The organism is Pseudomonas sp. AFG_SD02_1510_Pfu_092 (assembly GCF_003331055.1).
Lineage (GTDB): Bacteria > Pseudomonadota > Gammaproteobacteria > Pseudomonadales > Pseudomonadaceae > Aquipseudomonas.
The window spans coordinates 1-57,671 of sequence record NZ_PUQD01000007.1 but is presented as its reverse complement, the minus strand read 5'-3'; the positions used below and the strand labels follow the sequence as shown (position 1 = coordinate 57,671).

The 57,671-nt window shown below is 62.6% G+C and carries 46 protein-coding genes (1 of these 46 running past the window's edge); 24 read left to right on the top strand and 22 right to left on the bottom strand.

The window, feature by feature from the left end:
• Nucleotides 1-108, top strand: partial view of a peptidylprolyl isomerase gene (locus C6A77_RS05130; protein ID WP_114168313.1) — the 3' portion only. Its footprint begins 450 nt before the window's first position; 108 of the gene's 558 nt are visible here — the last part of the coding sequence; the start codon falls outside the window, past its left edge; its stop codon occupies nt 106-108.
• Between the two features lie 62 nt (nt 109-170).
• Entirely contained in the window at nt 171-2,003 is a 1,833-nt protein-coding gene (locus tag C6A77_RS05125) for an ABC transporter ATP-binding protein (protein WP_114168312.1), read from the top strand.
• Nucleotides 2,004-2,117: 114 nt separating this feature from the next.
• Here C6A77_RS05125 and C6A77_RS05115 read toward each other — a convergent pair whose 3' ends face one another.
• A complete protein-coding gene (locus C6A77_RS05115; protein ID WP_114168311.1) occupies nt 2,118-3,245 on the bottom strand; it encodes a GNAT family N-acetyltransferase in 1,128 nt (375 codons plus the stop codon).
• A 262-nt stretch (nt 3,246-3,507) separates the two neighbouring features.
• On the opposite strand from C6A77_RS05115, the gene C6A77_RS05110 reads away from it, so the two are divergent.
• Nucleotides 3,508-4,752, top strand: a complete 1,245-nt coding sequence (locus tag C6A77_RS05110; RefSeq protein ID WP_114168310.1) for a putative porin — start codon at nt 3,508-3,510, stop codon at nt 4,750-4,752.
• Between the two features lie 200 nt (nt 4,753-4,952).
• On the opposite strand, the gene C6A77_RS05105 is transcribed toward C6A77_RS05110, so the two are convergent.
• Together C6A77_RS05105 and hrpA are read right to left on the bottom strand one after the other, a co-directional pair.
• Nucleotides 4,953-6,074: a beta-ketoacyl-ACP synthase III gene (locus tag C6A77_RS05105; protein WP_114168309.1), complete on the bottom strand. Its 1,122-nt coding sequence runs from the start codon at nt 6,072-6,074 to the stop codon at nt 4,953-4,955.
• Between the two features lie 199 nt (nt 6,075-6,273).
• Nucleotides 6,274-10,179: an ATP-dependent RNA helicase HrpA gene (gene hrpA, locus C6A77_RS05100; RefSeq protein WP_114168308.1), complete on the bottom strand. Its 3,906-nt coding sequence runs from the start codon at nt 10,177-10,179 to the stop codon at nt 6,274-6,276.
• A gap of 268 nt (nt 10,180-10,447) precedes the next feature.
• Here hrpA and C6A77_RS26150 point away from each other — a divergent pair, with 268 nt between their 5' ends.
• From C6A77_RS26150 to C6A77_RS05090, 3 genes are all read left to right on the top strand, one after another.
• Nucleotides 10,448-10,627, top strand: coding sequence for a hypothetical protein (locus tag C6A77_RS26150; protein WP_133295863.1), 180 nt, complete (start codon nt 10,448-10,450; stop codon nt 10,625-10,627).
• A gap of 85 nt (nt 10,628-10,712) precedes the next feature.
• Nucleotides 10,713-12,077 carry a glutamine synthetase family protein gene (locus tag C6A77_RS05095; RefSeq protein ID WP_114168307.1) on the top strand — a complete coding sequence of 455 codons (1,365 nt, stop codon included), beginning with the start codon at nt 10,713-10,715 and terminating at the stop codon, nt 12,075-12,077.
• A 24-nt stretch (nt 12,078-12,101) separates the two neighbouring features.
• The gene (locus tag C6A77_RS05090) at nt 12,102-13,409 is read left to right on the top strand and encodes an FAD-binding oxidoreductase (RefSeq protein WP_114168306.1); all 1,308 of its coding nucleotides are present in this window, start codon (nt 12,102-12,104) and stop codon (nt 13,407-13,409) included.
• A gap of 149 nt (nt 13,410-13,558) precedes the next feature.
• On the opposite strand, the gene fadD1 is transcribed toward C6A77_RS05090, so the two are convergent.
• Together fadD1 and fadD2 are read right to left on the bottom strand one after the other, a co-directional pair.
• The gene (gene fadD1 / locus C6A77_RS05085) at nt 13,559-15,256 is read right to left on the bottom strand and encodes a long-chain-fatty-acid--CoA ligase FadD1 (RefSeq protein ID WP_114168305.1); all 1,698 of its coding nucleotides are present in this window, start codon (nt 15,254-15,256) and stop codon (nt 13,559-13,561) included.
• A 356-nt stretch (nt 15,257-15,612) separates the two neighbouring features.
• A complete protein-coding gene (gene fadD2, locus C6A77_RS05080) occupies nt 15,613-17,301 on the bottom strand; it encodes a long-chain-fatty-acid--CoA ligase FadD2 (RefSeq protein WP_114168304.1) in 1,689 nt (562 codons plus the stop codon).
• A gap of 220 nt (nt 17,302-17,521) precedes the next feature.
• Here fadD2 and C6A77_RS05075 point away from each other — a divergent pair, with 220 nt between their 5' ends.
• Together C6A77_RS05075 and C6A77_RS05070 are read left to right on the top strand one after the other, a co-directional pair.
• On the top strand, nt 17,522-18,466 hold the full coding sequence (locus C6A77_RS05075; RefSeq protein ID WP_114168303.1) for an alpha/beta hydrolase: 945 nt from the start codon (nt 17,522-17,524) through the stop codon (nt 18,464-18,466).
• 34 nt (nt 18,467-18,500) lie between these two features.
• Nucleotides 18,501-18,971: a MaoC family dehydratase gene (locus C6A77_RS05070; RefSeq protein WP_114168302.1), complete on the top strand. Its 471-nt coding sequence runs from the start codon at nt 18,501-18,503 to the stop codon at nt 18,969-18,971.
• 127 nt (nt 18,972-19,098) lie between these two features.
• On the opposite strand, the gene C6A77_RS05065 is transcribed toward C6A77_RS05070, so the two are convergent.
• The 7 genes from C6A77_RS05065 to C6A77_RS05035 all read right to left on the bottom strand — a co-directional run bounded on the left by C6A77_RS05065 (nt 19,099) and on the right by C6A77_RS05035 (nt 22,800).
• Entirely contained in the window at nt 19,099-20,337 is a 1,239-nt protein-coding gene (locus tag C6A77_RS05065; protein ID WP_114168301.1) for an RNA polymerase sigma factor, read from the bottom strand.
• Nucleotides 20,337-20,822 (bottom strand): SRPBCC family protein, encoded by a 486-nt coding sequence (locus C6A77_RS05060; RefSeq protein ID WP_114168300.1) that lies wholly within the window; start codon nt 20,820-20,822, stop codon nt 20,337-20,339. The genes C6A77_RS05065 and C6A77_RS05060 overlap by 1 nt, the downstream gene beginning before the upstream one ends.
• Before the next feature lie 21 nt (nt 20,823-20,843).
• Nucleotides 20,844-21,188 carry a YciI family protein gene (locus tag C6A77_RS05055; RefSeq protein ID WP_114168299.1) on the bottom strand — a complete coding sequence of 115 codons (345 nt, stop codon included), beginning with the start codon at nt 21,186-21,188 and terminating at the stop codon, nt 20,844-20,846.
• A gap of 43 nt (nt 21,189-21,231) precedes the next feature.
• Complete coding sequence (locus tag C6A77_RS05050) at nt 21,232-21,657, bottom strand: nuclear transport factor 2 family protein (protein ID WP_114168298.1); 426 nt, start codon at nt 21,655-21,657, stop codon at nt 21,232-21,234.
• A 162-nt stretch (nt 21,658-21,819) separates the two neighbouring features.
• Entirely contained in the window at nt 21,820-22,152 is a 333-nt protein-coding gene (locus C6A77_RS05045) for a type II toxin-antitoxin system HicB family antitoxin (RefSeq protein ID WP_114168297.1), read from the bottom strand.
• Entirely contained in the window at nt 22,149-22,403 is a 255-nt protein-coding gene (locus C6A77_RS05040) for a type II toxin-antitoxin system HicA family toxin (protein WP_114168296.1), read from the bottom strand. The genes C6A77_RS05045 and C6A77_RS05040 overlap by 4 nt, the downstream gene beginning before the upstream one ends.
• 139 nt (nt 22,404-22,542) lie before the next feature.
• Nucleotides 22,543-22,800, bottom strand: a complete 258-nt coding sequence (locus C6A77_RS05035; RefSeq protein ID WP_114168376.1) for a DUF2790 domain-containing protein — start codon at nt 22,798-22,800, stop codon at nt 22,543-22,545.
• Nucleotides 22,801-23,154: 354 nt separating this feature from the next.
• Here C6A77_RS05035 and C6A77_RS05030 point away from each other — a divergent pair, with 354 nt between their 5' ends.
• Nucleotides 23,155-23,523: a GNAT family N-acetyltransferase gene (locus C6A77_RS05030; protein ID WP_114168295.1), complete on the top strand. Its 369-nt coding sequence runs from the start codon at nt 23,155-23,157 to the stop codon at nt 23,521-23,523.
• Here the strand turns inward: C6A77_RS05030 and def are convergent.
• From def to C6A77_RS05015, 3 genes are all read right to left on the bottom strand, one after another.
• Nucleotides 23,478-24,014: a peptide deformylase gene (gene def, locus C6A77_RS05025; protein ID WP_114168294.1), complete on the bottom strand. Its 537-nt coding sequence runs from the start codon at nt 24,012-24,014 to the stop codon at nt 23,478-23,480. The genes C6A77_RS05030 and def overlap by 46 nt on opposite strands.
• Nucleotides 24,011-24,970: a YihY/virulence factor BrkB family protein gene (locus tag C6A77_RS05020; protein WP_114168293.1), complete on the bottom strand. Its 960-nt coding sequence runs from the start codon at nt 24,968-24,970 to the stop codon at nt 24,011-24,013. Before C6A77_RS05020 ends, def begins: the two co-directional genes overlap by 4 nt.
• 203 nt (nt 24,971-25,173) lie before the next feature.
• Nucleotides 25,174-25,353: a CsbD family protein gene (locus tag C6A77_RS05015; protein WP_114168292.1), complete on the bottom strand. Its 180-nt coding sequence runs from the start codon at nt 25,351-25,353 to the stop codon at nt 25,174-25,176.
• A 186-nt stretch (nt 25,354-25,539) separates the two neighbouring features.
• On the opposite strand from C6A77_RS05015, the gene C6A77_RS05010 reads away from it, so the two are divergent.
• Nucleotides 25,540-25,920 carry a hypothetical protein gene (locus C6A77_RS05010; RefSeq protein ID WP_114168291.1) on the top strand — a complete coding sequence of 127 codons (381 nt, stop codon included), beginning with the start codon at nt 25,540-25,542 and terminating at the stop codon, nt 25,918-25,920.
• Here the strand turns inward: C6A77_RS05010 and C6A77_RS05005 are convergent, their stop codons facing one another.
• From C6A77_RS05005 to C6A77_RS04995, 3 genes are all read right to left on the bottom strand, one after another.
• Nucleotides 25,921-26,757, bottom strand: coding sequence for a S1-like domain-containing RNA-binding protein (locus C6A77_RS05005; RefSeq protein ID WP_114168290.1), 837 nt, complete (start codon nt 26,755-26,757; stop codon nt 25,921-25,923). It lies immediately after the preceding gene.
• Between the two features lie 212 nt (nt 26,758-26,969).
• Entirely contained in the window at nt 26,970-28,205 is a 1,236-nt protein-coding gene (locus C6A77_RS05000) for an aromatic ring-hydroxylating dioxygenase subunit alpha (RefSeq protein ID WP_114168289.1), read from the bottom strand.
• Nucleotides 28,206-28,423: 218 nt separating this feature from the next.
• On the bottom strand, nt 28,424-29,407 hold the full coding sequence (locus C6A77_RS04995; RefSeq protein ID WP_114168288.1) for a LysR family transcriptional regulator: 984 nt from the start codon (nt 29,405-29,407) through the stop codon (nt 28,424-28,426).
• A 326-nt stretch (nt 29,408-29,733) separates the two neighbouring features.
• Here C6A77_RS04995 and C6A77_RS04990 point away from each other — a divergent pair, with 326 nt between their 5' ends.
• The 9 genes from C6A77_RS04990 to dddP all read left to right on the top strand — a co-directional run bounded on the left by C6A77_RS04990 (nt 29,734) and on the right by dddP (nt 40,956).
• Nucleotides 29,734-30,747: a GlxA family transcriptional regulator gene (locus C6A77_RS04990; RefSeq protein WP_114168287.1), complete on the top strand. Its 1,014-nt coding sequence runs from the start codon at nt 29,734-29,736 to the stop codon at nt 30,745-30,747.
• Between the two features lie 66 nt (nt 30,748-30,813).
• Nucleotides 30,814-32,133 (top strand): FAD-binding oxidoreductase, encoded by a 1,320-nt coding sequence (locus C6A77_RS04985; RefSeq protein ID WP_114168286.1) that lies wholly within the window; start codon nt 30,814-30,816, stop codon nt 32,131-32,133.
• 21 nt (nt 32,134-32,154) lie between these two features.
• A complete protein-coding gene (locus C6A77_RS04980; protein WP_114168285.1) occupies nt 32,155-33,483 on the top strand; it encodes an MFS transporter in 1,329 nt (442 codons plus the stop codon).
• Between the two features lie 69 nt (nt 33,484-33,552).
• Complete coding sequence (locus C6A77_RS04975) at nt 33,553-34,455, top strand: dihydrodipicolinate synthase family protein (protein WP_114168284.1); 903 nt, start codon at nt 33,553-33,555, stop codon at nt 34,453-34,455.
• A gap of 2 nt (nt 34,456-34,457) precedes the next feature.
• On the top strand, nt 34,458-35,948 hold the full coding sequence (locus tag C6A77_RS04970) for an aldehyde dehydrogenase (RefSeq protein ID WP_114168283.1): 1,491 nt from the start codon (nt 34,458-34,460) through the stop codon (nt 35,946-35,948).
• A gap of 322 nt (nt 35,949-36,270) precedes the next feature.
• Complete coding sequence (locus tag C6A77_RS04965; protein ID WP_114168282.1) at nt 36,271-37,416, top strand: glycine betaine/L-proline ABC transporter ATP-binding protein; 1,146 nt, start codon at nt 36,271-36,273, stop codon at nt 37,414-37,416.
• A 66-nt stretch (nt 37,417-37,482) separates the two neighbouring features.
• Entirely contained in the window at nt 37,483-38,436 is a 954-nt protein-coding gene (gene proW, locus C6A77_RS04960) for a glycine betaine/L-proline ABC transporter permease ProW (protein WP_114168281.1), read from the top strand.
• 48 nt (nt 38,437-38,484) lie between these two features.
• On the top strand, nt 38,485-39,510 hold the full coding sequence (gene proX, locus C6A77_RS04955; RefSeq protein ID WP_114168280.1) for a glycine betaine/L-proline ABC transporter substrate-binding protein ProX: 1,026 nt from the start codon (nt 38,485-38,487) through the stop codon (nt 39,508-39,510).
• A gap of 102 nt (nt 39,511-39,612) precedes the next feature.
• Nucleotides 39,613-40,956 (top strand): dimethylsulfonioproprionate lyase DddP, encoded by a 1,344-nt coding sequence (gene dddP / locus C6A77_RS04950; RefSeq protein WP_114168279.1) that lies wholly within the window; start codon nt 39,613-39,615, stop codon nt 40,954-40,956.
• 50 nt (nt 40,957-41,006) lie between these two features.
• Here the strand turns inward: dddP and C6A77_RS04945 are convergent, their stop codons facing one another.
• Nucleotides 41,007-41,936, bottom strand: coding sequence for a LysR substrate-binding domain-containing protein (locus C6A77_RS04945; protein ID WP_114168278.1), 930 nt, complete (start codon nt 41,934-41,936; stop codon nt 41,007-41,009).
• 194 nt (nt 41,937-42,130) lie between these two features.
• On the opposite strand from C6A77_RS04945, the gene C6A77_RS04940 reads away from it, so the two are divergent.
• On the top strand, nt 42,131-42,991 hold the full coding sequence (locus tag C6A77_RS04940; RefSeq protein ID WP_114168277.1) for a DUF6279 family lipoprotein: 861 nt from the start codon (nt 42,131-42,133) through the stop codon (nt 42,989-42,991).
• 128 nt (nt 42,992-43,119) lie between these two features.
• Here the strand turns inward: C6A77_RS04940 and aceK are convergent, their stop codons facing one another.
• Nucleotides 43,120-44,835, bottom strand: coding sequence for a bifunctional isocitrate dehydrogenase kinase/phosphatase (gene aceK, locus C6A77_RS04935; protein ID WP_114168276.1), 1,716 nt, complete (start codon nt 44,833-44,835; stop codon nt 43,120-43,122).
• Nucleotides 44,836-45,085: 250 nt separating this feature from the next.
• On the opposite strand from aceK, the gene C6A77_RS04930 reads away from it, so the two are divergent.
• Both C6A77_RS04930 and C6A77_RS04925 read left to right on the top strand, forming a co-directional pair.
• Nucleotides 45,086-45,961 (top strand): DMT family transporter, encoded by an 876-nt coding sequence (locus C6A77_RS04930; protein WP_114168275.1) that lies wholly within the window; start codon nt 45,086-45,088, stop codon nt 45,959-45,961.
• A gap of 1 nt (nt 45,962) precedes the next feature.
• The gene (locus tag C6A77_RS04925; RefSeq protein ID WP_114168274.1) at nt 45,963-46,421 is read left to right on the top strand and encodes a DUF4265 domain-containing protein; all 459 of its coding nucleotides are present in this window, start codon (nt 45,963-45,965) and stop codon (nt 46,419-46,421) included.
• Nucleotides 46,422-46,424: 3 nt separating this feature from the next.
• On the opposite strand, the gene C6A77_RS04920 is transcribed toward C6A77_RS04925, so the two are convergent.
• Nucleotides 46,425-47,306 (bottom strand): DMT family transporter, encoded by an 882-nt coding sequence (locus C6A77_RS04920; RefSeq protein ID WP_114168273.1) that lies wholly within the window; start codon nt 47,304-47,306, stop codon nt 46,425-46,427.
• Between the two features lie 447 nt (nt 47,307-47,753).
• Between C6A77_RS04920 and C6A77_RS04915 the strand changes: the two genes are divergently transcribed.
• Both C6A77_RS04915 and C6A77_RS04910 read left to right on the top strand, forming a co-directional pair.
• Entirely contained in the window at nt 47,754-48,614 is an 861-nt protein-coding gene (locus C6A77_RS04915) for a formylglycine-generating enzyme family protein (RefSeq protein WP_178082373.1), read from the top strand.
• Between the two features lie 126 nt (nt 48,615-48,740).
• The gene (locus C6A77_RS04910; protein WP_114168272.1) at nt 48,741-51,200 is read left to right on the top strand and encodes a TonB-dependent siderophore receptor; all 2,460 of its coding nucleotides are present in this window, start codon (nt 48,741-48,743) and stop codon (nt 51,198-51,200) included.
• Between the two features lie 453 nt (nt 51,201-51,653).
• On the opposite strand, the gene C6A77_RS04895 is transcribed toward C6A77_RS04910, so the two are convergent.
• On the bottom strand, nt 51,654-57,671 hold a 6,018-nt coding region (locus C6A77_RS04895), incomplete at its 5' end, for a non-ribosomal peptide synthetase (RefSeq protein ID WP_114168269.1).

The window sequence follows — 57,671 nt, the reverse complement described above, 5'->3', positions numbered from 1 at the left end:
ATCGAAGTGGTCGACCAGATCGTCAATTCGCCGACCACGGTCAAAAAAGGCATGCGCGATGTACCGGCCGACCCGGTGTACATCAAGTCGGCCAAACGCATCGACTGACCGCAAGTTTCACACGGATGTGAAACCTTCCAGGGTCGGGTAGCACAGGAGTCTTGTCACCCATGCTGTACCGCCGCTTCGAGCAACTGATCGATATATTCCGCGATGCGCCCAGCGAGTCGCCACCCAGCCAGGTCTGGCCGTTCTACCTGTATTACCTGCGCCAGGTGTGGCCAAGCTTCCTGGCCTTGCTGGTGGTCGGCCTGTTCGCCTCGCTGATCGAGGTGGCGATGTTCAGCTACCTCAGCCGCATCATCGACCTGGCCCAGGGCACGCCCAACGCCAACTTCTTCAGCGAGCACAGTGGCGAACTGCTGTGGATGCTGGTGGTGATCCTGCTGTTGCGACCGGTGTTCTTCGGCCTGCACGACCTGCTGGTGCACCAGACCATCACCCCCGGCATGACCAGCCTGATCCGCTGGCAGAACCACACCTACGTCCTCAAGCAGAGCCTTAATTTCTTTCAGAGCGACTTCGCCGGGCGCATTGCCCAGCGCATCATGCAGACCGGCAACTCGCTGCGCGACTCGGCCGTGCAGGCGGTGGACGCGCTGTGGCACGTGCTGATCTACGCCATCACCTCGCTGGTGCTGTTCGCCGAGGCCGACTGGCGCCTGATGCTGCCGTTGCTGGTGTGGATCGCCAGCTATATCGCCGCGCTGTGCTACTTCGTACCACGGGTCAAGGACCGCTCGGTGATTTCCTCCGACGCCCGCTCCAAGCTGATGGGGCGCATCGTCGACGGCTATACCAATATCGCTACCTTGAAGCTGTTCGCCCACACCGACTACGAGCAGCAGTACGCCCGCGAAGCGATCAGCGAACAGACCGAGAAAACCCAGCTGGCCGCGCGCGTGGTCACCAGCATGGACGTGGTCATCACCACCCTCAACGGCCTGCTGGTGGTCACCACCACCGGCCTCGCCCTGTGGCTGTGGAGCCAGTCGCTGATCACGGTCGGCGCCATCGCCCTGGCCACCGGTCTGGTGATCCGCATCGTCAACATGTCGGGCTGGATCATGTGGGTGGTCAACGGCATCTTCGAGAACATCGGCATGGTCCAGGACGGCCTGCAGACCATCGCCCAGCCGGTCACCGTCACCGACCGGCCGAATGCCCCGGCGTTGCAAGTCAGCCGCGGCGCAGTGCGTTTCGATGACGTCGATTTCCATTATGGCAAGGCCGCCAACGTCATCGAAGGGCTGAACCTGGACATCCGCCCGGGCGAGAAGATTGGCCTGATCGGCCCGTCCGGGGCTGGCAAATCGACCCTGGTCAACCTGTTGCTGCGCCTGTACGACGTCCAGGGCGGGCGCATCCTGATCGACGGCCAGGACATTGCCGAGGTCAGCCAGGCCAGCCTGCGCGCGCAGATCGGCATGATTACCCAAGACACCTCGTTGTTGCATCGCTCGATCCGCGACAACCTGCTGTACGGGCGCCCCGACGCCAGCGAGGCGGAGCTGATCGAAGCGGTGCGCCGTGCGCGGGCTGACGAGTTCATCCCGCAACTGTCGGACGCCCAGGGCCGCAGCGGTTTCGATGCGCATGTCGGCGAGCGTGGGGTCAAGTTGTCGGGCGGCCAGCGCCAGCGCATCGCCATTGCCCGGGTGCTGTTGAAGAATGCGCCGATCCTGATCATGGACGAGGCCACCTCGGCGCTGGACTCGGAGGTGGAGGCAGCGATCCAGGAAAGCCTGGAGACGCTGATGCAGGGCAAGACGGTCATCGCCATTGCCCACCGGCTTTCCACCATTGCGCGGATGGACCGGCTGGTGGTGCTGGACAAGGGGCGGATTGTCGAGATTGGTAGCCATGCCGAGCTGCTGGAGCAGCAAGGGCTGTATGCCCGCTTGTGGCATCACCAGACCGGGGGGTTTGTCGGGGTTGATTGAAGCCTGTGCCGGCCTCTTCGCGGGCTTGCCCGCTCCCACAGGGACTGAAGTTTGCGCGATCCCTGTGGGAGCGGGTTTACCCGCGAAGAGGCCGGCACAGGCAATACAAGACCCTCAGTCCCGACGATAAGGCAGCATCCCCCGCGCCTCCTCGGCATACCCCCTTACCCCTTCCCGCTCCTGCTGCAAAAAATCCTCTACCGCCCGCCGCAACCCCGGGTGCAACAGGTAGTGCCACGACCGCGTCAGCACCGGCTCGAACCCGCGAATCAGCTTGTGCTCGCCCTGCGCGCCGGCGTCGAAACGCTGCAAGCCCTCGGCAATGGCAAAGTCCATGCCCTGGTAGAAACAGGTCTCGAAATGCAGCCGGTCGAATTCATCCAGGCACCCCCAGTAACGGCCGAACAGGCTGTCGCCACCCACCAGGCTCAAGGCCATGGCCACATCACGTCCGCCCTGGCGCGCCATCACCACGCGCAGCGCCGCGGGCATGCGTTCGGCCAGCAGGCTGAAGAATTCGCGGGTCAGGTAGGGCGCACGGCGGCGCACCGCATAGGTGTTGGCGTAGCAGCGGTAAACGAAGTCCCATTGCGCCTGGTCCAGTTCATCGCCGCGGTACCAGCGAAAATCGATGCCCTGCCCTGCCACCTGCTCGCGCTCCTTGCGCATCTGCTTGCGCTTGCGCGAGCTGAGGCTGTCGAGAAAATCCTGAAAGTCGCGGTAGCCGTGATTGCGCCAATGGAACTGGCAGCCCAGGCGCTCCATCCAGCCTGGCTGGCCAGCGAGCTGTTCGTCCAGCGCCGGGTCGGTGAAATTGATGTGCGCGCCAGACAGCCCGCCCTTGCCCAGGTACTCCGGCAGCGCCTGCAACAGCAGCAGGCCATCGGCCGGGTCGCTGGCCAGCAGACGCGGGCCGCTGACCGGGCTGAACGGCACCGCGCCGAGCAGCTTGGGGTAGTAAGCGATGCCGGCCCGCTCGCAAGCATCGGCCCAGCCATGGTCGAACACGTACTCGCCAAACGAGTGCCACTTGCGATACGCCGGCAGCAGCGCCCGCACCTGCCCGTCACGCTCCAGCACCAGGTGCTCGGCGGCCCAGCCGGTGTTGCGCGCGACGCTGCCGCTGTCCTCCAGGGCAGTGAGAAACGCATGGCGCAGGAACGGTTGGCCGGCCGGCACCAAGGCGTCCCAAGTGGCTGCCGGAAGATCACGCAGATGAGCAAGGCTGTACAGGCTGGTCACGGTTTCGGCTCGCAGTCTCAAGGTGCCCAGTATCGCCAAGGAAGGCCCGCCACTCAAATCAGCGACGCGGGCCAGACCCTTTCATTCTCAATTAGTTAACCGCAGTGCCACTAATTCGACATTAATCTGTCATTCGCCCCCGCAATACTTGCGCCTGTTTTCCGGAACCCCAGAACCTGTCTATTCAGGCCCTTTCCGAAGACATGCCAATACAGGGGCGGGCGCTTGAGCCTTCCCCATCTTATTCAACAGGGAGAACCTTATGCGTCTTGTTTCTACACTTACCGGAGTGAGCCTCACCGGCATGATGCTGGCTCTGAGTACTCCGGCCAGTGCAGCTGTCGACGCCAAGCTGCTCGAAATGCTCCGCGCCAACGGCTCGATCAACCAGGCGCAGTACAACGAACTGCAGGCAGACCTGGCTCAAGAAACCAAGGAGAAGGCCGCTCAGAAAGCTCAGTCCGACCGGATGAGCTCCTTTGAACAGAAAGTGGCATGGGCCGCCAAGACCCAGGTCAAGGGTGACGTGCGCCTGCGTTACGAAGACGTCAACGTCGACAACCCGAACAGCAGCAGCGGCAACCAGGACCGCCAGCGCGTGCGTGCCCGCGTCGGCTTCTACAGCGAAATCAACCCGCAGGTCGATGCCGGCATCCGTATCGCCACCGGCAGCAGCGCCGACCGCCGCTCGACCAACCAGAGCTTCGACAACTACTTCGACAAGAAGTCGCTGTGGGTCGACCAGGCCTACCTCGACTGGCACCCGACCGCCGTTCCCAACTTGCACCTGATTGGCGGCAAGATGGCGCAGCCATGGGTGAGCATGGGCGACATCATCTGGGACAGCGACATCAACCCGGAAGGCGTGGCAGCCACCTACAAGACCGACCTGGGCGGCGCCGAAGTGTTCGCCAGTGCCGGTCAGTACACGCTCAAGGACAACGTCGATGGCGACGGCGTGCAATACAAGCATGACGCACAGGTCTACCACGGCCAGCTGGGTGCCAAGTTCGCCCCGGCAGACGTGCTCAAGCTGACCGTCGGCGCCAGTATCTATGGCTACGACAACGACAAGGAAGCCACCATTCTGCAGTCGTTCGGCAACACCACCAACGAGTTCAACCTGGTGGAAGGCTTCGGCCAGCTGGACTTCACCGGCTTTGCCATCCCGCTGTCGGCCTACGGGCAGTACGTGAAGAACACCGAAAGCACCGATGGCGAAGACCAGGCCTGGCTGGCTGGCCTGAAAACCAAGGTCGGCGCCTGGAGCCTGGACTACAACTATCGCGATGTGCAGCGTAACGCGGTGGTCAGCCTGTTCACCGACTCCGACTTCGGCAACGGCTTTACCGGTTCGCGCGGGCACAAGTTCAAGGTCGGCTATGAAATCGACAAGAACTTCTCGCTGGGTGCGGCCTACCTGATGGCCAAGACCGACCTGTCGCAATTGCCCAACAGCGATGCCGATGTAGATACCCTGCAGGTGGACCTGGAAGCCAAGTTCTAAGCGACACCCTGCGCTGCTTCAGCTGAAGCGGGAAATGCCGACCCCATCCGGCGTTTCCCGCTTTTTTTTGCCTGGTAGAAATGTGCCGGCCTCTTCGCGGGTAAACCCGCTCCCACAGGTTCGGCACATGCCTGGAAAGCTGTGCAGTACCTGTGGGAGCGGGCAAGCCCGCGAAGAGGCCGGTACAGGCGCCAGATAAATCAGCGCTTGCGCAGAATCACGCTACCAATCGAATACCCCGCGCCAAACGAGCTCAACACCCCCAGCGAGCCCTTGGCCAGGTCGTCCTGATACAGGTGGAAGGCAATCACCGACCCCGCCGAACTGGTGTTGGCATAACGGTCGAGAATCACCGGTGCATCTTCCTCGGCCACTTCCCGGCCCAGCAGTTTCTTGACGATCAGCTGGTTCATGCTGAGGTTGGCCTGGTGCAGCCAGAAGCGCTTCACATCGCTCGGTTGCAGCCCGTTCTCCTGCAGGTGCTCACCGATCAGCTCGGCCACCTTCGGGCAGACTTCGCGGAACACCTTGCGGCCTTCCTGGATGAACAGCTTGTCCGCCGCGCCCTCGCCCTCTTCCGCCGCGCGGTTGAGGAAGCCGAAGTTGTTGCGGATGTTGTTGGAAAATTCGGTCCACAGCTTGCTGCTGACCACTTCGAACTGGTGCGCCGAAGTAGCCTGGTCGGCACGCTCGAGCAACACTGCAGTGGCCGCATCGCCAAAGATGAAGTGGCTGTCACGGTCGCGGAAGTTCAGGTGCCCGGTGCACACCTCCGGGTTGACCATCAGTACCGCGCGCGCCTGGCCGAGGGCCACGCTGTTGGCGGCGGTCTGGATGCCGAAGGTGGCCGACGAGCAGGCCACGTTCATGTCGAAGGCAAAGCCCTGAATGCCCAGCGCCTGCTGCACTTCGATGGAGATGGCCGGGTACGGGCGCTGCAGGTTGGAGCAGGCGACGATCACCCCGTCGACATCGGCGGCGCTGCGGCCGGCACGCTGCAGCGCCTGGCGGGCGGCGGCCACGGCCATTTCGCTGAGCACCGACGGCTCGTCGTTGGAGCGCTCCGGCAGGCGCGGCTTCATGCGCTGCGGGTCGAGGATGCCGGCCTTGTCCATGACGAAACGGCTCTTGATGCCCGAGGCCTTTTCGATGAACGCCGCATCCGACAGCGGCGCCGCTTGCATTTCACCGCGCTCGATGGCGGCAGCGTTGTCCTGGTTGAATTGCTCCGCCCAGGCGTTGAAGGAGACCACCAGTTCTTCGTTGGAAATGCTCTGGGCCGGGGTGTAAAGGCCGGTGCCGCTGATCACGACGTTATGCACGGTCGTTCCTCTGGTCAAAGGCCATCGCCACGGGGCGCTGGCTGGGAATATGACAGGTTAATGGCACTTTAGTACCAATTTTCAGGCGAGGGCGGAGCCCTCATTCGCGGGCGCGCCCGCTCCCACAGGGATCGCGTCGCGCCGCGAAGGGCCGCCAAGCGGCCCCGAATTGCCTCAATATTGCCACAACTGGGGAAGTTTAGCCCTCCACCAGGCTCCACTGCTTGCTCAATCGTTTGTCAGAAATCGGCACCTTGGTCCCCAGTTGCTGGGCGAACAGCGAGACCCGGTATTCCTCCAGCCACCAGCGGTACAAGGTCAGCTGCTCGTCACGCTTGCCTTCCTGGGCATGCTTGTCGGCGCGGGCCTTGTACTGCGCCCACAGGTTAGCCAGTTCGGCGCTCCACACCCGGTCCTTCTGCACTTGCGAACCAAGCTTCTCCAGGCGCAGTTCCACCGCCTTGAGGTAACGCGGCAGCTCCTTGAACCAGGCCCCGGGGGTTTCCCGCACGAAGCCCGGATACACCAGGTTGCCGAGCTGTTGCTTGATGTCGTTCAGCGCCACCGCCTGGCTCAGGTCGATCTTGCCCTTGAAGCGCTTCTGCAGCCCATGCCACAGCTTCAGCACTTCCAGGGTCTGGCGTGCCAGGCGCTCGGCATGCTCGGCCCAGCTGCCGCGCTTGCGCTCGGCCAGGCCAGCCAGGGCCGCACCATCGCGCGGCAGCGGCTGTTCGCCTTCGAGAATGCAGCTGTCCAGGCTGGCCAGCAGAATGTCCTCGACCAACGCCTCGACCCGGCCCATTTCACGGTACAGCAAGCCCAACTCGGTCAGCCCCGGCAGCTTGCTGCGCAGGTACTTGGCAGGCTCGGCCAACTGCTGCAGCAACAGGCGCTGCAAGGCACGGCGGTGCTGGAACTCGGCTTCGGCCTGGGTCGAGAAGCGCCCTTCGCGCACGCTGCCGCTGTCTTCCACCAGCGCCGGGTACACGGTCATCGACAGGCCGGCGATCTTCTGCTGGGCGGTCTGCTTCACTTCGCTGAAGGCCTTGGCCTGCACCGGCTGTTCGCTTTTGGCGTCTCGCGGCACGGCCAGCGCTGCCTGGCTGGCAGCAGCGAAGCGTGCGGTCAGCTCGGCCAGGTCGCGGCCTTCGCCAAGGAACTTGCCCTGGCCATCGACCACTTCGATGTTCATCCGCAGGTGGCTTTCGACCAGGTTGACCGACTCGTCCCAGGCCTCGTCGGCCACGCGGGCGCCGGTCATGCGCAGCAGCTCCTGGCCCAGGGCCTGCGGCAATGCACCCTGGCCGAAGGTCATGCGGGCCAGCGAGGCCTTGACGAAGTCCGGCACCGGCACGAAGTTCTTGCGCAAGGCCTTGGGCAGGTTGCGTACCAGCGCCACGCACTTGGCTTCCAGCAGGCCCGGCACCAGCCATTCCAGGCGCTCGCCCGGCAGGCTCGGCAGCAACGGCGCCGGCACCCGCACGGTCACGCCATCACGCGGGTGGCCCGGCTCGAAGTGATAGCTCAGCGGCAGGCGCAGTTCGCCCACCTGCAGGCTGTCGGGGTACTGCGCCGCGGTGACTTCGCTGGCCTCACGCGCCAGCACGTCTTCCTCGCGCATGATCAGCAGGTTGGCGTCCTTCTGGCTGCCCATGCGGTACCAGGCGTCGAAGGTCGCGGTCTGGTGGATTTCCGCCGGCAGGCGCGCTTCGTAGAAGGCGTACAGCGTTTCTTCGTCGGCCAGGATGTCGCGCCGCCGGGCCTTGGCCTCGAGTTCGTCGAGGGTTTCCAGCAGGCGCTTGTTGGCCGCCAGGCACTTGGCCCGCGACTGGATTTCGCCACCTACCAGGCCCTCACGGATGAACAGCTCACGCGAGGTGACCGGGTCGATCGGGCCGAAATGCACCGGGCGGCGGCCAACTAGGATCAGCCCGTACAGGGTGATCTGTTCGTAGGCCACCACCTGCCCGCGTTTCTTCTCCCAGTGCGGCTCGAAGTGGTTCTTCTTGACCAGGTGGCCTGCCAGCGGCTCGATCCAGTCCGGTTCGATCTTGGCCACCATGCGTGCGTACAGCTTGGTGGTCTCGACCAGTTCGGCGGCCATCACCCACTGCGGGCGCTTGCGCCCCAGGCCCGACGACGGGTGCACCCAGAAGCGCCGCTGCCGGGCCCCCTGGTAGTCGCCCTCTTCGGTCTTCTGGCCGATCTGGCTGAGCAGGCCGCTGAGGATGGCCTTGTGCATCTTCTGGTAGTCGCACGGCTCTTTGTTCACCGTCAGTTGCAGGTCACGGCAGATCAGCGCCAGCTGGCGATGGGCATCGCGCCACTCGCGCAGGCGCAGGTAGTTGAGGAATTGCTTGCGGCACCAGTTGCGCAACGGGTTGGCGGTCAGCGCCTGGCGCTGCTCTTCGAAACCCCGCCACAGGTTGACCAGCGCGGCGAAGTCGGAATCCACATCCTTCCATTGCGCATGCGCCTGATCGGCGGCCTGCTGGCGCTCCGGCGGGCGTTCGCGCGGGTCTTGCACCGACAGCGCACTGGTCACGATCAGCACTTCCTGCAGGCTGCCCAGGCGCGCGCCTTCGAGCAGCATGCGGCCCAGCCGCGGGTCGATCGGCAGGCGCGCCAGCTGGCGGCCGATCGGGGTCAGCTGGTTCTCGCGGTTGACCGCCGAGAGTTCCTGCAAAAGGTTGAAACCGTCGCTGATGGCCTTGCCATCCGGCGGCTCGATGAACGGGAAGGCATCGATCGCACCCAGGCGCAGGTGCAGCATCTGCAGGATCACCGCCGCCAGGTTGGTGCGCAGGATCTCCGGGTCGGTGAACGCCGGCCGGCTGTTGAAATCCTCTTCGCTGTACAGGCGCACGCAGATGCCCGGCTCGACCCGGCCGCAACGGCCTTTGCGCTGGTTGGCGCTGGCCTGCGACACCGCCTCGATGGGCAGGCGCTGGACCTTGGCGCGGTAGCTGTAGCGGCTGATACGCGCGGTACCGGTGTCGATCACATAGCGGATGCCGGGCACGGTCAGCGAGGTTTCCGCGACGTTGGTGGCCAGCACCACGCGGCGCCCGGTGTGCGGCTGGAAGATGCGCTGCTGCTCGGCCGGCGACAGCCGCGCGTACAGCGGCAGGATCTCGGTGTGGCGCAGTTGCGCCTTGCGCAGGATCTCGGCGGCATCGCGGATCTCGCGCTCGCCCGGGAGGAAGATCAGCACATCGCCGGGGCCCTTGCCCTCGCTGCGCTCGTGCTGCGCCAGTTCGTCCAGGGTCGCGAGAATGGCCTGGTCGACTGTGAGGTCGTCCTCGATCTGGTTGCCCTCCTCGTCCTGCTCGCTAGTCAGCGGGCGGTACCAGGTTTCTACCGGGAAGGTACGCCCGGACACCTCGATGATCGGCGCACCGTCGAAGTGTTGGGAGAACCGTTCGAGGTCGATGGTCGCCGAGGTGATGATCAGCTTCAGGTCCGGGCGCCGGTGCAACAGGGTCTTCAGGTAGCCAAGCAGGAAGTCGATGTTCAGGCTGCGTTCGTGGGCTTCGTCGACGATGATGGTGTCGTAGCGCTCGAGGAAGCGGTCGTGCTGGGTTTCGGCCAGCAGGATGCCGTCGGTCATCAGCTTGACCAGGGTGTTGGCGTCGCTCTGGTCTTCGAAGCGCACCTGGTAGCCGACCAGCCCGCCCAGGGGCGTGCCCAGCTCTTCGGCAACCCGCGCGGCAACACTGCGCGCAGCGATCCGGCGGGGCTGGGTGTGGGCGATCAGGCCATGGCTGCCACGGCCCAGTTCCAGGCAGATCTTCGGCAGCTGGGTGGTCTTGCCCGAACCGGTCTCGCCGGCGATCACCAGCACCTGGTGTTCGGCCAGGGCCTTCTTGATTTCGTCACGCTTGGCGGCGATCGGCAAATTGTCGTCGTAGCGCACGGTCGGCACGCTCTGCTGGCGCGCGGTGACCTGGGCGCAGGAGGCCTGGACCTTTTCCACCCACTGCGCCAGCTTGGCCTCGTCCGGGCGCTTGCGCAGTTCATGCAATTGCCGGCGCAGGCGATGGCGGTCGGCGATCATGGCGTGGTCGAGGTTTTGCAGCAGTTTGTCGATGGCGTGGTCAGTCATGGGGCTTTTTGATGATGCAGGTGAGCCTGCTTTTCATGATCGGCATTCGAAGGATGCGCGATTGTCGCAGATTTGCCGGGTTTCTGCTGCCTGTGCCGGCCTCTTCGCGGGCCCGCCCGCGCCCACAGGATTGCATGAAGGCTGAATGTTGTGCGGTTCCTGTGGGAGCGGGCAAGCGCGCGAAGAGGCCAGCCGCAACAGCGCAAATGTTTAGCCAGGCACAATGTAAAGGTTGCCATTCACTGCTTTAATCAACCTTGACCCGCATGTGAGTATCAAAGGCATGACTCCCGTCCAGCCCATCGCCCCACCGTCGTCCCGCCCTTCGCCAGCGAAGGCCAGGCGCCGTGCCGGTGAGAATCCGCTGGTGCACATCATCCTCGCCTTCTGGGCCCTGTGGCATTGCCGTCACGCCCGCCCACCGGATTTCTCGCTCACGTCTTTGTGACCAAACCCGGCCAGCGTCTGGCCGTTTGATCCAACCGGGCCGCCCGTATGTGCGGTGGCCCTGTGCGCCCGTGAGCGAATCCATCATGCACTTTGCACCTGTAGAGCAGGCCAGCCGTTTCCTGGCCGACAACCCCGATATCGAGCTGTTCGAACTGTTCATCCTCGACGCCAACGGCGTGCCGCGCGGCAAGCTGCTACACCGCGAAGAACTGCTGGCCGTGTATCAGTCAGGCCGCCCGCTGCCCAGCACCATCCTCGGCCTCACCCTCAATGGCGACGATGTGGAAAACTCCGGGCTGGTGTGGGACGTCGGCGATATCGACTGCCGCGCCTACCCGCTTGCCGGCAGCCTGGTGCGCCTGCCCTGGCGCCGGGTACCGACCGCCGCGGTGCAGGTGAGCATGCACCCCAGCGAAGGCCTGCCGGCCAGCATCGCTGACCCGCGCCATGTGCTGCTGCGCACCATCGATGCCCTCAAGGCTGACGGCTACCACCCGGTGATGGCCTGCGAACTGGAGTTCTACCTGCTCGACCAGCAACGGGATGCCCAAGGCCGCCCGCAACCTGCGCTGGACAACGACGGCGGCCGCCCGCGCGCTACCCAGGTGTATGGCCTGCGCGAACTGGAGCAGATCGAGCCGTTCCTCGCCGACCTCTACGCCGCCTGCAAGGCCCAGGGCATCCCGGCGCGTACGGCGATTTCCGAGTACGCCCCCGGCCAGGTGGAAATTACCCTCGAGCATGGCGACGCCCTGCAGGCGATGGACCAGGCGGTGCGCTACAAACGCCTGGTCAAAGGTGTGGCCCATGCCCACGGCATGCAGGCCTGCTTCATGGCCAAGCCGTTCGCGCAACTGGCCGGCACCGGCATGCACATGCACCTGAGCCTGGCCGACAGCGCCGGCAACAACCTGTTCGCCAGTGACGACAAGGCCGGCACCCCGCTGCTGCGCCAGGCCGTGGCCGGCATGCTGCGCCACCTGCGCGACTCGCTGTTGCTGTTCTGCCCCAACGCCAACTCGTTCCGCCGCTTCCAGGCCAACAGCTATGCGCCACTGGCGCCAACCTGGGGCGTCGACAACCGCACCGTGAGCCTGCGCGTGCCGGGCGGGCCGGCCAACAGCCGGCACGTGGAGCACCGCATCTGCGGCGCCGACGCCAACCCCTACCTGGCCGCTGCGGCGATTCTTGCCGCCAGCCATCGCGGCATCCGCGAACAGCTGGACCCAGGCGCACCGGTGGAGGGCAATGGCTATGCCCAGGCCACCGAACACCTGCCTACCGACTGGCTGACCGCCCTCGACGCCCTGCAGCATTCGCATTGGGCCCGCGAGGCATTCGGCGAGGACTTCCTCGGCGTCTACCTGAAGGTCAAACGCGCCGAATACCGCCAGTTCATGGCCGAAGTCAGCGAACAGGACTGGCGCTGGTACCTGCACCAGGCCTGAGCCCCTACAGAACAAGGAACACCCATGAACGCAGCATCGAACAACGGCCCGGCGCAGCGCGCGCCGTCCTACTACAGCGCCACCCTCAACGACCAAACCGAGTACCCGCAGCTCAAGGGCACGGTGCAGGTGGATGTGGCCATCATCGGCGGCGGCTTCACCGGTGTCGCCACGGCGGTAGAGCTGGCCGAACGTGGCCTGAAGGTGGCCATCGTCGAAACCAACCGTATCGGCTGGGGCGCCAGCGGCCGCAATGGCGGCCAGGTCACCGGCAGCCTGTCGGGCGACGAAGCCATGCGTACGCAGATGCGCAACCGGCTTGGCAGCGAGGTGGACGACTTCATCTGGCACCTGCGCTGGCGCGGCCACCAGGTGATCGAGCAGCGCGTGGCGCGCTATGCCATCGATTGCGACCTCAAGCGCGGCCACCTGCATGCGGCAATGAAACCCTCGCACATGGCCGAGCTGCGCGCCTTCGAGGCCGAAGCCCGGCGCCGGGGCATGGGCGAGCAGGTGCAACTGCTGGACCGCGCCGGCATGGCCGAACACCTGCAAAGCCCGTTGTACCTGGGCGCGCTGAAGAACCTGCGCAACCTGCACCTGCACCCGCTCAACCTGTGCCTGGGCGAGGCCCGTGCTGCCCATGGTCTGGGGGCGCTGATCTTCGAGAACTCCGAAGTGCTGGACATCGTCCACGGCCCGCGCCCGGCGGTGGTCACCGCTCACGGCCGGGTCGAGGCGCGTCAGGTGATGCTGGCCGGCGATGTCTACCACAAACTGGAAAAGCGCCAGCTCAAGGGCAAGATCTTCCCGGCCATGGGCGGCATCGTCACCACCGCACCGCTGGGTGAGCTGGCCGAGCAGATCAACCCGCAGGACCTGGCGGTGTACGACTGCCGCTTCGTCCTCGACTACTACCGCCTGACTGCCGACAAGCGCCTGTTGTTCGGCGGTGGCGCCAATTACTCCGGGCGTGACTCGCGGGACATCGCCGGCGAACTGCGCCCGTGCATCGAGCGTACCTTCCCGGCGCTGAAAGGCGTGCCGATCGAGTTCCAGTGGAGTTGCGCCATGGGCATCGTGGTCAACCGCATTCCGCAGCTGGGCAAGCTGTCGGACAACGTGTGGTATTGCCAGGGCTATTCCGGCCACGGCATTGCCACCAGCCACATCATGGGCGAGATCATGGCCGAGGCATTGACCGGAACGCTGGAGAAGTTCGACACCTTCGCCCAGTGCAAACATGTGCGGGTGCCGATGGGCGACTTGCTGGGCAACCCGCTGCTGGCGGCGGGGATGTGGTATTACCAGATGCTCGAGAAACTGCGCTGATCACGCGTTCTCTGTGGGAGCGGCCTTGTGTCGCGAAAGGGGCGCGAAGCGGCCCCAGCAATTTCAGCATCACGGCTGAGACCCTGGGGCCGCTTCGCGCCCCTTTCGCGACACAAGGCCGCTCCCACACTGAGTGTGCAGGGCTCTGATCAGGCGATCTTCTTCAGCCCCTGCTTCTTCAGTTCTTCATCGCGCAGTTCGCGGCGCAGGATCTTGCCCACGTTGGTGGTCGGCAGTGCGTCGCGGAACTCGATCTGGCGCGGTACCTTGTAGCCGGTAACGTTGGCACGCATGTGCTCCATCACCTGCTCCTTGGTCACGGTCATGCCCGGCTTGACCACGATGAACACCTTGATCACTTCACCCGACTTCTCGTCCGGCACGCCGATGGCGGCGCACTGCAATACACCGGGCAAGGCCGCCAGCACATCTTCCAGCTCGTTGGGGTACACGTTGAAGCCCGAGACCAGGATCATGTCCTTCTTGCGGTCGACAATACGCATGTAGCCGTCCGGCTGGATCAAGGCGATGTCACCCGTCTTCAGCCAGCCTTCGCTGTCGAGGATTTCCGCCGTGGCGTCCTCGCGCTGCCAGTAACCCTTCATCACCTGCGGGCCCTTGACGCACAGCTCGCCGACCTCGCCCAGCGGCAACTCGTTGCCGGCGTCGTCGATGATCTTGCACAGGGTCGACGGCACCGGGATACCGATGGTGCCGACCTGGTTGGCCTCTGCCGGGTTCACCGCCGCCACCGGGCTGGTCTCGGTCATGCCGTAGCCTTCGCAGATGGCACAACCGGTAACGGCCTTCCAGCGCTCGGCCACGCTCAGTTGTAGGGCCATGCCGCCGGACAGGGTGATCTTCAGCGCCGAGAAGTCCAGGGCACGGAACGCCTCGTTGTTGCACAGGGCGACGAACAGGGTATTGAGGCCGACGAAACCGCTGAACTTCCACTTGCCCAGCTCCTTGACCATGGCCGACAGGTCACGCGGGTTGCTGATCAGCACGTTGTGGTTGCCGATCAGCATCATGGCCATGCAGTGGAAGGTAAAGGCGTAGATGTGATACAGCGGCAGCGGCGTGATGAGGATCTCGCAGCCTTCGTGCAGGTTGGAGCCCATCAGCGCCCGGCACTGCAGCATGTTGGCCACCAGGTTGCGGTGGGTCAGCATCGCGCCCTTGGCCACGCCGGTCGTGCCACCGGTGTACTGCAGCACAGCAACGTCGTTGGCTTGCGGGTTGGCCTCGGTCACCGGCTGGCCCTTGCCCAGCGCCAGCGCATCGTTGAAGCGCACGGCCTGCGGCAGGTTGTAGGCCGGTACCATCTTCTTCACGTACTTGATCACGCTGTTGATCAGCAGGCGCTTGAGCGGCGGCAGCAGGTCGGCCACTTCGGTGACGATAACGTGTTTGACCTGGGTCTTGGGCACCACCTTTTCGGCCAGGTGGGCCATGTTGGCCAGGCATACCAGCGCCTTGGCCCCGGAGTCGTTGAACTGGTGTTCCATTTCCCGAGCGGTGTACAGCGGGTTGGTGTTGACCACGATCAGCCCGGCACGCATGGCACCGAATACCGCCACCGGGTATTGCAGAACGTTGGGCAGCTGCACGGCAATGCGGTCACCCGGCTTGAGGTCGGTATGCTGCTGCAGCCAGGCGGCAAATGCCCCCGACAGCGCATACAGCTCGCCATAAGTGATAGTCTTGCCCAGGTTGCTAAAGGCCGGTTTGTCGGCAAAGCGTTGGCAGGATTGCTTGAGTACCGCCTGGATATTGGGGAATTCGTCAGGATTGATTTCCGCCGTAATCCCGGCTGGGTACTTATCCTTCCAAAAATGTTCGATCATGGAAGCCCACTCCTTCAGCAACAGCGAAGTTCGATTCACGCGTCGATGCGCTTATTATTGATATGTGATGACGGCTCGTTGCAAACCGGATCATCTGAAAGCGGGCCGAGAGTAACAGCTTTGCCTGGGGTCGCCTAGAGGCCAAAACAGGCCTCTCGGTCATAAAAATGACTCAATGAACAATGCAGGTCATTTTTAGAGTATTTATCCAAAATGTCGCGAATCGGGCTGTAAATAGCCTGGTAGAGCGGTTTTGCAGCATTCGCGGGCTTGCCCGCTCCCACAGGGCTGCACAGCACTTGAAAACTGTGAATGCCCTGTGGAGCGGGCAAGCCCGCGAAGTAGCCAACTCTGGCTCAAGCGATATCGCGCAGCTCCCGCCGCAGAATCTTGCCCACCGGCGTCATCGGCAACGACTCGCGCAGCACGATGTGCTTGGGCACTTTGTAGCCGGTGAAGTTGGCCTTGCAGAAGGCTTTCAGCTCTTCCACGCTCAGCCCGCCCTCGCGTGGCACCACGAACAGCTTCACCGCCTCGCCGGAACGTTCGTCCGGCACGCCGATGGCTGCGCAGTTGGCGACCTTGGGATGGGCCATCACCACATCCTCGATCTCGTTGGGGTACACGTTGAAACCCGAGACGATGATCATGTCCTTCTTGCGGTCGACGATGCGGGTGAAGCCGTCCGGGTCGATGATCGCGATGTCGCCGGTCTTGAACCAGCCTTGCCCATCCAGCGCCTGGGCCGTGGCCTCAGGCTGCTGCCAGTAGCCTTTCATCACTTGCGGGCCCTGGATGCACAGCTCGCCGCGCTCGCCCAGCGGCAGCTCGTTGCCGTCATCGTCGATGACCTTGAACGCCGTGCCCGCCACCGGAATACCCACCGTGCCCAGGCGCGCCAGCTGGCCATAGGGGTTGGTGCTGGCTACCGGGGAGGTTTCGGTCAGGCCGTAGCCTTCGACGATGCGGCAACCGGTAAGCGCCTCCCAGCGCTCGGCGGTGGCCTTGACCAACGCAGTGCCGCCGGAATTGGTGACTTTCAGCGCGGAAAAGTCGAGCTGGCGGAACCCCGGGTGGTCCATCAGCGCGACGAACAGCGTGTTCAGGCCGAGCAAGCCGGAGAACCGCCATTTGCCCAGTTCCTTGATGAAGCCTGCGATATCGCGCGGGTTGGTGATCAGCACGTTATGGTTGCCGGTGACCATCATGCACATGCAGTTCGCGGTAAAGGCATAGATGTGGTACAGCGGCAGCGGGGCGATCATCACCTCCTGGCCTTCCTTGATCAGCTTCTGGCCATCCGGCCCGTGCTGCGAGAAGCACGCCAGCACTTGCAGCATGTTGGCCACCAGGTTGCCGTGAGTGAGCATGGCGCCCTTGGCCAGGCCGGTGGTGCCGCCGGTGTATTGCAGCACGGCAATGTCGTCGAGGCCGAGCGGCACCGGCTTGTGCGACAGCTCGCGGCCTTGGCGCAGCACCTGCTTGAACGGCACCGCCTGGGGCAGCTGGTAGGCCGGCACCATCTTTTTCAGCTTGTCGACCACTGTGTTGACCAGCCAGCCTTTGGCGGTGGGCAACAGGTCGCCCATCTTCGCCTCGATCAGGTACTCGATGCCGGTGTCGGGCAGTACCTCCTGCACGCGCTTGCCGAACATGTTCAGGTACACCAGCGCGCGGGCGCCGCTGTCCTTGAACTGGTGGCGCATCTCGCGCTCGGTGTACAGCGGGTTGGTGTTGACCACGATCAGGCCGGCGCGCAGCGCACCGAACACGGCGATGGGATATTGCAGCACGTTGGGCATCTGCACCGCGATGCGATCACCCGGTTTGAGGTCGGTGTGTTGCTGCAACCAGGCGGCGAAGGCCGCCGAGTGGCGCTCCAGCTCGGCGTAGCTCAGCGTCACGCCCAGGTTGCTGAACGCCGGGCGGTCGGCAAAGCGCTTGCAGGAGCGCTCGAACACCTCGACCACCGAGGCGTAGGCGTTGATGTCGATGGTGGAGGGCACGCCCGCCGGGCGCTTGTCATTCCAGAAGTCGGCTTGCATCTTATTATTGTTCCTCTGCCTGGACCTGCTGTGTGTCCTGTAGTCCCTTGTACCTGCTCGCCCGAAGCGAGAAGGCGTTGACCCGACGTTAGCAGGTAAGCCCAAGGCGGCATATACGCCAAGTGCCGCCATTAACATTGTGAATCTTATTTGTGCCCTTCCTGCAATCCGAGCGGTTGTGCATACACTGTTCGGGTATCCGTGCGCACAAGGACCCGCCATGCCCCACGACGCCTTCTGGCTGCCCGCCAGCGAGCACTGCAGCCTCTACGTGCACCAATGGCTGCCGGCCACCCCGGTCAAAGCCGTGGTGTTGCTGGCGCACGGCATGGCCGAGCACGCCGGGCGCTACCAGCGCCTGGGCCATGCCCTGAGCGAGGCCGGCTTTGCCTTGATCGCCGCCGACCAGCGCGGCCACGGGCGCACCGCCGAGCTGGGCAGCCTTGGCCTGTTCGCCCGTCATCATGGCTGGAATGCCGTGGTCAACGACCTCGGGCTGCTGGCCCAGCACATCGGCCAGCTGTACCCGTGCACGCCGCTGTTCCTGTTCGGCCACAGCATGGGCAGCTACATCGCCCAGGCCTACCTGCTGCATCACAGTGGCAGCCTGCACGGGGCGATCCTCAGCGGCTCCAACTACCAGCCGGCGGCGCTGTACCGCGCGGCGCGGCTGATCGCCCGGCTGGAGGCCTGGCGCCAGGGCCCGCTGGGTCGAAGTGCACTGATCGAGTGGTTGTCGTTCGGCTCGTTCAACAAGGCGTTCAAGCCCAACCGCACGCCATTCGACTGGCTCAGCCGCGACGCGGCCGAGGTCGACCAGTACGTCGACGACCCGTTGTGCGGCTTTCGCTGCAGCAACCAGTTGTGGCTCGACCTGCTGCAAGGCTTGGCGCAGATCAGCCAGCCGAGTAACCTCGGGCAGATCGATCCGAACCTGCCACTACTGGTGATCGGAGGCGAATGTGATCCGGTCAGTGCCGGCAAGCGTCTCACCCACCTGGCCGACGCCCTGCGCGCGACCGGCAATCGACAGGTACAGCTGCGCGTCTATCCAGGGGCGCGGCATGAAGTGCTAAACGAACTCAATCGAGACGAGGTCACCGGCGATGTACTCGCCTGGCTGGAACAGGCGCTGGCCCTTGGCCGCCCTGCCCGCAGTGAATGATTGGCGCCCTCGCCCGCCCCTTAAGGAAGCCCCGATGTCCCAGGTCACCAACACGCCTTACGAAGCCCTCGAAGTCGGCCAGAAGGCCGAATACAAGAAGTCCGTCGAAGAACGCGACATCCAGCTGTTCGCCGCGATGTCCGGTGACCACAACCCGGTGCACCTGGATGCCGAGTTCGCGGCCAAGAGCATGTTCCGCGAGCGCATTGCCCATGGCATGTTCAGTGGCGCGCTGATCAGTGCTGCCGTGGCCTGCACCCTGCCCGGCCCGGGCACCATCTACCTGGGCCAGCAGATGAGTTTCCAGAAGCCGGTGAAAATTGGCGACACCCTGACCGTGCGCCTGGAAATCCTCGAGAAGCTGCCCAAGTTCAAGGTGCGCATCGCCACCAACGTGTACAACCAGAACGAAGAGCTGGTGGTTGCCGGTGAGGCCGAGATCCTCGCGCCGCGCAAGCAGCAGACCGTCGAGCTGGTGTCGCCGCCGAATTTTGTCGCTAGCTGAAGTCTGATGTAGCCAGTACCGGCCTCTTCGCAGGTAAACCCGCTCCCACAGGGTCGCATCAAATGCTGAATGCTGTGATGTCCCTGTGGGAGCGGGTTCACCCGCGAAAGGGACGGTAAAGCCAACATCATTCAATAGCCCGCAACCGCCGCTCGATATGCCGGCGCTCCGGCTCCTGCCGGGTCAGCGCCAGCGCCTGCCGCCAGGCCGCACGCGCCTCGTCCCTCTGCCCCAGTTGGCAATGCAGTTCACCCCGCGCCGCATGCGCCAGGTGATAGTCCAGCAACTCGCCCCGCGCCAGAATCCCTTCGACCGCGCGCAAGCCAACCGCCGGCCCATCCCGCTTGGCCAACGCCACCGCCCGGTTCAACTCCACCACCGCCGACGGCCAATGCCGCTGCAACACGTCATACAGCCCGACTATTTCCACCCAGTCGGTCTCTTCCGCCGTCGCCGCTTCGGCATGCACCGCCGCGATCGCCGCCTGTACCGTATAGGCACCGAAGGCCCGGCTCTGCAGGGCCTGGCGCACCAGTTCGCAGCCTTCGGCAATGCGTTGCCGGTCCCACAGGCTACGGTCCTGGCGCTCCAGCAGTACCAGGTTGCCGTCAGCATCGGTACGCGCCCGCTGGCGGGACGCCTGCAACAGCATCAAGGCCAGCAGGCCGACCGCCTCCGGGTCAGGCAGCAGCTGCACCAGCAACCGCGCCAGGCGAATGGCTTCGTCACTCAGCGCCTGCTGCAACAGCGCCTCGCCCGACGACGCCGAATAACCCTCGTTGAACACCAGGTAGATCACCCTCAGCACGCTTTCCAGGCGCTCGGGCAATTCGTTCAGTTCCGGCACCTGATACGGGATACCGGCATCGCGGATCTTGGCCTTGGCACGCACGATGCGTTGGGCGATGGTCGCCGGGCTTTGCAGGAACGCGCGGGCGATCTGCTCGGTGGTCAAATCGCATACTTCGCGCAGGGTCAGCGGCACCTGGGCATCGGCGGACAAGGCCGGGTGGCAGCAGGTGAAGATCAGCCGCAGGCGGTCGTCCGCCAGCAGTTCCTCTTCACTGGGGTCCTGCGCCTGGCCGTCGAGCAGCAGGCTCAGGTCCGCCTGGGAGCGATCGAAGCGGCTACGCCGGCGTAGCCCATCGATGGCCTTGAAGCGCCCGGTGGACACCAGCCACGCCCGCGGGTTTTGCGGGATACCATCGCGCTGCCAGCGCTCGACGGCGATGAAGAAGGCATCGTGCATGGCCTCCTCGGCCAGGTCGAAATCCCCCAGCAGGCGGATCAGCGTCGCCAGGATGCGCCGCGACTCGCGGCGGTATACGGCTTCGACCTCGGCGCGCACCTGCGCCAGGGTCGTCATCAGTCGGGCATCCGCTGGGTGACCACCTCCACCAGGCGGTCCAGGCTTTCCCCCCAGCCCTGGTGAAAGCCCATTTCCTCATGGGCGCGGCAGTCGGCGGCATTCCAGTGCCAGGCCCGGGCGGTGTAGCGGGTTTTGCCGTGCTCGTCGTCAAAACTGATCACGGCGGTCATGAAGGCCTTGTCCGAAGGCACCCAGCCCGGGCCGAAGGCATCGGTGAACACCAGCCGCCGGGGCGCGGCAATTTCCAGGAACACGCCCTGGTTCGGGTACTCGCTGCCATCCGCTGCGCGCATCAGCGTACGAAACAGGCCACCGGCCCATAACTGCATTTCGCACTCCGGGGTGCTCATGCCGTGCGGCCCCCACCACTGCATCAGCCACTGGGGGTCGGTCCAGGCCCGGAAGACCTTGGCCGGGGGCGCGTCGATCAGGCGGCTGATGGACAACTCGTGCTGCGCTTGCGCTGGGTGTGCAAGGGTCATGCTGGGGGTTCTCCGTTGTTGTCAGGGTTGCAGTTGGCGCACCGGCCGCACCTCGACACTGCCGACCCGCGCGGCGGGAATGCCCTTGGCGATGTTCAACGCCTCGTTGAGGTCGCGTGCCTCTACCAGGTAAAAGCCCGCCAGCTGTTCCTTGGTCTCGGCGAACGGGCCGTCGGTCAGGCTCATGTGGCCGTTGCGCATGCGCACCGTGGTGGCGGTCTGCACCGGCTTCAGCGCCTCGGCCGCCAGCATGCGCCCGGAGCCGTGGATGGCTTCGGCGTACGCCAGGCATTCGGCATCTTCCGGGCTGTCGGGCAGGCTATGCAGCAGCCCCTCGTCACAATAGACCAGGCACAGGTATTTCATGGTCGCCTCCAGGCGTTGGCAAAGTGCGTTTGGCGATAACGGCTCAGGGCTTGAGATCGAACAGGGCTTTCTGGCTCTGCATGTCGAACGGTGCCGACCAGTGTTCATGGATGACCTGCCACTGCCCGCCCTGACGACGATAGCCCACAGTGGCGCGCATGTAGCCGCACTGGCTGTCGTCGTCCGCCGGGCCGCAGCGGTTCAGCCAATGGGCCAGGGCCAGATCGCCAGCGGCATGCACGGTCAGCTCGGCACACTCGAAAAGCATGGCGCCGGGGCACATGCTCATGCACATTTCCCAGTGCGCCTGGTAGGTGGCCTTGCCCTTGAATTGCAGGGCCTGGATGGCATCGAAGGCGACGATGTCGTCGGCATAGGGGGCGATGATGTTGGGGATGTCGCGGTCGCGCACGGCCTGCATCCAGCGCTCGATCAACTGGCGAATCTCGGTTTCGGCTGCGGTGCTCATCGGGGGTTCCTCCGACAGGTCATGGGTGATCGGGCACGCGGTGCTGCGTGCCCTCACCCTATGGTCGAACGGACGGAGGAGGAATCGACAGGGGTCGAAATTTTCTTTGACGGCCTGGGGCCGCTATCGGCCAAACCTGCCTGAATGAAGAAGACGGCGATTTCAGGCCATTGCGGCCAGCTCGAAGACTTCGTCAGCCCACTGGTTCAGGCTTTTGCCCGCAGCACGGGCCGCGACACTTGCAGCGGCATGAACTTCAGGTCGAATACGCAGCATGACTTTTCCAGACGCAGGTTTTTCCGGCGTTATGCCCTGCTCTGCACAATCCGCCAGATAATCTTCCAGCGCATCGCGAAAAGCATCATGCAGCTCTGGCACGGAGCTCGCGTGAAAGCTGATGATGTCACGCATGCCAAGCACCCGACCGACGAAAATATCGTCACGCTCGTCGTACTCGACACGGGCAGCGTAGCCTTTGTAGCGCATGCAACTCATATCCTGACTCCTACCCGCAAGAGAAATTCGCGAGCTTCTTCAATCTGATACCGCTTGGCCTCTTTACCGGGATGAGGTCGGTGACACCTCCAGATCTGGTTACCCAGCATCAGCTTGACCCTGGAACCTTGCCGCTCCAGCACCTGTCCGCCCAGATGGCGTACCAATGCCTCGATCTCGGAGAACGCCAACGAAGCCGGAGTCGGCGTTCGGAAAATTGCGTCGAGGGTTTTGCGGTATCGAGTGTTCATGGAAAAATGCTATCAAATTAAGATAGCACTCTTTCCTCGATATTCATTCAGGATTTTTCTGTCGTCTGCACCGCACTCCGGTTGACGGACTCGTCACGGCAGACGAATACGAGGCCGCCAGAACCAGACACCCGGCGGCTCAACCCTGCTGACACCCCTCACCCATGGCACGGTACTGAATGGTGTGCACCTGGCCCTGGTGGTCTTCGTAGGTCATGGTCGCGGGTACCACTTCGCAGACGTTGGGGATGGTCGACAGGTTGATCACCCGCTTGATATCCAGGTTCATCGAATAGTCGTACTGCTGGGCCACAGGTTCGCTGGAAACAGGCTGGGCCTCGTCGGCGAGGGCGAGCGAGGACATCCCGACCAATGCAAGAATCAGTAATGGTTTCATGTAGGTAGGCCTTTCGAACATGCAAGCTGATCGATTGACTTCTGATGCCGTAACCGGCGCGGAGAAGTTGCCATCCACGTTGAAGATGGCACGAAGTACCGATCCCGCTTCGTACTGCCAGGGGGGATGGGTAAAAGTCTACGCCCGCCTCGAAATAGTTGAACCCTGGAGTCGGATATTCTCCCTTGCCGGATTTGCAACAATCTGCGACAAAATGCCCGCAACGCATCTGGCCAGCGCCTCTGGCCACGTTTCAGGGCAGGGCTGGTCATTTCTGAAAATCTTCATTGTTCGAAACTTGCGGCCGCGGAACGCCGGCTGCTGGACCACTTCTACCGCCAGCACGGCTCGCGCATGCGCGCCGCAGGCGACGCGCAGCTATGGGTGGCGCGGGCCGCAGGCATCGTCGCCGGGCTGAGCCTGAGCGCAGTGGACGATGGCCTGTGGCTGACCGGGTTGTTCGTGGCCCCGCCGCAGCGCGGCCAAGGGGTGGCCGGGCGCTTGCTGGAGGCGGCGCTGGCGCAGGCTGGCGGCCCGGTCTGGCTGTTCTGCCACCCGGACCTCGTTCCGTTCTACCAACGCCAGGGCTTCAGCGCGGCGCAGCACCTGCCGCAGGCCCTGGCCGGGCGCCTGCAGCGCTACCAGCGCAGCAAGCGCCTGGTGGCCCTGCAGCGTGGTCAGTCGTCGCTGGCGTCCAGCCCTGGGAACAGCACCTCGGTGTAGCCGAACCGGGCAAAGTCCTGGATGCGCGACGGGTACAGCCGGCCAATCAGGTGATCGCACTCGTGTTGCACCACCCGCGCATGAAAACCGTCGGCAAAGCGATCGATCGGCTTGCCCTGCGGGTCGATGCCCTGGTAGCAGATGTGCTTGAAACGCGGCACCACGCCGCGCAGGCCGGGCACCGACAGGCATCCTTCCCAGCCGTCCTCGAGTTCGCTGGAAGTCGGCGTGATGACCGGGTTGAGCAGAATGGTCTGCGGCACCGGTTCGGCATCCGGGTAGCGCTCGCTACGCTCGAACCCAAAGATCACCAGCTGCAGGTCGATGCCGATCTGCGGCGCGGCCAGGCCCACACCGCCAACATGACGCATGGTTTCGAACATGTCGTCGATCAATTGCTGCAGTTCGGCGCTGCCGAGCATGTGCTCAGGTACTGGCGGGGCGATGCGCAGCAGGCGCTCATCGCCCATCTTAAGGATGTCACGGATCATCGGGGGCTCGGCTCGGAAGGTTGCTGCTCGCTCGGTATCGGGTGCTCATGGCCCAGCACAGTACGGGTTTCCTGGGGCTGCTGCCCGTCGGCAACCTTTTCGCCCGGGTTCTTGCCCTCGCTCGACATGTGCTCGATCACGGCGTTCATCTCCGCGCCCAGCAGCAACACGGCGGCGGAAATATAGAAATACAACAACAGCACGATGATTGCACCGATACTGCCGTACATGGCGTTGTAGTCGGCAAAGGTCTTGACGTAGTAGGCAAACCCCAACGACGCCAGGATCCACACCACCACCGCCAATACCGAACCCGGGGTGATGAAGCGGAATTCCTGCTTCACGTCCGGCATCACGTAATAGATCAGCGCCACCGCCACCATCATCAAAATGATGATTGCCGGCCAGCGCAGGATGGTCCACACCGTGACGATCACCTCCTGCATGCCGACCTGGGCAGCGATCCATTCCATCACCTGCGGCCCCAGCACCATCAGCGCCGCCGCCACCAGCAGCATGCCGGCAATGCCCACGGTATAGATCACCGACAACGGGATGCGCTTCCACACCGGGCGGCCTTCGGGCACGTCGTAGGCCGCGTTCATCGCGCTCATCATCAGGCGCACCCCGGCCGATGCGGTCCACAAGGCAATCACGATACCCACCGACAACAGCCCGCCCTTGGACTGCTGCAACTGGTCGATCACCGGGTTCACCTGCTCCAGGGCCTGTGGCGGCAGCACCAGTTCCGACTGCAGGCGCAGCCACGAGAAGAAGTCCGGCAGGTGCAGAAAACCGATCAGGGCGATCAGGAACAGCAGGAACGGGAACAGCGAAAACAGCATCTGGTAGGCCATCGCCGAGGCGTAGGTAGACATCTCGTCGTCGAGGAATTCCTTGACGGTGCGTACCAGCACGCGGTGCAGGGGCAGGCCGCGCAGGTCGGGGAAAATCATAGCGTCTCCTTTCGCCGCTTGGTTCGTAAGTACATGGGGTAAGTCTAATAGACCCTGCCGTTACTGTGCTGATCCCGGCCATGCTGCAAGAATTTGCTTACGCCAGTAGCGGCCTCTTCGCGGGTAAACCCGCTCCCACAGATACGGCACAGCGCGTGAAGTCTGTGCAATACCCGCGAAAAGGCCGGGAGAGGTCGCTCAGATCAAGGCTTTTTCACCGCGTCCTTCACGTTGCCCTTGATCTGTTGCCCCTCGCCCTTCAGCTCCTGGGCCTCGCCCTCGGCGCGCAGGCGGTCGTTGTCGGTGGCTTTGCCGACACCCTGCTTGACGTTGCCGATCGCTTCGTTGGCCAAACCTTTCGCTTTGTCTTTGGTACCGCTCATGGCAAAACTCCTGCAATGGGGAGACACGAGAACCGTGTCGACAGTCGGTGGACCCAACGCCTGCGCCAGACGTTCCAACGGTTTTTTCATCCCCGAGCCAAGCGGTAACGCAACCGGCAACCTTGCCCCGCTACCCGCCACCCCTCACAATGCAGGCCTTCATAGCGTCAACCCGCAGGAACCTGCATGAAACTCGACAAACCCGCCGCCATCGCCCGGCGCAACGCAGCACTGGCCCGCCCGGTGCTGACCAGCAGCAATACCCTGTTCGCCATCCTCGACCACAAGCGCAACCTGTGGTGGTTCGAAGTGCCGGTGGCGCTGCTGCGCAAGGGCCAGCCCGACTGGGTCAACCTGCTGCTGCACACCCCGCAAAGCGACGAGCTGCAGCACCTGAAGGTGCCGATCAACTTCCTGCGTGCGCACCAGGAACAGATGGAAGTGCGCAACCCCGGCAAGCGCCGCTCGACCATCAGCCTTGCCCTCAGCGCCGACCGCGATTCGCTGCTGCGCGACACCCGCCCCGGTGGCGAGCAGCTGGACTTCCGTACCTTCGTGCAGGCCTGATCAGGCCTTTTCGATGCGATCGTCATGGATGACGATGCGGCCCTGCTTGAACAACCCGCCAATGGCCTTCTTGAAGTTACCCTTGCTGACGCTGAACAGCTTGCTGATCAGCGCCGGGTCGCTCTTGTCGCTCACATTCAGCACCCCGCCTTCGGCTTCCAGGCGCGCCATGATCTGCTCTTGCAGGCTGTCGGCCAGGGCCGCGCCCACCGGTTGCAGGCTAAGGGCGATCTTGCCGTCCTGGCGCAGTTCCTTGATGAAGCCCTTCTCGTGCATGCCCGAGCGCAGGAACTTGAACACCTCGTTCTTGTGGATCAGGCCCCAGTGGCGGTTGTTGATGATGGCCTTGAAGCCCATCGGCGTCTCGCCGGCCACCAGCAATTCGACCGGCTGACCCACCTGGTAGTCCGCCGGGGTGCGGTCCAGGTAGCGGTCCAGGCGCGAGGTGGCGGTGATGCGGCGGGTGCGCTTGTCGAGGTACACGTGCACCACGCAGTAGTCGCCGATCTTCAGCGGCCGCGCTTCTTCCGAGTACGGCATCAGCAGGTCCTTGGACAGGCCCCAGTCGAGGAAGATGCCAGCGCCGTTGATGTCCTTGACCTTGAGGCTGGCGAATTCGCCGACCTGCACCTTGGGCTTCTCGGTGGTGGCGATCAGCTGGTCTTCGCTGTCCAGGTAGATGAACACGTTCAGCCAGTCATCGACCTCGGTTTCGGCGTTTTTCGGGATATAGCGCCCGGGCAGCAGGATCTCGCCGTCGGCGCCGCCGTCCAGGTACAGGCCGAAGTCCACGTGTTTCACGATTTGCAAACTGTTGTAACGCCCAAGCAGAGCCATTTCCGATGTTCCTCAAGACAAGGTGGCTATTTTCCAGACATACACCTGCCGGTGTCAAAGCTCGAAAGCTTAGCTCTGCCCAAAGGTCCACGCCCGCCCCCTTCCTGAACAGCAACACTTCAATGTTCACAGCGCATTCGCTGGCAAGTGCATCGCCGTTGCGCCAGGACCAACGAAAACGGCGCCCGAAGGCGCCGTTGCGAATCGCTGCATCAGCCGACCGATTTCAATTGGGGACGCCCTTCCAGGCGCTCCAGCATGGTCGCGCAGTACCAATCGTCGAACTGGCAAACACCGTTTTCAGCGTTTTCGGAGAATGGGCCCGGCTCATAGGCAGGTGAGGAGACACCCGCAAAGGTGCCTTCAACCAGGCGACGATCCTGGTCGTTGGTGGCCAACCATACTTTGGTCAGGCGTTCCAGGTCGTAGTCGACGCCCTCGACGGCAGCCTCCGGCACCAGCCACTTGGTGGTCACCAGGGTTTCGCCCGGGCCGATCGGCAGAACGCGGAAACTCAACGCGTGATCGCCGAGAAAATGGTTCCAGGTCGATGGGTAGTTGAAGTAAAGCAGCGCACCGATGTCCGGTTCACCGCTCTTGTCCAGCCGCCCTGCCACTGCAGGCTTGCCATCCATGGTGTAGCTCACCGCACCGGCGGAGAGCGGAATGCGGGTCATACGGAAACGCCCCTTGGGGTCCATGTTCAACCGGCTTGGCATGCCTGCCGCTTCACACCGGTCCCAATGGGCCACAAGCTCCGGGTCTTCATCGCCGCCGACACCCGCGACCGACAAGTTCTCGACGAAGGAGTTGAGCAGCTCCGGGTGGGTACCGTCGCAGTGGTAACACTCACGGTTGTTTTCGAAGACCAGCTTCCAGTTGCCCTTTTCGATCAGGTTCGATTCGAAGGCGACCTTGCAGTTTTCCAGGAAGTGCGGCGCGATGAACGGGGTCACGGCGGCACGGAAGCCAGAGAAGTCAGGTGCCTCTTCGGCGACGCAGACATAGATGTAGGTGTGTACCACTTCGATATGAACGGTCTTCAGGCCGTAGTTCGAGCGATCGAAGTCGTTGCCCATATTGCCTGCATAGATCAGGTTGCCGTCGAGCTCGAAGGTCCATTTATGGTAGGGGCAGACCAACTTCGCCACCTTGCCGCTCGCATGTTCGCAGACCTTGGCGCCACGGTGGCGGCAGGCGTTGTGGAAGGCTCGAACCTCACCATCCTTGCCCCGCACGACGGCTACCGGGTAGTCGCCAATCTGCAGAGTGAAATACTGGCCGGTCTTGGGAATTTCGAAGGTGTGCCCAGCAAAGACCCAGTCTTTATGCCAGATGTGTTCGAGGTCCTGGCGATAAACCACAGGGTCGAAATAAAGCTCACGGGGCAACACATGGCGAGCCTTGCGTTGCTTGATCAGGCTAATGACGGATTCGTTGCTGTTCATTATTATCCTCCAGGCACCATGCCATTCCAGGCAGGCACAAACGACTGAAACATTATTTTTGTAAATATGTTCTTGTAAAAAGCCGCGCACGAAACCCTGGCAAAGAAAGACTGCTCCGTCGATAAACGGATTATTATTGGTCACGCGTGCAGACAGGGTATAGCTGTACTCAGCAACCACTCAAACTACATTTTTGCAGCCGAATCGATAATGTCAGGTTATCCATTTCGCGCTTGAACTTTCCACGCTGAGAACTTGGTCATGATCCAGTCCCTGACCCGGGCACAAGCGTCTTTTGCCACCGTATCTTCACGGCACGCCAAGTAATGAAGGCTGTTGCGCAGCGTGACCTGCTCTTTGACCGGTTTCACCAACCGCCCCGTCTCGACCATGTGCGCCACCAAATGATTCCAGCCGAGTGCTACCCCCTGATGGGAAAGCACCATATTGGTAATCAGGTTATAATCATTCGCATGGAAGATGGGCGGACTCTGCGGGTCTCTTTCATCAATATCAATATTCTGGAACGCGAGCCATACACTCCAGTCGACGTGCTCGGCCACACCTGACCTGCCATAGGGGCTCAAGTCCAGAAGTTCAGCGCTGCGCAGCCCTTCCAATGTGGTAATGTCAGGATGGCGGTCAACATACTCAGGCGAACACACGGGGTAAATGATGTCATGGCAGAGTGGATATACTTTATACCCCTCCCCTACATTGACGAATTTTGAAACGACGATATCGGGCTCCACGCCCGGCTCTCGAGCGTGGAAATTCTGAGTGGTAATCAGATTAAGCTCGATATCAGGATTTTTCGACCGAAAATCCTGAATATGATTTGAAAGCCAAAGTGCTGAAAACGCCGGAGAACACGATATGGTCAGCACGTGTTTGTCGACCGGCGCATTCCTGATGCGCTCTGCCGCCTGAGCGATATTCACGAAAGAAATTTGCGACGCATCGAAAAACACAGCCCCGGCAGGCGTGAGCTCAACGGCACGCCCCACGCGAATGAACAGTGGCGCGTTGAGGTACTCTTCAAGCTCGCGGATCTGACGGCTAATGGCGGCTTGTGAAACGCACAAAGCTTCCGCTGCGCGGGTGAAGCTTTCGTACTTGGCGGCTGCCACGAAGGCTTTCACCGCCCTGAGCGAGGGCATTTTGAGGAGCAGCGTATCTGGATCCACATGCTTGTGCGACATTCTTCGTACCGCTCCTGAACCACACCCATTCGATTACTTGCCCATCCTACGCGCGGAATAAGCAGCGTTCACCGGTAAAAAATTTACCAGCAGCATAACTTAAAGTTATGCGAAGGGCATTATCAATCTTGCGAAGGGGTAGCTTTCGTTCCACGGGTGGATTGATAACCAGACGTTATCCAAAAAAGCCCGGAAAAGTCGTTGGACCCGTTCATGACGCGGTCATTAAGCTAGTGCCCAACCTGATGATGGCTCTTAATCATCTAGAGAGCATGTCAATACAACAAATAAATTCAAGCATTGGGCTTGGGCTGCTAGGTACCCCAATGAAAACAATTACAAGAGCATTTAGCCGCACATTCGCCGACCGCAACTTGGGCTTCATGCCACATGCGCGCGGCGATCGTAAGCCCTCCCGAGTGGGTTTCCTTTTGCTCGAAAATTTTTCTTTGCCTTGCTTCACGCAAGCGCTGGATGTTCTGGTTACAGCGAATCTCATATCCCAAGGTGCGGTACGCATACACACTTTCAGCCACAACCATACTGAAGTCATGAGCGACCTGGGCATTCCCATCCGTCCTGATACGCCCCTCACAGACCTTCGTTTGTCCGACCTCGATCTTATAGTGATATGCGGCGGTCTGCGTGTCGCCCGCACTTTACCTAATTGGCTATCGTCACTGCTTAAAAAGATATCGAAGCTGCCTATCGCGCTCGGCGGCCTGTGGAATGGCGCCTGGTACCTTGGCGCTGCCGGGCTGCTGGACGGCTACCGCTGCGCCATACATGCCGAGCAACGCACCGCCTTGGCTGAGCGTGCGCCCCACGCCGTGGTATCCCAGGAACCCTTGGAACTCGACCGCGACCGAATGACGTCGGCAACCCCCAATGGCGCGTTCGACATGATGATCCGCTGGCTAGGTTACGGCGCGTGTGCCGAGTTGGCCAATGCCGTTCTGGACACCCTTGATTCCGATCAAAGCAAACATCGGAGTTTTCAGAAACCCCAACAGCCCAAGGTGAGCAAACCGTTGCGTGAAGTGATCACGCTGATGGAGTCCAATCTTGAGGAGCCGCTCAGCCAAGTACAACTGGCCCAGCTCGTGGGCCTTTCTGTTCGGCAAATTCAGCGACTGTTCAAATATCAGCTGAGTACCACGGCTCAGAAATATTACTTCCAGCTCAGAATAACCGAAGCTCGCCGGCTCATACAGAATTCCAACACATCGATCTTCGACGTATCGATCGCATGCGGCTTTGTCTCATGCACGCATTTCAGCAGGTCATACCGAGCTTTTTTTGGCCACCCGCCTTCCAAAGAGATCCGCTATGAAATGTAGCGACCCGAAACGCGTCAGCTACCTCATGCCATGTTGGACGCAAGCCTACCTCTCAGGATCACCCCAATGACAAAAATCACTTCTTTACCAGCCGATGACACGACATGCGGATGGTATCACTTGAGCAAAGGGCGTCGCGTCCAACCAGCGCACCAAGGCACTTCCAACGTGCGCTGGGCTATCGTCGGCGCGGGCTTTACCGGCCTGGCCGTGGCACGACAGCTCGCCCTGAACTTCCCGGATGACCAAATCGCACTGATCGAAGCTCAAGAAGTCGGGCTGGGCTCTTCGGGTCGGAACGCAGGCTTTGCCATCGACCTGCCGCACGACATCGGCGCTGATGATTACATCGGCGATATCGAAGTCGCAAAGACGACCCTGAAGATCAACCACTTCGGTCAGCATTCCCTGAAGGAACTGGTCGAGCAGTTCAACATTGATTGCCAGATGAAGCACTGCGGCAAATATCAAGCCGCCGTGGAGTCCCGCGGGATTGCAGTGTTGGACGCCTACCGCAGTGGCCTGGACAAGCTTGGGCAACCCTACGAAATGATCGAAGCGCACGCGCTGCCCGAGCACATCGGCACCCGCTTCTACCGCAAAGCACTGTTCACGCCGGGAACCTCGCTTATTCAGCCATCGGCACTAGTGAAAGGCCTGGCAGACTCACTTCCGGCTAATGTCGTGCTGTATGAAAACACCCCGATCATCGATGTCGAATACGGCGAAAAGGTTGTCCTTCGGCATCATAACGGTGCCATCACAGCCAGCAAACTGATCCTGAGCAACAACGCGTTTGGCATGCATTTCGGCTTCTTGAAAGGCCGTATGCTACCGGTCTTCACTTACGCCAGCCTCACCCGAACATTGTCCGAGCAAGAGCAGGCTGCCCTGGGCGGCAAGCCATTCTGGGGCGTGATCCCCGCCGATCCCTTCGGCACTACCGTCAGGCGCACACCAGACAATCGCATCCTGGTTCGCAACAGTTTCAGCTTCAACGCGGATGGCAGGAGCAACAGCAAGTACATCGAGCGGTTCGTCAAGAGGCATCGCGAATCGTTCGCGCGCCGGTTCCCAATGCTGCCCAAGGTAAACCTTGAATACACCTGGGGCGGCGCACTCGCGTTGTCGCGAAACCATGAGGGTTACTTCGGTCAGTTGGCCCCGAACGTTTATGGGGTCTTGTGCTGCAACGGCCTGGGGGTAACGCGGGGAACTGCGACTGGAAAGCTGATGGCTGACTGGCTTGCCGGTGAACATAACGAACTCATCGAGTTCTTGCTGAAATCGCCAGGCCCTTGTGCAAACCCACCGGAGCCGCTGGTATCCCTGGGCGTCAATCTGAACCTGATGTGGGGACAATACAAAGCAGGCGTTGAAGCTTAAGTCTTTTATCAGGAGAGAAAAATGATAAGTCCAAATATCTCAGTAGAAGATGTACCGCTGAACAGGTTCCACAAACTACTCACCTTACGCTCGGGCGGAGGCTCTTTCGTCGACGGCTACGTCTTGAGCATCATAGGTGTGGTGCTTGCGCACATCAGCACATCGCTTTCGCTCAGCAGCTTCTGGGAAGGCCTCATCGCGGCTTCCGCGTTGATCGGCATCTTTTTCGGTGGGTTTCTGGGCGGCTGGCTGACGGATCGGCTGGGCCGCAAGCGCTTGTTCTTCGTTGGCCCCACTCTTTTTATTCTCGCGTCCGTCGCTCAGTTCTGGGCTCAAACAGCTGAGGCGATTTTTATTCTGCGGCTGATCATTGGCATCGCGGTAGGCATCGAGTACCCCGTCGCGACTTCGCTTCTCGTGGAGTTCATGCCGAAAAAGTACCGTGGCCCTCGCCTGGCGATGCTCACGATCCTCTGGTTCACAGGTGCTGCCGCAGCCTACATCGTCGGCGAGCTGGTACTGCGCTTGGGCGGTGAAGAGGCCTGGCGCTGGGTGCTGGCCAGCTCGGCGATCATCGGCATGGCCTTGTTCATCGTACGCATAGGCACGCCGGAATCGCCTCGCTGGCTGCTGAGCAAAGGCCGTCAGGACGAGGCGCTGAAGGTCATCAGGCGTGTGTACGGCAACGACTATTCCCTGGCCAACCTTCCAGAAGAAAGCCCCAACTACAAGATCAATGTCTGGAGCCTCATCTACTCGGGCTACGCCAAGCGCATGGTGTTCGTCATCGTGTTCTGGACGTGCTGCATCATCCCGCTGTTCGCGGTGTATGCCTTTGCCCCCAAAGTGCTGACAGCGATGAACGTGAAAGGCGACAGCGCCTCGATCGGGTCAGTGCTGATCACCTTGTTCTTCGTGGCGGGATGCATCATCGCCACCCGGCTCATCAACACCATCGGACGTCGCAACCTGCTGCTGTACAGCTTTGCCGTTTCAGGCCTGGCACTGTTGTGCCTCGGCGCATCCAACAACGGCGCAGGCCCCTGGATCCTGGTCTTCTTCGCTATCTATGCGCTGTTCATCGGCGGGGCCCAGGTGCTCACCCTGGTCTACCCGAACGAGATTTTTCCAACGGAGATTCGTGCATTCGCGGTGGGTGCCGGCACATCGATTTCGCGCATTGGCGCAGCGGTCGGTACCTACCTTGTCCCTGTCTCGCTGGAATCCCTGGGCATCGCTCAGACGATGTACGTGGCCGCCGGCATCACCTTCTTCGGCTTGTTCCTGTCATGGGTTCTGGCCCCGGAAACACGCTCGCTGAACCTTCAGCAGGCGGCATCGCTTGGCTAAATGAAATCAGTGCCTGGCGACCTGGCCAGGCACTGATTGTGTTGTGGTGATCATAATCGGAGCGGCATCATGAAATTCGAAGGCATCTACACCCCCGCAATTACCCCACTGGCTGAAGACGGCTCGATCGACAAAGCCGCATTCAGCGAGGTGCTCGAGTACCTGGTCGAGTCGAAGATCCATGGCGTCATCATTGGCGGCTCCACCGGCGAATACTACGCGCACACTGCCCAGGAGCGCCTGGAACTGGCGGCCCAGGCCAAAGACGTACTCAATGGCCGCCTGCCGCTGATCATCGGCACTGGCGCCATCCGCACCGAAGACTCGGTGGCCTTCGCCAGGCACGCCAAGGAAATCAAGGCCGACGCGCTGCTGGTCGGCACACCGCCATACGCGCTGCCGACGCAGCAGGAAATCGCCCTGCATGTAAAAGCTGTCGATGCCGCCGCCGGCCTGCCGATCATGCTCTACAACTACCCAGGCCGCATGAGCATGAGCATGGGTGAAGCGTTCTTCGACGCGGTGGCCAACGTGAAGAACATCGTCGCCATCAAGGAAAGCTCCGGCGACATGGCCCAACTGCACCGCCTGGCCATCCAGCGCCCGAACATCCAGCTGTCCTGCGGCTGGGACGACCAGGCCTTGGAGTTTTTCGCGTGGGGCGCGAAGAGCTGGGTCTGCGCCGGCTCCAACTTCATCCCGCGCGAGCACGTGGCGCTGTACGAGGCCTGCGTAATAGAGAAGGACTTCGACAAGGCGCGCAAGATCATGGGCGCCATGATGCCGCTGATGGATTTCCTCGAAGGTGGCAAATTCGTTCAGTCGATCAAGTACGGCTGCGCCCTCAACGGCCTGCGCACCGGCGGCGTGCGCAAGCCGCTGTACGACCTGGAGGCTACCGAAAAGCAGGAACTCGAGCGCGTAGTCAGCGAGCTCAAGTGCACCATCGCACAGATCACTGGGGGTGCCTGAACATGGCTGAATTGCTGAGCAAGGAACAATACGCGGCCATCGCCGCCGACCTGCAACTGCGCACCAAGGCATTCATCGACGGTGAATTCCGCGAGGCCATTTCCGGTCGTACCTTCGTCACCACCAACCCGGCCACCGGCGAGCAGCTGGCACAAGTCGCCGCCTGCGACGTCAACGACGTCAACCTCGCCGTGGCTGCCGCCAAACGCGTGTTCGAAGCAGGCACCTGGTCGAAGATGCAACCGAACGACCGCAAGCACGTGCTGCAGAAGTTCGCCCAACTGCTGGAAGACAACGCTCACGAGTTGGCCGTACTGGAAGCGCTGGACAGCGGCAAGCCGGTCAGCGAGTGCCAGACCGTCGATGTGCCGGAAACCATCCACACCATCCGCTGGCACGCCGAGCTGATCGACAAGATCTACGACGCGACCGCTCCAACCGGCAACGCGGCAGTGACCATGGTGGTGCGCGAAGCCATCGGCGTGGTTGGCCTGGTGCTGCCGTGGAACTTCCCGCTGCTGATGCTGGCCTGGAAGATTGCCCCGTCGCTGGCCGCTGGCTGCTCGATCGTGGTCAAGCCGGCCAAGGAAACCACCCTCAGCGCCCTGCGCGTGGCCGAACTGGCCCATGAGGCGGGCATTCCTGCCGGCGTGTTCAACCTGGTGCCTGGCGGTGGCCGCGAAGTGGGCGAAGCCATCGGTCGTCACATGGACATCCCGATGGTCAGCTTCACCGGCTCCACCGAAACCGGTCGCCTGTTCCTCAAATACGCTGCCGAGTCCAACCTCAAGCGCATCGTCCTGGAACTCGGGGGCAAGAACCCGGCCGTGGTCATGAACGACTGCGAAGACCTTGATGAAGTGGCCCAGTTCGTCACCGCCGGTGCGTTCTGGAACATGGGTGAGAACTGCTCGGCGTCCTCGCGCCTGATCGTCCACAAAGACGTCAAAGACGAGCTGCTTAGCCTGATCGCCAAGCACCTGAAGGACTGGAAGCTGGGCGACCCGCTCGACCCGGACAACCGCCTGGGTGCCATGGTCAGCAAAGCGCACTTCGAGAAGGTCAAGTCCTACCTGGACTACGCCGCCGAGCAGAAGCTCAGCATCGTGCAGGGTGGCGAGACCGAGGATGGCGTATTCGTACAGCCGACCATCGTCGACAACGTTGGCCGCGACAACAAGCTGTTCGTCGAGGAAATCTTCGGCCCGGTGCTGAGCGTGACCAGCTTCGAGACCCTCGACGAGGCGATCGAGCTGGCCAACGACACCGTCTACGGTCTCGCGGCCTCGGCGTACACCGGCAGCCTGCGCAACGCGCTGCGCCTGTCGCGGGAAATCCGCGCCGGTGTGGTCACGGTCAACTGCTTCGGCGAGGGTGATGTGACCACGCCGTTCGGTGGCTACAAGGAATCCGGCTTCGGTGGGCGCGACAAGTCCATCTGGGCCCATGACCAATACACGGAGCTGAAGACCATCTGGATCAACGCTTCGTGATCTGAGCAGGACCGGTGCTGTTCTGACGGAGTTCAGCGCCGCTGGGGCCACTGTGCAGTGTGGGCAGTGGCCCCTCTCTTTTCGGCGTAATAGCGACCCGCTCTTCGATAACGCTACGTTATGAATAGTGGCTGATAAATGTTGATGGTCGCCAACGCCCGATAGGCTTAAATTCTATAAACGCCCATCTGGGGCCAGAAAAATAAAAAACCCAGGACGCCGCCATGCCTATTCCACCTTCTTGGTACTGTCTCCCCAAGTCGATACTGTCTTTGCCCAACAAAGATACTGTATCCCCTAAATCAAAGTTAGGAGGGAAGCCATGAGCCACTCAGATGAAATTCTTTCAATCCAGCATATCTACAAAGTTTTCGGGCCCCACCCTGATGTCGCCATGAAGATGGTGAAAGAGGGGTTCAGCAAAAAAGAAGTCTTCGAAAAAACCGGTCAAGTTATCGGTGTGTTCGACGCGACCCTGTCAGTAAAGCGCGGCGAAATTTTCGTCATCATGGGTTTGTCAGGGTCGGGCAAATCCACCCTGGTACGCTTGTTCAATCGGCTGATAGAGCCGACCTCCGGCAACATTTATCTGAATGGTCGAGAAATCACCGGGCTTTCAGACAAGGCACTGCTGGATGTGCGTCGCAAAGAAATGGGGATGGTATTTCAGTCATTCGCCCTGATGCCGCACATGAGTGTCCTCGAAAACACAGCCTTCGGCCTCGAAATAGCGGGTGTCAGCGAAACGGAACGCCAGAAGCGCGCGCGCGAGGCGCTTCTGCAGGTCGGGCTTTCTGGCCAGGAACATAGTTATCCGCACCAGCTCTCAGGTGGCATGCAGCAGCGTGTAGGCTTGGCACGCGCACTGGCCAATGACCCCACCATCCTTCTGATGGACGAAGCTTTCTCTGCCCTTGACCCGCTAATCCGTAGCGAGATGCAGGGCGAATTGATCAAATTACAAGCCGAGCAGAAGCGCACGATCATCTTTATCTCCCATGATATCGAAGAGGCCATCCGCATTGGCCACCGTATCGCAATCATGGAAGGCGGTAGAGTCGTGCAAATCGGCACGCCGCAAGAATTGATAAGTCAACCCGCCAATGATTATGTCCGCACATTCTTCAAAGGTTTTGACAGTTCCAAAATCTTGAAAGCGGGTGACCTGGCCCGTCTTGACCCTGAAGCCACTCGGCATATCGAAGCCCCTCGGGAGTTCAAACCAGGCATTGACTTTGGCTACCTGCTGAATGACCAAGGCCAGTTGGTGAGTGTTGTCGATGCAGACAGTAGCAACACCCACTACGCCCAGCATGAACTAGAGCCGGTCTATCTTGATACGCCTTTGCATGAGGTGTTGAACATTGCGGCAAAACTGCCCTACCCCGTGCCAGTTCTGGATCGAAACGGTTTTTTGAAAGGCACCTTGTCCAAAAATCAATTACTGCAAACGCTGGGCAGTCATTGAGTCATCGATCAGACCTGTAAGTTCGCACGTGCTTCACTTGCGAACCGCGTAATGAGGGTAGTTCAAATGTCCGACTTTAGTTTTCTCGATCCGTTTCAGACGACCGTCATCCCTCTTGGCGACTGGGTGACGAGCACGTTGAATTTTCTGGTGCATAATTTCCGTGATTTCTTTCGCGCTATTCGGTGGCCAATCGACCAGGTCCTGAATGGCATTGAATGGTTCCTGCAGAGCATTCCACCGTCTATCGGTATTCTACTATCCAGCCTGCTTGGCTGGCAGCTCGCCGGAAAGCGCATGGCACTGCTGTGCTTCATTACCCTCACATTGCTAGGCCTTATCGGCGTATGGTCGGCGTCGATGACAACCCTCGCCCTTGTCCTGACATCGGTGTTCTTCTGTGCTGTCATAGGCATTCCGCTGGGCATATTGTGCGCTCGCAGCGACCGTCTCGAACGTGTGGTCAGGCCGGTGCTCGATGCCATGCAAACCTTGCCCGCCTTTGTCTATCTCGTCCCGGTGGTGATGCTGTTCGGTATCGGCAACGTACCTGGGGTTCTCGTTACGATCGTGTTTGCCCTTCCGCCACTCGTACGCCTGACCAATCTGGGCATACGGCAGGTGCCCGAAGACAAGATCGAAGCCGCTCGCGCATTTGGCTGCACGCCGCGGCAGATGCTGGTGCGCGTGCAGTTACCACTGGCCACTTCGACCATGATGGCCGGCCTTAATCAGACGCTGATGCTGTCCCTTTCCATGGTCGTCATCGCATCCATGATTTCGGTCGGCGGCCTGGGCCAAATGGTGCTGAGGGGTATTGGCCGACTTGATATGGGACTGGCAACGGTGGGTGGCATCGGCCTGGTTTTACTGGCCATCTTCCTTGACCGCCTCACTCAGGCAATGGGTGACCGCACTAAAACCGACCCAAGTAGAAAATGGTACCAGACAGGCCCCGTCGGTTTCCTGCTGCGGATGTTCGGCACTGGCAAATCCTCCAGGCCAGAAAAAATTGCATGAAGGCATTTCTTGATCATGTTTTGCACTTCCACGCTTAAGGAACCCACCATGTCCATGATAAAAATTCCGCGCCGAGCCCTTAAAACCGCGACTGCACTTTACCTCGCCATTACAGCGCTGAGTTCATTTGCGTCCACCAACCCCGGGGAAGGCGTTAAAATCACCCCGATATTTCCACCGATCGCCGAAGAGCGTTTCCGCGGCGAAATCGCAATGCAAGGCCTTCGCGAACTTGGTTACAACGTTCAAGAGCCCAAGGAGACTGATTATGGTGTCATGATGATGGCACTCGCTAACGGCGATGCGGACTTCACCGTGCACCTTTGGGACAAGCTGCATGAAAAGTTTTATCAGCAGGCTGGCGGTGACGATGTCATGGTGAAAACAGGCGAGATCATGCCTGGTGTGCTTCAAGGCTACCTTATAGACAAGAAAACCGCTGAAGCCCATAACATCAAGTACATCACTGACCTGAAACAGCCTGAACTTGCCAAACTATTTGATGCTGACGGCGATGGCAAAGCGGATCTGACTGGCTGCAACCCCGGGTGGGGCTGTGAACTTATCATTGATCACCAGATGAAAGCCTACGGCCTCGAAAAAACCGTTCACGTCAACCAGGGCTCTTACTTCGCCCTGATGGCCGACACCATTACGCGCTACAAGGAAGGAAAGTCGATCCTCTACTTCACCTGGGTGCCCCAGTGGATCGCCAATGTGCTTGTGGAAGACAAGGATGTGGTCTGGCTGGAGGTTCCTGAAACAGACCTGCCCGGCGGAAAAAATGATATCGACACGACTTACAAAGGCAAGAACCTGGGGTTTGCCGTCGATAAAGTCGAAGCGGTCCTGAACAAGGAGTTCGCGCAAAAGAACCCGGCGGCCTTGAAGTTCCTGTCGCTGATGAAGATCAGCACCGCTGATGAAAGCGCGCAGAACCTGAAGATGCAACAGGGTGAAAAAAGCCCGGACGATATTCATCGCCACACGAGCGAGTGGATAGCCGCCCATCGGCAACAATTTGATGAATGGCTTCAATCGGCAAGGGCCGCTGGCACCCAGGCGAGCAACTGACCGTCAATGTTGAAGGCAGGCGCGCCTGCCTTCGATTTTTCCTTTCGCCAATACTGCCTCAGTCGTTAGCCAGCACACCCTGAGTATTGCCTGGAGACCGCAATGTCGGCACCCTTTTCTATCAACCCTGAGCATCGACGCATTGACCCTGCACGCCAGCGTAACTCGGCATTCAAGGCTGACGGCTCGATCGACGACAACGACCGGACGGAAATCGGCCCTACGCCACTCGCTTTTGCGGAATGGCATGCGCTGGGCTTGCAAGCGCCCCATCTGCCAACGATGCGAGCGTATCGGCTGGAGCGTATTCGCGCGCAACTGATCGCACGCGACCTGGGCGGCATCCTGCTGTTCGATCCGCTGAATATTCGATACGCCACCGATACGACAAACATGCAACTGTGGACCACCCACAACCCCGCGCGCGCATGTTTCATCGCAGCGAGCGGGCACGTTGTGCTCTGGGATTTCCATGGCTGCGATCACCTGAGTGCACATCTGCCGCTCATCAGCGAGCTGCGCAGCGGCGCTTCATTTTTCTACTTCGAGACAGGCGATCGCACCGATGAGCATGCTCGACGCTTTGCCTTGCAAGTCGAGGACATCCTCAGACAGCATGCAGGCGCCAATCGACGCCTTGCTGTCGACCGCATCGAATTGGCGGGTGTGCGGGCACTGGATGCGCTTGGCATCGAACTCTTCAGTGGTCAGGAAGTTACCGAGTTCGCTCGGGCGATCAAAGGGCCCGATGAAATCAAGGCCATGCGTTGCGCGGTCGCGTCTTGTGAAGCAGCCGTCTCGGAGATGCACCAGGCATTGCGCGAAGGCATGACAGAAAACGACGTATGGGCCGTATTGCATGCCGGCAATATCCGCCGGGGCGGCGAATGGATCGAGACGCGGATTCTAAGCTCGGGGCCACGCACCAACCCTTGGTTCCAGGAGTCCGGGCCGCGCGTTCTGAGCAATGGTGATCTGTTGTCATTCGACACCGACTTGATCGGTGTGTATGGCATGTGCGTCGATATGTCCCGTAGCTGGATCTGTGGCGGCCTGGAGCCCACTGCCGAACAGAAACGGCTGTACCGCATAGCTCACGAACATATCACCCACAATATCGAAATGATCAGGCCTGGCGTGCGCTTCACTGAACTCACCGGCAAGGGCCACCGGCTCCCTGAATCATGCCGGGCGCAGCGCTACGGTGTCATGTTCCATGGCGTGGGCCTGTGTGACGAATATCCCTGCATCCGCTACCCCGAAGATCTGCAGGCCTATGGTTACGAAGGCGTGCTGGAGCCCGGGATGGCGCTGTGCGTCGAGGCCTATGTCGGAGAAGTCGGCGGACGTGACGGCATCAAGCTGGAAAACCAGTTTCTGGTCACTGAGACCGGCTACGAGCTGCTGACCCACTATCCCTTCGATGCCAGTTTTCTCGAGGGCTGATGAAAGCGTTTTTCGGCTCTGCGACGCGTGCGCAGAGCCCTTCGCATGATTCACCCTGGCGATGATCGTAACCACTCGGCAAGGCTGAGCCCCATGGCCGTGATGTCGCGCCCATGGGGCACCACCAGGTAGTAGGCCTCCTGGGGTTTTATGCTCAGGTCTGACAAACGGACCAGGTCGCCCGATTCGAGCAGATGATCCAGCATCCGCCCCCAGCCCAGTGCTACGCCATGCCCGTGCAGCGCTGCCTGAATGGTATCGGTATACAGATGACAGCGCAGACGGTAATCAAGCTTGGGGGGGTGCCCGCCCAACGCTCGGAACCAGGTTGGCCATGTCATCCAGCCTTCGGTGGTGGCATCGGCATCCAGCAGGTCCGCGCCGTATAGCGCCTCCAGCGAGTCGGGCGCCTGGTTGCGCGCCAGCCAAGCCGGCGAACACACTGGAAACACTTCTTCGTCGAACAGATGCAGGGCAGTGCCATCCGCCCATTTACCAGTGCCATAACGCACCAGCAGATCGATGTCATGGTCGCGCAGGTCACCGGTGAACATCTGTGTGGCCAGGCGCAAGCGAATGTGCGGCAAGGCGGCTTGGAGCGAGCTCAGTCGCGGCATCACTCGCAGCTGAGAAAAAGTCGCGGTCGTGCTCAGTACCAGTTGCTGATCAGCACGCCCCTCTGCCAGGCGATCGAATACTGCTGCGACCTTCTGAAGCGACTCAGACATTACGGCAAACAACGTCTGCCCTTCATGGGTCAGGCTAACGCCACGGTGAAAGCGCTGGAACAACTGAACGCCAATGTTCTCTTCAAGCTGCCGAACCTGCTTGCTCACTGCCGCCTGGGTTACGCCCAGCTCCCGCGCGGCGAGGGTAAAACTGCTGTGACGGGCAACCGCCTCGAACTCCAGAAGCGCGGTCATCGAAGGAATGATGCGGCGATAACCGTTCTGAAGGTTGCCTTTCTCTGATGTTCTCATCCACCGTCCTGAAATGATGCGCCGCTCTGGCCAGAGCCTCAGCGAACATTGGCAGAAAATCTACGTGGTGAACAGCGCCGACAACGGCTAGGCCGCTAGACTCAAAGCCAGCGCGTCGCCCGACCGCTGATGCAGTGGAACCGTCAGCCCCTCGTCGCGTCTACCGTCTGGCCAGCCCCTGCAAGGAACAGCACATGCCGCTACGCCTGTTCAAAGCCCTGCTCATCGCCATCGGCTTCGCCCTGGCCCTGGCTGCCTGCAGCCGCATCGACCTGGCCTACCGCAACCTCGACCGCCTGGTGCCGTGGTCGCTGGACGATTACCTGGCCATGAACCGCGAGCAGAAGGCCCTGCTGGACGAGCGCCTGCGCGAGCACCTGGCCTGGCACTGCAAGACCCAGTTGCCCGGCTACCTCGACTGGCTCGACCGGATACGCGGCATGGTCGCCGACGGCCAGGTGACCGACCAGACCCTGCAGCAGCGCACCCGCGAAGCCCGTGCGGCGATTGGCCGGGTGGCCGAGGCCATTACCCCGTCGGCCACCGAGTTGCTGCGTGGCATGAGCGACGCCCAGGTGGCAGAAATGCGCGAAGCCTTCCGCGACGACATCGCCGAGCGGCAGAAGCAGTACGTGGACACGCCACTGGCGAAACAGATCGCCCGCCGGGCCGAGCGCATGGAAAAGCGCCTGACGCCCTGGTTTGGCGAGCTGAGCGCCACGCAGAAACAGCGCGTGCAGGCCTGGTCACAGGCGCTGGGCGACCAGAACCGCCAGTGGATCGCCAATCGCGCGCACTGGCAGCAGCAGCTGTTGCTGGCGATGAACCAGCGCAACGACGCCAGCTTCGCGCCACGCCTGGCGACGTTGCTGCAGCGCAAGGAAAGCTTGTGGACGCCGGAGTACCGGGCGGCGTTTCAGAATACCGAGCAGCAGGCGCGCAGTTTGCTGGTGGACCTGGTGCAGCAGAGTACCCCGCAGCAGCGGCAGTTTTTGCAGGAAAAATTGAGCAAGGTTCGTACTGATTTCAGTGAGTTGAAGTGTTTGAAGGGGTGACGGTGAAAAGCAGGCCTGGCCTCTTCGCGGGTAAACCCGCTCCCACAGGGACCCCACTAGTTTGAATCCTGTGCCGTGCCTGTGGGAGCGGGTTTACCCGCGAAGAGGCCGGGCCTGCTGAAATACTGTCAGCGCCCCTTGCGCCGATACGGAAACACATCGATCACCTTCCCCTCGCGTATCGCCGTCTGCAGCCCCTTCCAGTAATCCGCGTCATACAACTCGCCATGCAGGCGGCTGAACAACCGGCGCTGGCCGATATCGGCAAACAGGAACGGCGGGAACTCTTCGGGGAACACGTCATGCGGCCCGATTGAGTACCACGGCTCGCCCGACATCTCGTCCTCCGGGTAACGCGGCGGCGGGATATGGCGGAAGTTCACCTCGGTCAGAAAGCAGATTTCGTCGTAGTCGTAAAACACCACCCGACCATGACGGGTGACGCCAAAGTTTTTCAGCAGCATGTCGCCGGGGAAGATGTTCGCCGCCGCCAGCTGCTTGATGGCCAGGCCGTAATCTTCCAGCGCTTCCAGCACCTGGCCCTCGCTGGCCTGCTCCAGGTACAGGTTCAGCGGGGTCATGCGCCGTTCGGTCCAGCAGTGGCGGATCAGCACCGTGTCGCCCTCCAGCGCCACGGTCGATGGCGCCACCTCCAGCAGTTCGGCCAGGCACTCCGGCTCGAACTTGCTGCGCGGGAAGCGAAAGTCGGCGAATTCCTGGGTATCGGCCATGCGCCCGACGCGGTCGACGCTTTTCACCAGCCGGTACTTGTCGATCACCGTGGCACGATCGACCGTCTTCGACGGCGAAAAACGGTCCTTGATGATCTTGAACACAGTGTTGAAGCCCGGCAGGGTAAACACGCTCATGACCATGCCGCGCACCCCCGGCGCCATGACGAAGCGGTCGTCGCTGCTGGCCAAGTGGTTGATCAGCGCCCGATAGAACTCCGACTTGCCGTGCTTGTAGAAGCCGATCGAGGTGTACAGCTCGGCGATGTGCTTGCCCGGCAGGATGCGCTTGAGGAAATTGACGAACTCCGCCGGCACCGGCACATCGACCATGAAGTACGAGCGGGTGAAGGAAAAGATGATCGACACCTCGGCCTCGTCGGTGATCAGCGCGTCGGCCTCGATGCCGTGCCCTTCGCGATGCAGCAGCGGGATGACCAGCGGCCACTGTTCATCGCTGTTGAACAGCCGGCCGACCAGGTAGGCCCCCTTGTTGCGGTACAGCACCGGCACGAACAGCTCCAGCGCCAGCGCCGGGTCCTTGCACACCCAGTCCGGCAGGCACTCGCGCAGTTGCGCTTGCAGGCGCGTCAGGTCGCCCTCCAGGTCGGCGTACGGCACATCGAACGGGTAATCGGTGAAGACCGCGCGCAGCAGGCCCTTGAGCCCGTCGTCCGGGTGATAGGTACGGGTTTGCGCGGCACGCTCGCGGCCGCGCATGGAGGGCCGGGTGGTATGGATGAACATGCAGCCGTCGCTGATCAGGTCGTGGCTGAACAGGCTGCAGAACAGCGAGTTGTACCAGGTCTCGGACAGCTCATCGTCCAGCCGCGGGTCGATCAGGTGAATGTAGGCATTTTTCACCAGTGGCCATTGCTCGACGTCGAGCAGCACCTCCTCGGCAAAGCCCTGACGCAGCCAGCCGTTGACCTCGGCGACCTTCTCTTCGTAGAGGTTGATGCGCGCGGCGGCGGCGTGCTGGATCTCCTGCCAGCGCGCCTGCTCGAAGCGCTGGCGGGCACCGAGGGTGATGCGCTGGAAGTGGTCGCGGTAGTCGTCGAAGCCGGCGAGGATCATCCGGGCGATTTCGACGGCGGGCCTAGGCTGGGGCATGCGGGGGGCCTCGGGGCAAGGGTGAGATACAGAGCTTAGTCTGCTTGTCCGAAACAGGGGTGTCGGCACCGGCCTCTTCGCGGGTAAACCCGCTCCCACAGAGAGGGCATCACATTTGAAAGCTGTGCAGTACCTGTGGGAGCGGGTTTACCCGCGAAGAGGCCAGCACAGGTTTACACCGCAAGAAAGCACAAGAATCCCCCCGCCCCCTGGCGTACACTCGCGCCCTGCCCCGCCTCCGGAGACCGTTGTGAGCCCCATCGCCCTAGCCCGCCTGCTGACCCTTGCCGCCGTCTGGGGGGCGAGTTTCCTGTTCATGCGCATCATCGCCCCCGAGCTGGGCACGCTGCCGACGGCGTTCCTGCGCGTGTCCATCGCCTGCCTGGGGCTGGTCGCACTGCTTGCCGCAGCCCGCGTGCGCTGGGACTTCCAGGGCAAGCTCGGCGCCTGCCTGGTACTGGGCATGATCAACTCCGGGATCCCCGCCACCTTCTATTCGGTGGCCGCTCAGGTGCTGCCCGCCGGCTACTCGGCGATCTTCAACGCCACCACGCCGCTGATGGGCGTGCTGATCGGCGTGCTGTGCTTCCGCGAACCGATGACCCTGGCCAAGCTCTGCGGCATCTTCCTCGGCCTGCTCGGCGTCGGCATTCTCAGCGGTGCCGGCCCGGTAGCCCTCGACCTGGCCCTGCTGCAAGGTGCCCTCGCCTGCCTGGCGGCGACCACCTGCTACGGCTTTGCCGGCTTCCTCGCGCGCCGCTGGGTCAGCGGCCTGGACAGCCGCCTGTCGGCCCTGGGCAGCATGCTCGGCGCCACCCTGCTGCTGAGCCCGCTGTTCGCCTGGAGCGCACTGAGCCAGCCACCGGCCAGTTGGGGCGGCTGGCAGGTATGGCTGTCGCTGCTGGGCCTGGGCCTGCTGTGCACGGCCTTCGCCTACATCCTGTACTTCCGCCTGCTGGAAGAAATCGGCCCGGTCAAAGCCAGCACCGTGACCTTCCTGATCCCGGTGTTCGGCGTAGTGTGGGGGGCGTGGCTGCTCGACGAGCCGCTGTCGATGGCCCACCTGTACGGCGGCCTGCTGATTGGCGTGGCGCTGTGGCTGGTGCTGCGCCCGGCGCGCAGCTGATATGACCGGCGCGTACAAGAAGGTCCTGTTCCGCCTGCAGCAGGACGCGAACGGCTACCCACCGGCCTCGGTCGAGGGCCTGTGGGCCAAGGCGGTCGATGGCGGCCATGCCGTCGACAACATTCCCTTCCATGTCTATGGCATCGCCCCCGGCGATGTGATCGGCACCTGCGAACAGGCCGGCGAAACCTGGTTCACCGAGCTACGCCGCAGCAGCGGCAGCTCGGTGTTCCGGGTCATCGTCAAGCCGCCGGAAAGCCTCGACCAGGTACGCGCGGCCTTGCAGGACTTCGGCTGCAACTGCGAAACCGAGCAGGCCGTGAAGATGCTGGCAGTCGAAGTCCCGCCGCAGCGTTCGCTCGACACCCTGCTCTACTACCTGCTCACCCAGCGCGAAGCCGGCCTGCTGGACTTCGAGGAGGGTGTACTGCGCCACCCCATCCCCGAAGAGTTCCGCTAGCGCCTACGCCTCGGCCACGCGCGCGGCGGGCTTGCCGAACACGAACAGCAGGCCCACCACGATCAGCCCCATGCCCAGCAGGCTGAGCGGCGCCAGGCGGTTGCCGAAGATCAGCAAGTCCATCACCGCGGTCACGGCCGGCACCAGGTAGAACAGGCTGGTGACATTGACCAGGTTGCCCTTGGCGATCAGCCGGTACAGCAACAAGGTCGCCAGCAGCGAGACCACCAGGCCCATCCACAGCAGCGCGCCGACGAAGCCGCCGGTCCATTGCACCTGCAGCGGCTGCAGCGGCGCGAACAGCGCGCACAGGGCAAAGCCGGCCAGGTACTGCAACGGCAGCGTGCCCATCGGGTTGTCGCTGATGCGCTTCTGCAGGATCGAGCCAACGGTCATGCTGGCCAGCGCCAGCAGGGCGAACAGCATCCCCACCAGCGACACCCCGCCCAGGTTGATGCCCTGGTAGACCACCATGATCAGCCCAGCCAACCCCAGGCCCAGGCCGAACAGCCGGCTCCAGGAGCGCTGGCGCTCCATCAGCACCACGGTGAGGATCGGTTGTACCCCCATCACCGTGGCCATGATGCCGGGGGTGACCTGGCTGTCGAGCGCCAGCAGGTAGAAGATCTGGTAGGCGCCGAGCAGTACACAGCCGGTACCCAGGGCGCGCAGGATGGCGCCACGACTGCGCGGCCAGCGCAGCCGCAGCAGCGGGCCGATCAGCAGCAGCCCGGCCAGGGCCAGGGCCGAGCGCAACAGCAGGAAGGCGAACGGGCTGGCCTGCGCCAGGCCCAGCTTGGAAACGATCGCCCCGCTGCTCCACAGCAGGACGAACAGGCTGGTAGTGGCCGCCGAGGCCACGGATGCTTTGTTGAAGACAGACATGTATTGCCACCTGATAGTAGGCAGATAAGCCAGACGGCCGGCGTGCGCTTGCGCTTGGGAAGTGCCGACCGTGTTCAGTAGGTTGCGTGTGCGAAGGGATGCGGCCAGAAGCCGATCAGCCCAGCACGACCACGCAAGGAGGCGGAGCTACGCCGCCTACAACGCCACTGACAGGTGGTGGTGGATAGTGACTGATCATCGCCGGCTGCTGGCAGCCACGCACGACTCCGCCCGCGACTGGCGCGATGGCAAAGTTTGTGGTGGAAGGGCTGGCTGGCATGAACAGGTCTTCGGGGAGAGAACAATGGGCTGGACTATAGCCCGGTGCCCCATGCCTTGCAAACAGCTTTTGTGGGAGCGCCACCTTGGATGTTGATTAATTTCCCGCTACCCCGACTCGTCTGAATGCGAAACGCAGCCCGCATTCACCCGCTTCGAGGACCACCGATGAACGTATCCGCCTGGCTCTGCCGGCCAGCCCAGATCACCTGCCTGCTGCTGGCCAGCGCCCATGCCCACGCCGCCAAGCCCGGCGACGTGTTCAAGGACTGCAAGGACTGCCCGGAAATGGTCGTGCTGCCCGCCGGCAGCTACGTGATGGGCGCCCCTGACGACGAAGTAGGCCGCCAGCCCGACGAAGGCCCGCTGCACACCGTGACCTTCGCCAAACCGTTCGCCATCAGCCGCTACCAGGTCACCGCTGGCGAACTGGACGCCTACATCGAGGCCACCGGCACCGTCATCAAGAGCGGCGACGACCGCCCAGGCCGCTGGTGCGAAGCCAGCAAGCCCAGCTACCCGCAAGGCCCCCGCCAACCAGCGGTGTGCGTCGACTATGACGAAGTGCAGGGCTACACCCGCTGGCTGGCGAAAACCACCGGCAAGCCCTACCGCATGGTCAGCGAAGCCGAACGCGAATATGCCGCTCGTGGCGGCTCCACAGGCCCGTTCCCCTTCCCCTTCGACGAACCGGGCACGTACGAGATCAGCAAGCACGCCAACACCTATGGCCCCAAGGACGGCTATGCCTTCACCGCCCCGGTGGGCAGCTACCCGGCCAACGCCTTCGGCCTGTACGACATGCACGGCAATGTCTACGAATGGGTCGCCGACTGCTACCACGACAGCTACGAAGGCGCGCCCACTGACGGCAGCGCCTGGGTCCAGGACCCCACGTGCATCCGTGCGCACATGCGCGGCAACGACTGGGGCGAGCCGCCGATCTTCTCCCGCTCGGCCAACCGCAACGACCGGCTCAAGACCACCCGTGGCGACTTCCTCGGCTTTCGCGTAGCACGCGACCTGTGAAGTTGTGACGCGGTTAACGCAGCAGCCGCGGAAAAAATCGCCAATAAGAATCGTTCCGGTTTTTCCCAGGTGCTGCGTCTTATAGCTGACATAGAAAAAAACCCTCTGCCAACGAGACCGCAATAGATGTCCAAGTCCCTGCCCGGCCCGCTCAACCCGCTTGCCAAAGCGTTACTGATCCGTCATTCCCTGCGTCCCCAACGCGCGTTGTCCCGCATCGGCCTTGGCCTGGCGTTGGCCACCGCGATGGTTACCCAGGTGCACGCGCAGGAATGGACCCTGGACATTCCCGCGCAGCCGATGAACTCGGCGCTGCAGGCCCTGGCCCGGCAGACCGACAGCCAGTTGCTGTATAGCCCCGAGGACATCAGCGGGCTGCGCTCCACCGCCCTCCAAGGGCGCCATGACCTGGCGACGTCGCTGAGCATCCTGCTGGGTGGCAGCGGCCTGCGTTACCAGATCGACGGCAATAGCGTGACCGTCACGGCGAGCTCTGCCGCAAAGGACGGCCAGGTCGAACTTTCGGCGACCAACGTCAATAGCATGGGCCTGGGGGCCACTACCGAAGGCACTGGTTCCTACACCACCGGCGTGACCAGCACGGCCACCCGGATGAACCTGTCGATCCGCGAAACGCCGCAAAGCATCAGCGTCATCACCCGGCAACAGATGGACGACCAGCACCTGGCGACGATCACCGATGTGCTCAAGCAAAACCCGGGCATCACCATGTCCCAGGACGGTGGCGAGCGCTTCCACATCTATTCGCGCGGCTCGGAAATCAGCACCTACCAGCTCGACGGGGTGAACACCACGCAGGACTACCTGACGCGCAACATGCCCAACACGCTGATGGACATGGCCATGTTCGACCGCATCGAAATCGTCCGCGGCGCCACCGGCCTGATGACCGGTGCCGGCGAGCCCAACGGCGTGGTGAACATGGTGCGCAAGCGCCCGACGCGTGAATTCCAGTCCTATGTGCAGGCCGGCGTGGGCTCGTGGGACTACTACCGCACCGAGGCCGATGTGTCCGGGCCGCTGATCGAAAGCGGCAAGCTGCGTGGCCGCCTGGTGGCTGCCAAGCAGAGCAACCAGAGCTACATGGACTGGTACAGCCAGGACCGCGACCTGGTCTACGGCGTGCTCGAGGCCGACCTGACCGACACCACCACCGTACGTTTCGGCATGGACTACCAGACCTACGACGCCAACGGCGCACCGGGCGTGCCGCTGTTCTTCAGCAATGGCCAACCCACCCACTTCTCCCGCTCGACCAGCTCCGGCCCGCGCTGGATGTATGAGGACTACACCACCAAGAACTACTCCTTTGGCCTGGACCAGGAGCTTGGCAATGGCTGGCAGCTGAAAATGGCCGGCAACTACATGGATGTCGATCGCGACTCGCTGTCGGCGTTCTACCGCACCGGGGCGGGGGTTTCCACCCTCGACCAGGCCACCGGCAACGCCAAGGCCGACCTGTTGCAAGTCGATGCCCATCAGGTTCAACGGGGCATGAACATCACGCTGCAGGGGCCTTTCGAACTGTTTGGCCAGACACACGAGCTGGTCACCGGCTTCGACTACATGGATTACGAGAACAACCACTTCACCGGAACGGCTGGGGAAGCCACATTCAACTTCTACACGTGGGGCAACCGCCTACCGCAACCTGGCAGCTATTCACCGTTGCTGGACTATGACCTGAACATTCGCCAGACCGGCTACTTCATCGCTACCCGCCTGAACTTCACCGACGACCTGCACATGATCCTCGGTGCTCGTACTACCAGTTATCGTTCGGACTCGAACCAGGTGGTGTTGACCACGGGTATCGGCAACCCTTCCCACTTGCAGGAGCGCGGCGAAGTCACACCCTATGCGGGCCTGATCTATGACCTGACCGATGAGCAGTCGGTGTACGCCAGCTATACCGATATCTTCAAGCCCCAGACCAGCCGCGACCGTACCGGCAAGGTGCTGGACCCGGTGATCGGGCAGAACTATGAAATGGGCTGGAAGGGTGAGTTCTATGACGGCCGCCTGAACGCCAACGCCGCGATCTACCTGATCAAGCGTGACAACCTTGCAGAAGAAGACACCGGCTTCGGCGTGCCGGGGGTGCCTAACTCCACCGCCTACCGCGCGGTCAGCGGCGCCGAAACCAAGGGCATCGATCTGGAACTGTCCGGCGAAGTGGCTCGCGGGCTGGAAGTTCATACCGGTTACAGCCATTCGCGCACGGAGGATGCCAATGGCACTCGCCTGACGTCGCAATTGCCGCTGGACACCTTCCGCCTGTGGACCACCTACCGCCTGCCTGGCGAATGGGACCGCCTGACCGTCGGCGGCGGGGTCAACTGGAATTCCCAGCAATCCCTGGCCACCCGCTACAACACGCGGATCACCCAGGAAGACTACGCCGTGGCCAGCCTGATGGCCCGCTACAAGATCAGCGAGCACCTGGCCGCCACGCTGAACGTGGACAACCTGTTCGACAAGAAGTACTACGCAGGCCTGGCCGGCAACTACGGCCACTACGGCGCGCCGAGAAACGCAACGCTGAACCTGCGCTACGACTTCTGACCACCCCACAAAAAAGCGGCGCCTCCTTATTCGGGAAGCGCCGCTTTTTTTGTGCCTGGCGGTGCATGGCACCGGCTACGCCGGTGTTCGCGGCGAAAGCCGCTCCCACAGGGTTCAGCGCAAGCCTGAGGCGTACGCCCAACCCATTGTGGGAGCGGGCAAGCCCGCGAAGCAGGCAACGCGGTGCATGGCACCGGCTGCGCCGGTGTTCGCGGCCACGGCCGCTCCCACAGGTACCGCGTAGCCCGGTGCTGCACCGTCCTCTGTGGGAGCGGGTTCACCCGCGAAGCAGGCGGCGCGGTGCATGGCACCGGCTGCGCCGGTGTTCGCGGCTAAAGCCGCTCCCACAGGGTTCAGCGCAAGCCTGAGGCGTACGCCCAACCCATTGTGGGAGCGGGCAAGCCCGCGAAGCAGGCGACGCGGTGCATGGCAGCTCCCACAGAGACCGCGGAGCTACTGGCTTACCGGCTCTGCCAGCATCAACCTGGCAATCATCCCCTCAAGCACATCCGCATGCTCAAGGATGTCGTAGTGCCCAGCATCGATACCAATATCCTCACCGCTACCGGCAATGCTCCCCCCATGCGCGCCCTCGCCCGCCCACCAGCAACTCGCCGCTGCCTGGGTTGCCGGCAACTGGCTCAACTGACGCGACAGTTCTTTGAGCTTCATCGCCACGACAAAGGTCTGCGCCAGGTCGGCATCGCCGATATCGACATAGGCCGACTCCGCTGCCTGGCCGGCACGCAGCGTTTCGATCACGCCTTCCACCGCCTCCCGAGTACTGCCAGCCGGGATCGCCGGCACCACCAGCGCATCAGCCGCAACCCCCAGCACCACGGCCAGGAAGCCTCGCAGATCAGCGCTCCAATCCCTCTCCTGCACCGCCTGCCCCGCCGCAGGCACGAAGCTGTCGACCAAGGCCAGCGCGGCAACCCGCTGCCCCTGGTTTTCCAACTCTCGCGCCACCAGCACCGCCAGGCTGCCGCCCAACGACCAACCCGCCAGCTGATAAGGGCCTTCAGGCTGCTTCTGGCGAATGTACTGGGCGTAGTCGATCGCCATCGCTTCCAGCGACTCATCCACCCAGGCAGGGTCCAGCAGCATCCGGCATTGCAGGCCATACACCGTGCAGCGGCCCTCCAGCCGGCGCGCCAACGGCTCGTAATCGAACACCGTGCCGAACCCGGCATGCAGGCAGAACAACGGCGTGCTGGCGCGCACTCGGCTGTTGAGCAGCAACAGCGGGTCGAGGCTGGTCTGCTCGGGTGCATATCCCGACAACTCGGCGATGGTCGGCCGGGCCATGACATCGCGCAGTTTCAGCTCAATGGGCAACGCCTCGCAGGCACGCACCCTGGACAACATCCTGAGCACACGCAGCGAGTCACCGCCCAGCTCGAAGAAATTGTCATCGACCCCGACCTGCTCCACCTCGAGCACGTCCTGCCAGATCGCGGCCAGTGCCTGCTCAATGGCATTGCGCGGCGCGACCTTCGCCCGGCCTGCGGCAAATTCCGGCGCTGGCAAGGCATTGCGGTCGATCTTGCCATTGGGCGTCAGCGGCAGCGCCGCCAGCATTACCAACCGGGCCGGGACCATGTGCTCCGGCAGGTCGGCGCGCAGGGCTGCACGCAATGCCTCGGCGCTGACCTCAGCGCTGGCCGCCACCACGTAGCCGATCAGTTGCTTGCCCTGGCTGATGTCCCGCGCCACCACCACCGCATCGCGCACGCCTGCCAGGTTGCGCAAGCGCGCCTCGATTTCGCCCGGCTCGATGCGGAAGCCGCGAATTTTCAGCTGGTTGTCCAGCCGCCCGAGGAAGTCGATGACGCCATCGGCGCGACGACGAACCCGGTCACCCGTGCGGTACAGGCGGCCACCGCTGGCAAACGGGTCGGCGACGAAGCGCTCGGCCGTCAGTGCCGCGCGCTGGTGATAGCCGCGCGCCACGCCGGCGCCACCAATGTAAAGCTCCCCGGCAACGCCATCGGGCAGCGGGTTGAGGTGCTGGTCCAGCACGTGCAGCGTGCGCTCGCCAACCCGCTCACCGATGGGCGCATACACCGCGCCACAGCGTTGTTGCACCGGCACTTTCCACAGCAGCGGCGTGACCACGGTTTCGGTCGGCCCGTAGCCATTGGTCAGCCAGCGCGGGCGCAGCGTGCGCTTGACCTGTTCGAACAGGGCATCCGGCACCGCATCGCCGCCAAAGCAGTACACCCGCACCGCCGGCGCGGGTTGCGGCTGGCGCTCGGCGAACTCGGCCAGCTGTTGCAGGTAGGCCGGCGGGAAGCAGGCGATGTCGATACGCTGGGCATGCAGCGCCTGCCAGGTTTCCTCGGCCGTCCACAGCCGATTGTCACGGACCACCAGGCAACCACCTGAAGACAAGGTCGACAGCCAGCGCTCCTGGGCGCCGTCGAAGGCGAACGACATGAACAGCAGCTCGCGGGTCTGCGCGTCCATCTCGTACAACCGGGCGATCGCCTGGCAGTGCATGGCAATCTGGCCATGGCTCACCGCCACGCCCTTGGGCTTGCCGGTGGAGCCGGAGGTGTAGATCAGGTAGGCCAGGTTATCGGCGCTCGCGCACTGTTCAGGCGCGCTTGCCGGCAGATCCTCCAGCACCTGCTGCTCGAGTTCGACACAGCGCGCGACCTCGGCAAAGCGCTGGCGCAGGCCGCTGCTGGTGATCAGCAGGTGCATGGCCGAGTCCTCGATGATCCATTGCAGGCGCTCAGCCGGGTAATCGATGTCCAGCGGCACATAGCCAGCGCCAGTCTTCATCACCGCCAGAAACGCCACGATCATCTCTACCGAGCGTTCCAGGGCAATGCCTACGCAGGTTTCCGGACGTACGCCCTGGGCGATCAAGTGCCGGGCAAGGCGGTTGGCGCGCGCATCCAGCTGCGCGTAGCTCAACTGCTGGCTGCCACAGATCACCGCCAGCGCCTCGCCACGCGCCTGGGCATGCCCGGCGATACGCTCGGCGAGCAGCGGCTGCGCGCGGCCCGCTGCGCCAAGCTGGTTGCGCAAGCCGGCGTGCTGCAGCTGTGCCGGCGTCAGCATGCCCAGGCTGCCAAGCGTCGCCTGAGGGTTGTCGAGCATGGCCGACAGCAAACTCTCGAAACTGCCACGCAGGCATTCGACGGCCGTTTCGGTAAAGCGGTTGCGCAGGTACAGGAACTCCACCGAGAAGGTTTCGCCCAGTTGCACCGCCAGGTCCATGGCATAGTTGGTGACGTCGCGGTTGCGCACCTCGCCAAAGCGCAGGCTGGCATCGCCACCCTCGCGCAAGCGCTCATCGACCGGGTAGTTCTCGAACACCACGATGCTGTCGAACAGCGCTTGCCCGGGCCGCCCGGCCCAGCGCTGCACATCGGCCAGCGCCGCGTGCTCGTGGTCGCGCAGCTCCAGGTTGTACTGCTGCAGCTGCTGCAGCCAGTCACTGACGATGTGCTGGGGTTGCGGCGTCTGTACCACCGGCAGGGTGTTGATGAACAGGCCCAGCATCTGGTCTGCGCCCGCCAGGCTGGCAGGGCGCCCGGCTACGGTGGCGCCGAAGCATACCGTGGCCTGGCCGGTATAGCGTTGCAGCAGCAACAGCCAGGTGGCCTGCACCAGGGTGTTGGGGGTGACCCGCAGGCGCCGGGCCTGGTCGCGCAGCTGTTGCGTGCGCTGCGCATCCCAGCGCAGGTACAGCGCCTGGTGCCCGCCCCGCTCGCCGTCCGCTTGCGGCGCGATACTGTCGGCCAACAGCGTCGGGCCGTCCAGGGCCTGTAGCTGCTCGCGCCAGAACTGCTCCAGCCGGCCCGGCGGTTGTTCACCAAGCCAACGGAGGTAATCGGCAAAGCGCCCCGCCGCGTGGCCGACAGGCCGGCCGTGATACACCTGCAGCACTTCGCCGAGCAAGCGCGAATTGCTCCAGCCATCCATGAGGATGTGGTGGCGCGACCAGATCAGGTGCAGGCGTAGCTCATCGCACTGCACCAGGGTCAGCCGCATCAATGGCGCACAGGTCAGGTCGAAACCTTCGGCGGCATCTTCGCCTGCCAGCGCCTGCAAGGCCTCGTTGCTCACCTCTCGGCCGCGCCAGTCGAGCAGGCGCAGCGGCAGGCTGGCCTGACGCAGCACCAGCTGCAACGGCTCGGGCCACTGCGCCGATGACAGGAACACCGTGCGCAGGATGTCGTGGCTGGCGATCACCTGGTTCCAGGCCGCGACGAAGCGCTCGATGTCCAGGCCGTGCACATCCACCGAGGTCTGGTTGATGTACAGCGCCGCTGCGGACTCCTGCAGGGTGTAGAACAGCATGCCCTGCTGCATCGGCGACAGCGGGTAGATGTCGGCAAGCTGCGCGACAGGCACCGGCAGGTCATCCAGTTGCGCCTGGCTCAGGCGCGCCAAGGGGAAGTCCGATGGCGTGACGCCGCGGTTGCCCGCCTGGCAGCAATGCTCGATCAGCGCCTTGAGCTCTTCACCATAGGCATCGGCCAGCCGCTGGATGGTCGCGCTGTCGAACAGCTCCCGGCTGAAGGTCCAGCCCAGTGTCAGCTCGCCGCCATACACCTGGCCGTTCAGCGCCAGCAGGCCGCTCAGTGGCGCGTCCTCGGCCTGGTTCGGGCCGGCGCTCTCGGTGGCCGGCTTGAACAGGCCAGTCTGTTGGTCGAAGCTGCCGTCGAACTGCCCCAGGTAGTTGAAGATGATCGAACCCTGGGCCAGCGCCGCCAGGCTCTGCTGCGCTTCGCTGCTGCCCAGGTAACGCAGCACGCCGTAGCCGAGGCCCTTGGCGGGGACCGCGCGCAGCTGCTCCTTGATCGTCTTGATCGAGCTGGCCAGCTCGGGCTGCGGGCTGAGCCGGACCGGGTACATGCTGGTGAACCAGCCCACCGTGCGGCTCAGGTCGAGGCCCTCGAACAGCTCTTCACGGCCATGGCCCTCAAGGCGCACCAGCACCTGCGCCTGCGCGGTCCAGCGGCTGACCACACGGGCCAGTGCGGTCAGCAACAGGTCGTTGATCTGGGTGCGGTAAGCGGCGGGGGCCTGTTGCAGCAGCTTGCGTGTCCAGGTGGCGTCCAGCCGGGTTCTGACCGATGTGGCGTGCTTCTGCAGGTTTTCGCCCAGCGGGTGATCGCAAGGCAACCCATCGCTGGCGCCTTGCAGTTGCTCACGCCAATAGCGCAGCTCATGCTGCAGCGTCGGGCTGGCGGCATAGGCCTGCAGCTGTTCGGCCCAGGCCTTGAATGCGCTGGTCTTGGCCGGCAACTGCACGGGTTGCCCGAGGGCATGTGCCTGGTAGGCCTGTTGCAAGTCTTCCAGCAGAATCCGCCATGACACGCCATCCACCACCAGGTGATGGATGACCAGCAGCAGCCGTTGGCTGCCGTCCGCCAGCGTTGCCAGCACGCCACGCAACAGTGGCCCCTGGGCCAGATGCAAGCTGCGCTGGGCCTGTTCCGCCAGGCGTGCCAGCGCCTCGGCATCAGCGCATTCGCGCAGCCACAGCAACTCGGTAGCGGCTGGCGCGGCCAGCGCAGCTTGCCAGTGGCCATCCTGCTGCCGGGCATTGAGCCGCAGCAGATCGTGATGGGCATACAGGTCGTCCAGCGCCCTGCGCAACAGGTCGCCATCCAGTGCCTCGCCAGGCTCGAGCAGCACCGACTGGTTCCAGTGCTCAGGTACTGCCAGCCGCTGTTCGAAGAACCATCGCTGCACCGGAATCAGCGGCACAGGGCCGCTGATCAGCCCCTGCTCCAGCACCGGTGTTGCGTTGCGCCGCGCGACCGAGGCCAGCCCCTGCACGGTCTGATGCTGCAGCAATTGCTTGGGCGTGAACTTGATGCCTGCCTGACGAGCGCGGCTGACCACCTGCAGCGAGATGATCGAGTCGCCGCCCAATTCGAAGAAGTTGTCGGTCAGGCCGACTTGTGCAAGCTTCAGCACATCGGCCCAGATCGCCGCGATCTGCTGTTCCAGATCGCTTTGCGGGGCGACGTACTCGCCCTGCAACTGGCTGGCATCCGCCTGCGGCAGGGCCTTGCGGTCCAGCTTGCCGTTCGGCGTCAGCGGCAGTGCGTCGAGCAGCAACAGGTGCGTCGGCACCATGTAGTCCGGCAGGCTGGCCTTCAGTGCTTCGCGCAGTGCGCCTTGTGTTTGCGCACTGTCGGCAGGTACCACATAACCCACCAGTTGCTTGCCGTTCGGCCCATCCTGGGCCAGCACCACCGCTTCCTGCACACTCGGCAGCTCCAGCAAACGCGCTTCGATCTCGCCCAGTTCGATGCGCAGGCCGCGAATCTTCACCTGGTGGTCGATGCGCCCGGCATAGTCGATTACCCCGTCGGCGCGGTAGCGCGCCAGGTCGCCGGTGCGGTACAGGCGCCCGCCGCTCGCGCTGAACGGGTCCGGCACGAAGCGTTCGGCGGTCAGCGCCGGGCGTTGGTGGTAACCCCGCGCCAGGCCCACGCC

Bases quoted from the DNA above. Each gene is read 5' to 3' on its own strand.
- hrpA (WP_114168308.1), bottom strand. From the start codon at position 10,179: ATGACTGACCACGCCATCGACAAACTGCTGCAAAACCTCGACCACGCC.
- C6A77_RS04945 (WP_114168278.1), bottom strand. From the start codon at position 41,936: ATGAGAACATCAGAGAAAGGCAACCTTCAGAACGGTTATCGCCGCATC.
- C6A77_RS04970 (WP_114168283.1), top strand. From the start codon at position 34,458: ATGGCTGAATTGCTGAGCAAGGAACAATACGCGGCCATCGCCGCCGAC.
- C6A77_RS04940 (WP_114168277.1), top strand. From the start codon at position 42,131: ATGCCGCTACGCCTGTTCAAAGCCCTGCTCATCGCCATCGGCTTCGCC.
- fadD2 (WP_114168304.1), bottom strand. From the start codon at position 17,301: ATGCAAGCCGACTTCTGGAATGACAAGCGCCCGGCGGGCGTGCCCTCC.
- dddP (WP_114168279.1), top strand. From the start codon at position 39,613: ATGTCGGCACCCTTTTCTATCAACCCTGAGCATCGACGCATTGACCCT.
- C6A77_RS05070 (WP_114168302.1), top strand. From the start codon at position 18,501: ATGTCCCAGGTCACCAACACGCCTTACGAAGCCCTCGAAGTCGGCCAG.
- C6A77_RS05075 (WP_114168303.1), top strand. From the start codon at position 17,522: ATGCCCCACGACGCCTTCTGGCTGCCCGCCAGCGAGCACTGCAGCCTC.
- C6A77_RS05035 (WP_114168376.1), bottom strand. From the start codon at position 22,800: ATGAAACCATTACTGATTCTTGCATTGGTCGGGATGTCCTCGCTCGCC.
- fadD1 (WP_114168305.1), bottom strand. From the start codon at position 15,256: ATGATCGAACATTTTTGGAAGGATAAGTACCCAGCCGGGATTACGGCG.
- C6A77_RS04965 (WP_114168282.1), top strand. From the start codon at position 36,271: ATGAGCCACTCAGATGAAATTCTTTCAATCCAGCATATCTACAAAGTT.
- C6A77_RS05020 (WP_114168293.1), bottom strand. From the start codon at position 24,970: ATGATTTTCCCCGACCTGCGCGGCCTGCCCCTGCACCGCGTGCTGGTA.
- C6A77_RS04925 (WP_114168274.1), top strand. From the start codon at position 45,963: ATGACCGGCGCGTACAAGAAGGTCCTGTTCCGCCTGCAGCAGGACGCG.
- C6A77_RS05055 (WP_114168299.1), bottom strand. From the start codon at position 21,188: ATGAAATACCTGTGCCTGGTCTATTGTGACGAGGGGCTGCTGCATAGC.
- C6A77_RS05015 (WP_114168292.1), bottom strand. From the start codon at position 25,353: ATGAGCGGTACCAAAGACAAAGCGAAAGGTTTGGCCAACGAAGCGATC.
- C6A77_RS04920 (WP_114168273.1), bottom strand. From the start codon at position 47,306: ATGTCTGTCTTCAACAAAGCATCCGTGGCCTCGGCGGCCACTACCAGC.
- proW (WP_114168281.1), top strand. From the start codon at position 37,483: ATGTCCGACTTTAGTTTTCTCGATCCGTTTCAGACGACCGTCATCCCT.
- C6A77_RS04985 (WP_114168286.1), top strand. From the start codon at position 30,814: ATGACAAAAATCACTTCTTTACCAGCCGATGACACGACATGCGGATGG.
- C6A77_RS05030 (WP_114168295.1), top strand. From the start codon at position 23,155: ATGCGCGCCGCAGGCGACGCGCAGCTATGGGTGGCGCGGGCCGCAGGC.
- C6A77_RS05040 (WP_114168296.1), bottom strand. From the start codon at position 22,403: ATGAACACTCGATACCGCAAAACCCTCGACGCAATTTTCCGAACGCCG.
- C6A77_RS04990 (WP_114168287.1), top strand. From the start codon at position 29,734: ATGAAAACAATTACAAGAGCATTTAGCCGCACATTCGCCGACCGCAAC.
- C6A77_RS04995 (WP_114168288.1), bottom strand. From the start codon at position 29,407: ATGTCGCACAAGCATGTGGATCCAGATACGCTGCTCCTCAAAATGCCC.
- C6A77_RS04975 (WP_114168284.1), top strand. From the start codon at position 33,553: ATGAAATTCGAAGGCATCTACACCCCCGCAATTACCCCACTGGCTGAA.
- C6A77_RS05000 (WP_114168289.1), bottom strand. From the start codon at position 28,205: ATGAACAGCAACGAATCCGTCATTAGCCTGATCAAGCAACGCAAGGCT.
- def (WP_114168294.1), bottom strand. From the start codon at position 24,014: ATGATCCGTGACATCCTTAAGATGGGCGATGAGCGCCTGCTGCGCATC.
- C6A77_RS05065 (WP_114168301.1), bottom strand. From the start codon at position 20,337: ATGACGACCCTGGCGCAGGTGCGCGCCGAGGTCGAAGCCGTATACCGC.
- C6A77_RS05090 (WP_114168306.1), top strand. From the start codon at position 12,102: ATGAACGCAGCATCGAACAACGGCCCGGCGCAGCGCGCGCCGTCCTAC.
- C6A77_RS05110 (WP_114168310.1), top strand. From the start codon at position 3,508: ATGCGTCTTGTTTCTACACTTACCGGAGTGAGCCTCACCGGCATGATG.
- C6A77_RS05005 (WP_114168290.1), bottom strand. From the start codon at position 26,757: ATGGCTCTGCTTGGGCGTTACAACAGTTTGCAAATCGTGAAACACGTG.
- proX (WP_114168280.1), top strand. From the start codon at position 38,485: ATGTCCATGATAAAAATTCCGCGCCGAGCCCTTAAAACCGCGACTGCA.
- C6A77_RS05010 (WP_114168291.1), top strand. From the start codon at position 25,540: ATGAAACTCGACAAACCCGCCGCCATCGCCCGGCGCAACGCAGCACTG.
- aceK (WP_114168276.1), bottom strand. From the start codon at position 44,835: ATGCCCCAGCCTAGGCCCGCCGTCGAAATCGCCCGGATGATCCTCGCC.
- C6A77_RS05095 (WP_114168307.1), top strand. From the start codon at position 10,713: ATGCACTTTGCACCTGTAGAGCAGGCCAGCCGTTTCCTGGCCGACAAC.
- C6A77_RS05045 (WP_114168297.1), bottom strand. From the start codon at position 22,152: ATGAGTTGCATGCGCTACAAAGGCTACGCTGCCCGTGTCGAGTACGAC.
- C6A77_RS04910 (WP_114168272.1), top strand. From the start codon at position 48,741: ATGTCCAAGTCCCTGCCCGGCCCGCTCAACCCGCTTGCCAAAGCGTTA.
- C6A77_RS05050 (WP_114168298.1), bottom strand. From the start codon at position 21,657: ATGAGCACCGCAGCCGAAACCGAGATTCGCCAGTTGATCGAGCGCTGG.
- C6A77_RS05125 (WP_114168312.1), top strand. From the start codon at position 171: ATGCTGTACCGCCGCTTCGAGCAACTGATCGATATATTCCGCGATGCG.
- C6A77_RS04980 (WP_114168285.1), top strand. From the start codon at position 32,155: ATGATAAGTCCAAATATCTCAGTAGAAGATGTACCGCTGAACAGGTTC.
- C6A77_RS05060 (WP_114168300.1), bottom strand. From the start codon at position 20,822: ATGACCCTTGCACACCCAGCGCAAGCGCAGCACGAGTTGTCCATCAGC.
- C6A77_RS04915 (WP_178082373.1), top strand. From the start codon at position 47,754: ATGAACGTATCCGCCTGGCTCTGCCGGCCAGCCCAGATCACCTGCCTG.